43 protein-coding genes (1 of these 43 running past the window's edge) are annotated in these 57,671 nt (G+C 64.6%); 13 read left to right on the top strand and 30 right to left on the bottom strand.

Going from position 1 to position 57,671, the window contains the following annotated elements; all coding sequences use genetic code 11:
• The 13 genes from CURSPS6_RS00500 to CURSPS6_RS00445 form a co-directional block, all read right to left on the bottom strand.
• Positions 1–1,692, bottom strand: partial view of a hypothetical protein gene (locus CURSPS6_RS00500; RefSeq protein WP_030013297.1) — the 5' portion only. The gene continues 216 nt to the left of window position 1, outside the view; only the first 1,692 of its 1,908 coding nucleotides appear in the window; its start codon is at positions 1,690–1,692; the stop codon falls past the left edge of the window.
• The gene (locus CURSPS6_RS00495) at positions 1,689–2,855 is read right to left on the bottom strand and encodes a M20/M25/M40 family metallo-hydrolase (protein WP_051687447.1); all 1,167 of its coding nucleotides are present in this window, start codon (positions 2,853–2,855) and stop codon (positions 1,689–1,691) included. The genes CURSPS6_RS00500 and CURSPS6_RS00495 overlap by 4 nt, the downstream gene beginning before the upstream one ends.
• A complete protein-coding gene (locus CURSPS6_RS00490; RefSeq protein WP_051687446.1) occupies positions 2,852–3,958 on the bottom strand; it encodes an LLM class flavin-dependent oxidoreductase in 1,107 nt (368 codons plus the stop codon). Before CURSPS6_RS00490 ends, CURSPS6_RS00495 begins: the two co-directional genes overlap by 4 nt.
• Before the next feature lie 46 nt (positions 3,959–4,004).
• Positions 4,005–5,900 (bottom strand): TOMM precursor leader peptide-binding protein, encoded by a 1,896-nt coding sequence (locus CURSPS6_RS00485; RefSeq protein WP_160319761.1) that lies wholly within the window; start codon positions 5,898–5,900, stop codon positions 4,005–4,007.
• Entirely contained in the window at positions 5,891–6,631 is a 741-nt protein-coding gene (locus tag CURSPS6_RS00480; RefSeq protein WP_030013291.1) for an ABC transporter permease, read from the bottom strand. The genes CURSPS6_RS00485 and CURSPS6_RS00480 overlap by 10 nt, the downstream gene beginning before the upstream one ends.
• On the bottom strand, positions 6,621–7,544 hold the full coding sequence (locus tag CURSPS6_RS00475; protein ID WP_030013288.1) for an ABC transporter ATP-binding protein: 924 nt from the start codon (positions 7,542–7,544) through the stop codon (positions 6,621–6,623). Before CURSPS6_RS00475 ends, CURSPS6_RS00480 begins: the two co-directional genes overlap by 11 nt.
• The gene (locus CURSPS6_RS00470; RefSeq protein WP_030013287.1) at positions 7,541–8,644 is read right to left on the bottom strand and encodes a hypothetical protein; all 1,104 of its coding nucleotides are present in this window, start codon (positions 8,642–8,644) and stop codon (positions 7,541–7,543) included. The genes CURSPS6_RS00475 and CURSPS6_RS00470 overlap by 4 nt, the downstream gene beginning before the upstream one ends.
• Positions 8,634–9,677 carry a lantibiotic dehydratase C-terminal domain-containing protein gene (locus CURSPS6_RS00465; protein ID WP_035809875.1) on the bottom strand — a complete coding sequence of 348 codons (1,044 nt, stop codon included), beginning with the start codon at positions 9,675–9,677 and terminating at the stop codon, positions 8,634–8,636. Before CURSPS6_RS00465 ends, CURSPS6_RS00470 begins: the two co-directional genes overlap by 11 nt.
• Positions 9,661–12,351: a lantibiotic dehydratase gene (locus CURSPS6_RS00460; RefSeq protein WP_030013283.1), complete on the bottom strand. Its 2,691-nt coding sequence runs from the start codon at positions 12,349–12,351 to the stop codon at positions 9,661–9,663. Before CURSPS6_RS00460 ends, CURSPS6_RS00465 begins: the two co-directional genes overlap by 17 nt.
• Before the next feature lie 23 nt (positions 12,352–12,374).
• Positions 12,375–13,727, bottom strand: coding sequence for a nitroreductase family protein (locus CURSPS6_RS12230; RefSeq protein WP_235503643.1), 1,353 nt, complete (start codon positions 13,725–13,727; stop codon positions 12,375–12,377).
• 401 nt (positions 13,728–14,128) lie between these two features.
• Positions 14,129–14,284, bottom strand: coding sequence for a thiazolylpeptide-type bacteriocin (locus CURSPS6_RS12225; RefSeq protein WP_082469861.1), 156 nt, complete (start codon positions 14,282–14,284; stop codon positions 14,129–14,131).
• Positions 14,285–14,601: 317 nt separating this feature from the next.
• Complete coding sequence (locus CURSPS6_RS00450) at positions 14,602–15,246, bottom strand: WbqC family protein (RefSeq protein ID WP_030013281.1); 645 nt, start codon at positions 15,244–15,246, stop codon at positions 14,602–14,604.
• A complete protein-coding gene (locus CURSPS6_RS00445) occupies positions 15,243–15,863 on the bottom strand; it encodes a PIG-L deacetylase family protein (RefSeq protein WP_160319759.1) in 621 nt (206 codons plus the stop codon). Before CURSPS6_RS00445 ends, CURSPS6_RS00450 begins: the two co-directional genes overlap by 4 nt.
• Before the next feature lie 367 nt (positions 15,864–16,230).
• Between CURSPS6_RS00445 and CURSPS6_RS00440 the strand changes: the two genes are divergently transcribed.
• The 4 genes from CURSPS6_RS00440 (at position 16,231) to CURSPS6_RS00425 (ending at position 20,374) form a co-directional block, all read left to right on the top strand.
• A complete protein-coding gene (locus CURSPS6_RS00440; RefSeq protein ID WP_035809873.1) occupies positions 16,231–17,487 on the top strand; it encodes a glycosyltransferase family 4 protein in 1,257 nt (418 codons plus the stop codon).
• A 91-nt stretch (positions 17,488–17,578) separates the two neighbouring features.
• Positions 17,579–18,607: an LLM class flavin-dependent oxidoreductase gene (locus CURSPS6_RS00435; protein ID WP_030013278.1), complete on the top strand. Its 1,029-nt coding sequence runs from the start codon at positions 17,579–17,581 to the stop codon at positions 18,605–18,607.
• 71 nt (positions 18,608–18,678) lie between these two features.
• On the top strand, positions 18,679–19,584 hold the full coding sequence (locus tag CURSPS6_RS00430; RefSeq protein WP_030013277.1) for a DUF2268 domain-containing protein: 906 nt from the start codon (positions 18,679–18,681) through the stop codon (positions 19,582–19,584).
• A gap of 13 nt (positions 19,585–19,597) precedes the next feature.
• Positions 19,598–20,374 carry a MerR family transcriptional regulator gene (locus tag CURSPS6_RS00425; protein WP_030013276.1) on the top strand — a complete coding sequence of 259 codons (777 nt, stop codon included), beginning with the start codon at positions 19,598–19,600 and terminating at the stop codon, positions 20,372–20,374.
• A 599-nt stretch (positions 20,375–20,973) separates the two neighbouring features.
• Here CURSPS6_RS00425 and CURSPS6_RS12450 read toward each other — a convergent pair.
• From CURSPS6_RS12450 to CURSPS6_RS00390, 8 genes are all read right to left on the bottom strand, one after another.
• Positions 20,974–21,945 carry a hypothetical protein gene (locus CURSPS6_RS12450; RefSeq protein ID WP_152977993.1) on the bottom strand — a complete coding sequence of 324 codons (972 nt, stop codon included), beginning with the start codon at positions 21,943–21,945 and terminating at the stop codon, positions 20,974–20,976.
• A 1,442-nt stretch (positions 21,946–23,387) separates the two neighbouring features.
• The gene (locus CURSPS6_RS00420) at positions 23,388–23,723 is read right to left on the bottom strand and encodes a type II toxin-antitoxin system prevent-host-death family antitoxin (protein WP_082469884.1); all 336 of its coding nucleotides are present in this window, start codon (positions 23,721–23,723) and stop codon (positions 23,388–23,390) included.
• 11 nt (positions 23,724–23,734) lie between these two features.
• Positions 23,735–24,514 carry an HpcH/HpaI aldolase family protein gene (locus CURSPS6_RS00415; RefSeq protein WP_030013274.1) on the bottom strand — a complete coding sequence of 260 codons (780 nt, stop codon included), beginning with the start codon at positions 24,512–24,514 and terminating at the stop codon, positions 23,735–23,737.
• Complete coding sequence (gene hpaH / locus CURSPS6_RS00410) at positions 24,499–25,284, bottom strand: 2-oxo-hept-4-ene-1,7-dioate hydratase (RefSeq protein WP_030013273.1); 786 nt, start codon at positions 25,282–25,284, stop codon at positions 24,499–24,501. The genes CURSPS6_RS00415 and hpaH overlap by 16 nt, the downstream gene beginning before the upstream one ends.
• 105 nt (positions 25,285–25,389) lie before the next feature.
• On the bottom strand, positions 25,390–26,499 hold the full coding sequence (gene hpaD / locus CURSPS6_RS00405) for a 3,4-dihydroxyphenylacetate 2,3-dioxygenase (RefSeq protein ID WP_030013272.1): 1,110 nt from the start codon (positions 26,497–26,499) through the stop codon (positions 25,390–25,392).
• Between the two features lie 114 nt (positions 26,500–26,613).
• Positions 26,614–28,128: a 5-carboxymethyl-2-hydroxymuconate semialdehyde dehydrogenase gene (gene hpaE, locus CURSPS6_RS00400; protein WP_030013271.1), complete on the bottom strand. Its 1,515-nt coding sequence runs from the start codon at positions 28,126–28,128 to the stop codon at positions 26,614–26,616.
• Positions 28,129–28,168: 40 nt separating this feature from the next.
• A complete protein-coding gene (locus CURSPS6_RS00395) occupies positions 28,169–28,852 on the bottom strand; it encodes a GntR family transcriptional regulator (RefSeq protein WP_030013270.1) in 684 nt (227 codons plus the stop codon).
• Entirely contained in the window at positions 28,849–30,408 is a 1,560-nt protein-coding gene (locus CURSPS6_RS00390) for a fumarylacetoacetate hydrolase family protein (protein WP_030013268.1), read from the bottom strand. Before CURSPS6_RS00390 ends, CURSPS6_RS00395 begins: the two co-directional genes overlap by 4 nt.
• Positions 30,409–30,550: 142 nt before the next feature.
• Between CURSPS6_RS00390 and CURSPS6_RS00385 the strand changes: the two genes are divergently transcribed.
• The 3 genes from CURSPS6_RS00385 to CURSPS6_RS00375 all read left to right on the top strand — a co-directional run bounded on the left by CURSPS6_RS00385 (position 30,551) and on the right by CURSPS6_RS00375 (position 35,607).
• The gene (locus CURSPS6_RS00385) at positions 30,551–31,948 is read left to right on the top strand and encodes an MFS transporter (protein ID WP_030013266.1); all 1,398 of its coding nucleotides are present in this window, start codon (positions 30,551–30,553) and stop codon (positions 31,946–31,948) included.
• Between the two features lie 194 nt (positions 31,949–32,142).
• Positions 32,143–33,483 carry an APC family permease gene (locus tag CURSPS6_RS00380; protein ID WP_030013264.1) on the top strand — a complete coding sequence of 447 codons (1,341 nt, stop codon included), beginning with the start codon at positions 32,143–32,145 and terminating at the stop codon, positions 33,481–33,483.
• An 81-nt stretch (positions 33,484–33,564) separates the two neighbouring features.
• Complete coding sequence (locus tag CURSPS6_RS00375; protein WP_051687442.1) at positions 33,565–35,607, top strand: family 16 glycosylhydrolase; 2,043 nt, start codon at positions 33,565–33,567, stop codon at positions 35,605–35,607.
• A gap of 109 nt (positions 35,608–35,716) precedes the next feature.
• Here the strand turns inward: CURSPS6_RS00375 and CURSPS6_RS00370 are convergent, their stop codons facing one another.
• The 6 genes from CURSPS6_RS00370 to CURSPS6_RS00345 form a co-directional block, all read right to left on the bottom strand.
• On the bottom strand, positions 35,717–37,474 hold the full coding sequence (locus tag CURSPS6_RS00370) for a thiamine pyrophosphate-binding protein (RefSeq protein ID WP_235503639.1): 1,758 nt from the start codon (positions 37,472–37,474) through the stop codon (positions 35,717–35,719).
• Positions 37,475–37,658: 184 nt separating this feature from the next.
• Positions 37,659–38,768, bottom strand: coding sequence for an ABC transporter ATP-binding protein (locus CURSPS6_RS00365; RefSeq protein ID WP_030013261.1), 1,110 nt, complete (start codon positions 38,766–38,768; stop codon positions 37,659–37,661).
• Positions 38,769–38,870: 102 nt separating this feature from the next.
• Positions 38,871–40,172 carry an ABC transporter substrate-binding protein gene (locus CURSPS6_RS00360; RefSeq protein WP_030013260.1) on the bottom strand — a complete coding sequence of 434 codons (1,302 nt, stop codon included), beginning with the start codon at positions 40,170–40,172 and terminating at the stop codon, positions 38,871–38,873.
• A gap of 82 nt (positions 40,173–40,254) precedes the next feature.
• Positions 40,255–41,178 carry a carbohydrate ABC transporter permease gene (locus tag CURSPS6_RS00355; protein ID WP_082469858.1) on the bottom strand — a complete coding sequence of 308 codons (924 nt, stop codon included), beginning with the start codon at positions 41,176–41,178 and terminating at the stop codon, positions 40,255–40,257.
• On the bottom strand, positions 41,175–42,119 hold the full coding sequence (locus CURSPS6_RS00350; RefSeq protein WP_030013255.1) for a carbohydrate ABC transporter permease: 945 nt from the start codon (positions 42,117–42,119) through the stop codon (positions 41,175–41,177). The genes CURSPS6_RS00355 and CURSPS6_RS00350 overlap by 4 nt, the downstream gene beginning before the upstream one ends.
• A 196-nt stretch (positions 42,120–42,315) precedes the next feature.
• Positions 42,316–43,026 (bottom strand): IclR family transcriptional regulator, encoded by a 711-nt coding sequence (locus CURSPS6_RS00345; RefSeq protein ID WP_152977992.1) that lies wholly within the window; start codon positions 43,024–43,026, stop codon positions 42,316–42,318.
• Between the two features lie 147 nt (positions 43,027–43,173).
• Here CURSPS6_RS00345 and CURSPS6_RS00340 point away from each other — a divergent pair, with 147 nt between their 5' ends.
• Positions 43,174–45,060, top strand: a complete 1,887-nt coding sequence (locus tag CURSPS6_RS00340; protein WP_030013252.1) for an FAD-binding monooxygenase — start codon at positions 43,174–43,176, stop codon at positions 45,058–45,060.
• 156 nt (positions 45,061–45,216) lie between these two features.
• Positions 45,217–46,437, top strand: a complete 1,221-nt coding sequence (locus tag CURSPS6_RS00335) for a M20 metallopeptidase family protein (protein WP_051687440.1) — start codon at positions 45,217–45,219, stop codon at positions 46,435–46,437.
• A 33-nt stretch (positions 46,438–46,470) separates the two neighbouring features.
• On the opposite strand, the gene CURSPS6_RS00330 is transcribed toward CURSPS6_RS00335, so the two are convergent.
• A complete protein-coding gene (locus CURSPS6_RS00330) occupies positions 46,471–47,436 on the bottom strand; it encodes a helix-turn-helix domain-containing protein (RefSeq protein WP_051687479.1) in 966 nt (321 codons plus the stop codon).
• Positions 47,437–47,637: 201 nt separating this feature from the next.
• On the opposite strand from CURSPS6_RS00330, the gene CURSPS6_RS00325 reads away from it, so the two are divergent.
• Positions 47,638–49,068, top strand: a complete 1,431-nt coding sequence (locus tag CURSPS6_RS00325; RefSeq protein ID WP_030013246.1) for an aldehyde dehydrogenase family protein — start codon at positions 47,638–47,640, stop codon at positions 49,066–49,068.
• The gene (locus tag CURSPS6_RS00320; RefSeq protein WP_030013245.1) at positions 49,065–50,597 is read left to right on the top strand and encodes a GMC family oxidoreductase; all 1,533 of its coding nucleotides are present in this window, start codon (positions 49,065–49,067) and stop codon (positions 50,595–50,597) included. Before CURSPS6_RS00325 ends, CURSPS6_RS00320 begins: the two co-directional genes overlap by 4 nt.
• Positions 50,598–50,611: 14 nt before the next feature.
• Here the strand turns inward: CURSPS6_RS00320 and CURSPS6_RS00315 are convergent, their stop codons facing one another.
• Together CURSPS6_RS00315 and CURSPS6_RS00310 are read right to left on the bottom strand one after the other, a co-directional pair.
• Positions 50,612–51,976: an FAD-binding oxidoreductase gene (locus CURSPS6_RS00315; protein WP_051687439.1), complete on the bottom strand. Its 1,365-nt coding sequence runs from the start codon at positions 51,974–51,976 to the stop codon at positions 50,612–50,614.
• A gap of 86 nt (positions 51,977–52,062) precedes the next feature.
• Positions 52,063–55,452: an NAD-glutamate dehydrogenase domain-containing protein gene (locus tag CURSPS6_RS00310; protein ID WP_051687438.1), complete on the bottom strand. Its 3,390-nt coding sequence runs from the start codon at positions 55,450–55,452 to the stop codon at positions 52,063–52,065.
• Between the two features lie 348 nt (positions 55,453–55,800).
• On the opposite strand from CURSPS6_RS00310, the gene CURSPS6_RS00305 reads away from it, so the two are divergent.
• Together CURSPS6_RS00305 and CURSPS6_RS00300 are read left to right on the top strand one after the other, a co-directional pair.
• Complete coding sequence (locus tag CURSPS6_RS00305) at positions 55,801–56,289, top strand: helix-turn-helix domain-containing protein (RefSeq protein ID WP_160319758.1); 489 nt, start codon at positions 55,801–55,803, stop codon at positions 56,287–56,289.
• The gene (locus tag CURSPS6_RS00300; RefSeq protein WP_051687436.1) at positions 56,286–57,578 is read left to right on the top strand and encodes a type II toxin-antitoxin system HipA family toxin; all 1,293 of its coding nucleotides are present in this window, start codon (positions 56,286–56,288) and stop codon (positions 57,576–57,578) included. Before CURSPS6_RS00305 ends, CURSPS6_RS00300 begins: the two co-directional genes overlap by 4 nt.
• Positions 57,579–57,671 lie beyond the last annotated feature (93 nt).

The following is a 57,671-nucleotide window of genomic DNA, read 5'->3' as shown; positions in this document are numbered from 1 at the left end:
GGCGAGTTGGTGCTCGGCGACGGCCTGAGTGAGGGCGTTCATCACGGCCTGGTCGTCGTCGTCCCCGCCGGCGAGCGCCGCCGCCACGGGCATCTCGTCCGCGGCATCCCAGAGGGCCGCGAGGGCAACGCTCACCCCGCCAAAGCGCCCGACCCGGTAGGCACGCGGTGACAACCCCCAGATGTCGATGCTTTCCAGCAGGTACTTCGCCCGGGTCGGATACTCGTGAGCATCCAACGCATCCACTTCGACGGCGTTTCGCGCCAGCCCCCGCACGGCCCGCACCCGTGCGGCCGACCAACGAACCTTCCGCCGGGCCTCTTCGGGATCGAACGACGCCGCCACGTGGACCGATTCTTCCCGCACCGACGAGGAAGCCATGCATTCCGAGGTCAGCCGAGCGGCCGCTTCCTCGATCGCCAGGCACCGGGCGTCCGCCAGCGTCTCGAGGTGCCAGGCATCCACCACGACGTCGCGGCCGCCGAGCATGCCGTAGCGCAACCGGGAAATCTTGAGCGGCAGTTGCTCCAGGGGCTCGTCCTCGAACACCCGAAAAATGCCCGTATGCCGATTGACCAGATCCGCCGTCGCTTCCAACCGTTCGAGGGCGGTGGCGTGCCCTCGTTCCGGCCCGTGGGGATCGCGACCTTCTGGGCGTGGCGTCACGGACCCTACGATCGGTGCCGAGACGACATCCGCCGTGTGGATGTCCTGAATCAAGACTTCGCGGCCAGCGTCCTCGTTCCTCGCTCCCCCGACTTCCCGGAAGACTTCGAAGGCGGCCAAATTGCCGACCATGGCCTCCACCGTTGCCGGTGCCGACGCGACGGCGGCGACCCCGGGAGCGGCCTGGACGGCGCCCCAGAACCGGGCGGCGTCGTGCGGCGCGGAATTGACGCTCACGCGGGCGGCGGCCTCCATCCATCCCGTCCCCTCCTCGCCCTGGAGCGACGGAACCGGACCCACGATCACGCCGTCGCCAAATCGCCACAAGGCGGTCACGGGGATCCGCCGATCCTCGGCGAGGCGTACGCACCTGGCCACGATGTCCTGCCCATCGTTGGCGCTCGCGACGATCACGTGGTCGGCCTCGCGCATCATGGGCGCCAGCTCCTGACCGTTGACGGCCTGCCAGTCCAGCTCACAGGCCACGCGCCGATCGATCATGGTCTCGCGTTCGGCCATCACCTCGCGCGGTGGCGCATCGTGTCTGGTGCGAACGGTCAGGTGTGTAAAGCCGTTGCGCATCAGCCCGATCACGGCCCATGCCGCCGCGGGCCCCTCACCGACCACGAGGATCTTGGCATCACGGATTCGCCGGAACCCCGGCCCCGGGTCCGCGCTGAAGTGAAGGAGGTACGACATCTGAGACGCAAAGGCCTCGCGCACCTCCGGGGAAATCTCGCGGAATTCGGCAGGCACCCGAAGAAGGAACCCGTGCCGATCTAGGGCCTTGATGAGGGCGTTCGCCCGCGAACGGTCTGCCCCGGGGAGATCCTCCAGGATGTGCTCGCCGGTCTTCCGCCCGTCGAGGGTCGTGAACAGGCGCCGCACCAGCGAAAAGCCTTCTGCGCCTTTCACCTCGAACCCCTCGTCGGCGTTGTGAATCAGTGTTCCGTGCGAAGACCGCGCGAAAATCACGTCGTCTCGAACGCGCAGCATCTCGCTCGCGAGCGATGTTGAGGACGTCATGGACGTGTCCTTTCCGTAGGGCCGGCCGAACCGGCAAGTGTGTTGTGTGCTTCAGCCCGCGAGCCCAGCGTCGCGAACGCGTGCTCGATGGCTGATCCCATCGCCCCGATCGCCGTCCGCAGGGCCTGATCAACGTCGAGGTTCACTCGCGGATCATGCAGCGGGGCAAAGGCCCGGGTCGTCTCCCAGAAGTTCTCTCCCCCGGCGGCCGACCAACGCCGCGGATCGATCCCCCCGAACAGCCAGTACACGACGGGGGCCGGTCGCTGCGGAGGGGCGCCGGATAAGTCGCCGAGGTCCTCCGCGGAGGTCATCGGGCCGAGGTCACGGACGACGTGCCGCGGAAGACCCCGGCGCAGCCCCTCTGCGACGGCCGCCGCCAAGGAGGCCTCGTTGTGCAGGGGAGGAACCAGCCGCGACCTCACGCACCGTGGCCCAGCCCAGCTCCGCAGGTGCGCCAGGCAACGACGTGCCGCCTCGACGTCGGTAAAGCGTGCCGCGAGCGTCGTCCGTCCCGGCTCGGTGACGCTCCAGAAGGTGTGGGCTCCAGCCGTCGGACAGATCGCGTCGAAATCCTCGGCCCGGTCCCCCTCCGGGACCGCGACCGTGCATTCCACGTGGGCCGAGGTGACCTGGCCCGGAAAGGTGGCGATCATGTCCGAGGGCATGATCGCCACGTGCTGGGCCAGCAAGACGTCCGGTTCGGGCACCAGCGACCCCAGGCCGTCCGCGACCATGGCCTGGGCCCCCGTCAAGGATTCCTCCGCGGGTTGGGCCACCAGGACGAGGGTTCCCGACCACGACCGCTCACACACGTACGCCGCGGCGGCCCACCAAGCGGCCAGGTGAAGATCGTGGCCGCATAAATGCTCGGCGCCAGTTCCGGCACGTCCCGGCCCAGAAGGACGGGAATGGTGGCCGACCGCGTCCAGCTCGGCGCGGGCCCACACGACGGGTCCAGGCCCACGGTCGATGACGGCGACCACGCCATGACCCCCGATACCTGTCCGGACCGTAGCTCCAAGTCCCGCAACGATGTCGGCCACGAGGGCTGCCGTGGCCGCTTCTTCCCCGGAGGGCTCGGCCAACGCGTGCAAGGCGTCGTACAGCTCCCTGGCCCGCCGGAACAATTCGGCCGGCACCTGAGCATCCGTCCGCGTCATGAGCGTTCGGGCTCCGGCTCGTCCCCCGGCCTGGTCTCCGCGGCGTCGAGGAGCGGGAAGACGTCTCCGACGAGCCTGTCGAGGTTGTCCCGCATGGACCCTTCGTCCTGCCCTCCAAAATCCACCTGCCAGAGAAAGGTGTCCACGGAAAAGCGGTCCTGCAGTTCCCGGATGGTCCGGGCCACGGTCTGGGGCGACCCGACGACGGCGGTGCCGTCCTCTCGCAGGCCGAGGTGCGCCAATTCTCGGGCGTGAGCGGCCATGTCACCGTAGCCGGGATAGTCTGCCGACTCGGTCCTCGACCAGCACTCGATGGCATCGCTCCAGACGGTCATGTACCGGGAGTGAAAATAGTTCGCCTTCTGGTAAGCGTGCTCGTCGGTATCGGCGATCATCAGCGGAACGCTCAGTGCAACCTTGCCGCGGGCCCCGTTGTGGGCCTCCTGGTAGGCCTCTCGGTAGACGTCCACGAGGCCGTCGCTGAATTTCAGGTCCTTGCGGGCCGGGGGCAGGGACATCATCAGCCCGCACCCTTGGCGGGCGAGCCATTCGAAGCTCTCCGGGGAGCGCACCGCGGCTCCCCACAACGGCGGATGCGGGGACTGGTACGGCATCGGAAAACTGCGGACCTGTCGATAGGCGAAGAACGGAGTATCCGCCGTCGCCGAGGCCTGGGTCCAGAGGTCGCGGACGGCCTCGATCGTCGCTTGGTAGCGGGCCCTGCTCTGGTCCATGGGGACCCCGAACGTCTCGAATTCGTACGGTAGCCACGCCCGGCCCAATCCGAGGTCGAGGCGGCCTCGGCTGAGGTTATCGACCATCGAGGCATGCGCCGCGATCTGTACCGGATGGTGGAATGCGGGGATGAGGGCCCCGGTCATCAACCTGATCCGCTGGGTCTGGGCGGCGACCGTCGCGAGAAAAGTCAGCGGACTGGGCGAAAAACCGCCGTATTCGTGCATGTAGTGCTCGGTCATCTTGACGTGGCTCAGGCCGAGCCGGTCTGCGTATCGACAGATCGCGAGGACATCGTCGTAGTAGTTGGCCGCGGAGCCATGACCGTCCTGACGGTCGGGAAGGAGTGAAATTCCGTGTTCTGCCATGGTGAATGCTTCCTTGTGTGTGGTGGGGACTCGTTGATGACGTCGGTCAGGGAAATGGATGGGGCACACGCCTCACACCGGGCGCCGACGACGCCGGGCGAGGCAGGAATCGGGGTTGCGCGGCGCGCAAACGTTTCATGGTCAGGGCCCGTTGCCGGTCCCACCCAAAATCGATCGGGAGCAGGCCCGGCACGACGACGCGGGCGGAATGCAGGCCGAGCTGTTTCTGCTCCCGGGAGGTCTGCTCGACGACGTACGCGTGGTGGCCCCGCTCCTCGAGCGCGTCGAGAATATGGTCGACGTCTTGCCTCAGGTCGGCGGGCCTCGGGCGCCGCTCGCCGTAAAGCCGTTCGTAGCCGCCGACGGTCTTCGGGCGGAAGTATTGGGGCGCCAGCTCGGGGAACCCGGGGATCCCGGGTAAGACCGCGTGGTCGGCAAGCGTCCGGATGAGGTCGAAGTTCCGGAGGGCCGCGGGGGCCAGATCCGGTCGACCACGCACCTCGTCCCGGATGATGGGTATCCGTGAAAGCACTTCGCAAGCGGCTCCGTCGATGGCATTGACCGCGTCCAGGTCCGCGGCGGCGGCGAAGACCGCGGCTCCCTCTCCGGGGACGTCCCGTTCCGCGACGGCGCACACCACGGGAACCGGCAGATCGATTCTGTTATCGAAGAAGCGGAGCGTATACCCCCGGGCCACGGCGCATGCCACGGCTTGTCGGGCGCTCGTTCCGGGCACCGAGCGGTCATCGATCTGGGTCAGCGGAAGGGCCCGATACCACCCGAGCAGGAAGGCATCGCGCTCGATGACTTCCAACAGGCCACCGAGGACGGCCTCGGTCAGGCTCGATCCCACGCTGCACCCGCTGGAACTTTCTTGCACGACGTAGGGAGAAGTGTCACCGGAGTTGTAATAGACGCACTGTTTGGGAACGAGTTTCGGTCGACCGCGGCGGAGCGGACGTAACCAAATCCACGTCGTGGGCGTGTGACGGTCAAGCGCGAACCACTCGTGCGTGCGGCGCTCGTCGATGCGGATCCCCAGCGTGTCCAGGTCGAGCGCGTGGTCGGCGATGTCGTCGTAGGTCGCAACGATTTCCGGTTGTCCACCGATATTGGCGGCCCCGCTATCGCGTTCGAGGCCTTCCAGCACGGCAGCGGCGACCGACGCCGAAAAGGTGCGTTGTTGGCCGCCCCACCCAATATCGGTCAAGCCGCGTGGGCCCCACCGCCGCATCATTCCGCCCGAGGACGCGAGCGTGGGGGCGTCGAAGCCGCGATCGATCCGCGCCCCGAGGGCACCCCAGGTGGGGTCGACCAGGGCTTCGCTGGGTAGCTGGAGGCGATCCACCGGGGTGCTGAACCGCGCAAATCGTGAGTGCCGGACGGCCCCTGGCAGCCGCGGCGCGGCGGGTCCCCCGGATCCCGCCGGAGCGCAGGACGGGCACCGGGAGTGCGCCAAGAAGGGGGAAGACGCGGTCCGGCCGGTACGCAGATCCACGGAGAGCAGCCAGGCCAGCTCCGCGCCGTCGCCGGAACGCGACGCAGAGAGGGACGCCGTGAGCAGCCCGATGGCCTCCACCACGGCAGGCTCGTGCATTCTCAGCCATCCCGGACGTGTGCCCGGCAGCGGACCTGCCGCTTCGAAACGGTCCTCACGCGCCGGCAAGGCTTCCAGAGCCCCTCGCTCCCGAGGGGGCCGCAGTTCCTGCCACCGCAGGGCGATGCATCGGGCGCATCCGCGCAGCGCGTTCTCGGAGTTGTACGGACCCACCAACACCGTGGTGCCAGCGACCAGGGCGACGGGCTCGGTGACGGATTCGACGGGCCAGGACGCGAACGCGTCGAAGGCGCCGAGGACGACGAGCGGCAAACCGGCCAGCGTGCACCGCGCGGCTCCCGAAGCTTCGTCGCGTGAAGCTGTTCTGCGCTGCGTCACTTCCACCGGAACACCCTGATGGCTATGCCCATGATCACGGCCGCGAATCCCGCGAGGAGCCCGCACATGAGAAGAACGTGTGAAACCGAAGCGGTTCCCGCGAGAGAACCCGAGAGCCCGTCGACGAGATACCGCAAGGGAGAGATCCGTGAGATCGTCTGGATCCACCCGGCCACCTCGGGCAAGGGGAAGAAGACCCCGGAGAAGAACGCGAGAGGAACCAACAGCGCATTCGCCACGCCACCCACCGAATCGGGGGTCTTGGCCACGGAAGCGATCAGGCACCCGATGCTGAAGAACGCGGTCACCCCGAGCACCACGACCAAGGGGGCCAGGTAGACGTTCGAGGACACGTGCAGGCCGAAGACCGGGAGGGACGCGACGGCGGTACACAACGCCGTCTGCAGGAGCGCCACCACGATGGCCACCAACAACCGCGACAGGTACACCGTTGCCGGCGCGGTCGGTGTCATGCTGATCAGCCGCAATACCTGATGATTGCGCCATTTCACCATGCTGTATCCGACGCCGAATATGGCGCTATTCGCCATGCCGTAGGCCAGGATTCCCGGAACGATGTAGTCGGTGAAAGACCGCCCGTCCGACGCGTATCGCCCCATGTAGATCATTTCGAATGCGAGCAACATGACGACCGGAAAGATGAAGTTGAAAAAGAGGCTAAACGGATTTCTGAGGGTGTCGAGTGCCGCCGCCTTGGTCAAGGGCCTAAGACTCATGGGACATCTCCTTTCCGGTGAGTTTGAAATACACGTCTTCCAACGTGGCGTGCCGGGCCGTGACGCCCGCCAGCCCGCCGCTTTCTTCCACGATGGCCATGACCGCCCCGGGGCGGGCCGTGTGTAGTACGAGCGATCCTTCACGTTCTTCCACGAGGTGGACGTCGGGCAGTTGTTCCGCTTCCTGACGGGTAAGCCGCCCGGGAGCGGTGATGATTTGGGTCCCCGAGGAGTGCGTGGCGCACAGCTCCGCCGGGCTCCCCACGGTGACGATCTCCCCGGCGTCCAGGATGGCGACCCGGTCGCACAATCGTTCCGCCTCGTTCAGGTAATGGGTCGTATAGATGGTGGTGGTTCCCGCGGTCCTCAGGCGTTCGAGGGTCACCCATAGTTGCCGCCGGACCTCGGGGTCGAGAGCCGCGGTCGGCTCGTCCAGAAAGATGATCTGGGGACGATGCAGGACCGTGGCCGCGATGGACACGCGTTGCTTCTGGCCGCCGGACAGTTTGTCGATGCGCTTCTTCGCGACGTCTTGCAGATCCACCAGCTCCATGGCGTCCTCGACGTCCCGTCGGCTGGCTCGACGCAGCCCGGCAACGACCTCCAGATGCTCCCGGACCGACAACGCGTCGAAGAATGCGGGATGTTGTGTCTGCATCCCCACCGAGAGCAGGAATTTCTTGTCGCGCACCGCGGGATCGAATCCGAGCACCCTGATGCGACCGGATGTCGGCGATTGCAGGCCCGCCATGAGCTCAATGAGCGTGGTCTTTCCTGCGCCATTAGGGCCGATCATTCCGAAGAATTCGCCGCGGGCGACGTTCAGGGTAATACCGCCCAAGGCAGAGGACCCGTCGTAGTTCTTGGTGACATTCTCAACGGTGATGGCCGGTGGGGTTGATGGGCTCTTCACAGTCCTGCCTTCTCGGTGGTTTTGGTTGATTTGCCGAGGGAGGCTCCCCACGACAGAAGCATCATCGCGACCATGGCGCCGACGGCGAAGAGATCTATCCCGCTCTGTCGGATGGTCACGGCGAGCACGATGACAAGGGTTGCTGCGCTGGCAACGGCCGCCATGGCGATGACCGATGTGCGCCAGAGGCCTCCGCTGAAACGATGGGGCGAGCCATTCGCACGCCGCAGGCCCGTGGCGACGCTGAATGGTTCACGCGTGCCCAGGATGCCGCTCAGCGCGGCGGATCCGTCCAAGGTGGGGAAGACACAGAGATTCGTCAGGACGTTGATGCCGCCGATATAGAGGATGAGGGTCGGCACCGGTTGGGCGGGGTTCTGTGTCCAGACCACCAGGATGGGGGCCGTCACCACGAGATCGACGATCACCCCCGCGAGAGCGACCATGGTCACTCCGGCTCGGCTAGGCAGCAGCCCCAGGTTCGACGAGCTCATGTATAGGTAGAGGCTCCGCCCGGTCCATTTCCACCCGAATCTCCGGACTCGGCCGCCGCACAGGCGCACCGCCGCGGCGTGACCGGCTTCGTGGACGATCCCGCGACCCAGGACGAAGAGCGCGGCGAGAAGAATCTCGGTAAGCCCCGGGATGCGGCGCGATAATTCCGCGGTGATCTGCGGCCAGTGCGCGAGGTAGAAACCGCCCAGGGCCAGTGCCATCACAATGATGGTCCACCCCGCGACCGCCCGCCAGGCCTTTGTCCGAGAGACATCGTTCGGGGACGAGTCGCCCGGCCGGGTCCGCCACTCGAGGATCCCGCGGTCGGCAAAACCGCCGTAGAACGTGGCCAATGACGCGGGGTTCACGGCCGTGGACGAGGAAATGTCTTGAAGGGTTGTGGCTCCGTCGGCTTTGCGCAACAGGGCATACTGGGCCTCGGTGAGCCGCACCAATCTCTGTTGGCTCTCATCCGACACCAGCCGCCCCCACACCCCGTTCTCCACGGTGTGGTGACCGATCACCGCCGTGCGTAAGAGCGCGGGAAACACTCCGGCGGCATGCTCGGCAACCGCGTGTTCCGCGAAGGGCTGGTTACCGATCATGGCTCTCGCCCCGCGATGTTAAGGCCTCGTGGGCCAGCTGCGTGAGGTACACCTCGTCGGAAATCAACACGTGCATCCGGTTATTCATCATGTGCACGTAGGAGAACAGCAGACGCACCCGCGCGTCATAAGGTTGGGCCCGGACGTGCGTGCCTGGGCTCCGGAAGTCTTCAAAGACCAGGTCCCCGTTGCGCGCCAGGGCATCCACGTTTTCCGCCAGCTCGAGACAGTGGTGTTTCCAACGGGCCGCCAGCCGGCCGCTCGAACGCGAGGGTTCGATCTCCGCGGCAAGTTGCTGCGAGCGGATCGCCGTCGGGAGCGACTGCGCGATCTTGGGGTCCATATCTTGACCCGACAGGTAGTCGGTGCCCACGAATGAATCGCGCCAGTGCTGTTCGTATTCTCGGTAGAATTCCGCGCGGTCCTCCTCGTCAGGCAGGAAGACCGAGGCGATGATCTGCATCAGCAGAAGGGCCGTCCCGAAGAGATGCATTCGATCGAGCAAACGGCCCTGATGGGCCAGTTCGAGGCAAATATCAGAGGCCGTTTCGAAATGCTCCTCGCTCAATCGCACCCCGTGTGGGCCACCGTACCGGGTCAGTTCGGGCTGATACTCCCGGAGCACCACGGTGTTGTTGGCGACCAGGCGCATCTGTCCGTTGTCATCGACGGAGCGCCGTCTGTCTTCGTCGTTAAACTCCAGGCGAAAGAGGACGTCGTAGCTTTGCTCAGAAAATTCTTCCTCGTTGACCCGATATAGCGCCGGTCGACGCCGAAGAAACTCCTCGATATAGCGATCTCGCACGTCGGTCACGCTCCGGGGGTCGACGCCGTCCCGGGGCAGCAACCGCAGCCTGACGTGGGGGCCTTCGAGCCAGTAGTTGATGAAGAAGTACCCCGAAATCAGGTCTTCCTCCCGTAGCCGATGCACCATCGGTCGTAGGCACTGCGCCAACAATGGTTGCGGGTGCGCCGCATAGTGAATGTGCGAGGCCAGCCACTGGCGCGGTGGCGTCTCAATGTGCCGTGTCACGGGCGTCTTCCTTCCTGATGGTCCATGCTGTATCCGCCGGCTTCTGCGGAGGAGAAACGGTCATCGCCGAATGTGTTTCGATGACGAACTCCCGAACCGCTGCGGCATCGTGTTCGGTCTGGTCGCCGAAGGGATCAGGCATGACGCGATGAAAAGTCAGGGTCGCGGCTTGGTGGACGTTCCGGTCGTTGAGCATCGCGTCCACCGACAAGGGGGAGTCAAAATCGACGAAGACCGGCTTGCGAGTTGAGGGAACCTCGCCATCGGCAACCGTGTAAAAAGCACGCGGCGGCAGGCCCAGGTCTCGCGCAAGCTTCCGGGCCCTCGCCCAGGTCTCTAGATCGACCTCGCGGCCCATGCCGGCCTCCCACAGACCCACGGGGGTGCTCCAGGACTCGCGCGCGAGCACCACGGCGCCGTGCCGCACGGCTGGTCGTCTCACGATCCCCCGCGCGTCGGCGGGAACGGCCACTCCATCCCACAGCGACAGGTGAGGCGATACCGCGTCTCCGAGCAGCAACAGCAACCTGGTCAGCTCGGGAAGCGCCCGGCTGATGAGGTAACCGGTGTAGACCGGCACGACGTACCTGTTCAGGGACTTGCTCCACAGCATGGGTCGTCCCGTCGGGGCCCTGCGCAAGGCCAGGGAATCCAGACGGATCGGGGTCACCGCGGTGTCCAGGTGAGGGCCGCCGGGCAGTTGCAACCCGTACCGGAACGACGAGCGATGCAGGTTGAGGTTGCTCGTCGCATCCGAACCAGGCACTTCGGCCCAAATCACCTCGGCGTCGTTCAAGGAGCCCATCGACTCCGCGACGGCCGTGTGCACCGGATCCGCCGCGTCGAAGGCGCCCGTGAATCGGGAGAGGGAGAATCCGGCCCCGCCGTGAACCTTATTGAGGATGATCTCGGAGGAATCACCCGTCGGACATTGGATGAATGCGGTGTACGAGCGGGCGTGCATGAAACTCGAGCATCGATGGTGTTCCTCCGGCGCGAACCCCGCCAGATCGATGACTTCCTCGCCGGCTCGCTCCTGGATGTAGTCGCGAAGTCGCAGCCGTTCGGCGTCGCAGTGCGGCGGAACCGAATCATTTAACCAGTTCGCGCGCGGCCTGTAGTCGAGGCCGGAGAAGGTCCCGGTGCTCGCGCCCCAGGCGAGGAATTCGCGGTAGACGTCGTCGTCGAACTCCGTCAGGAATCCGGCGACGTCCTCGACGGTTCCGCCTTCCGGCACCCGGGCGTCGAAGAACGCGCTCAAGAGATGCCGATGGGCTTCGGCCGGATCGAGGAGGTGGAACAACCAGCGCAGGGATGCCAGATCGTCACGTACACGGGTCGACAGGACCATTGCGTCCCCACCCGAGAAGGGATGGACGACGTCCTCGTAGATCAGCGTCTTGGGCAGGTCAATGTCTCCATCGGCCATGTCTCGGACGGTCTGCCGCACCTCGTCCAGGATCCGCAATCGCTCGGCGTCGTCGGCGCACGAGAAGCGGTCCCGAAGCCCCCGCAGGGTCAGGAGCGCCTCCCGGACCGCGTGTGCCCAGGGGGTGTTCATCGGCGACAGCCTGTTGTCCAACGTCTCCAGCGGATCGTCGTACGGGCTCAACCGCACGAGACGACATTCCACGACGCCCAACCGCACGAGTTGGCGCACGATCCTGCGACAACCGTCGTCATCGCCGAGGCCTTCGGAGCGCAGGGTCTCCGCCAGTTCCGCCCCGGTCAGTTGCGTGCCCGGCGCAAGGGCCTTCAGGACGGATTGCAGAATAGTGGACGTGTAAAACCACACGAGCTTGTCTTCGACCAGGTCGAAGTCGCGTTCCGCCTCGACCTCGTCGTTGTCGATCACCCGACGCTGCACGGTTCGCATGAGGTCGCTATCCCTCGACACGGCGTCGGATACTTCGAGGGGCAATTCGAAGAGCGCGTCCCCCGACACCACGGCTCGTAGAACGCGCGTCAGCAAGACGACGTTGAGTTGGGAATGAGTCACCTCGCGAGCCTCACCGGTACCTGCGCCCTGCAACGCGCGGGTTGTCGGTCCTTCGGCCCGAACCAGGCACGGGGCCACGGTCGTCAGCGAGCTGAACGGACTCGTCTTCAGCGATGCCCGAGCGAGGTATTTGAGGATCGACCGCTCGATACCGCGAGAGGCCTTGGACCGGACCGCCACGGTCGGGCTCAGGCGCCAGCGCTGAACCCCGCGGCTCAGCTCGGGCGACCCCACCGCGAGGGCCTTCGCGATCGCCGGTTCCCGGCTGGCCTTCTTGAGACGGTCGCGCGCGTCCCGCACGCCGGTCGAGAAAGCTTCCTCCAGGCGCGATCGGGTGTTGCGGTGCCTGTCGCACAGTCTTTGATAGTCATCCAGCAAATCCGCGACCTCGGGGGCTTGTCCTGCGACATAGGCCCTGACCGAATCGTCCACGTCAACGCCCGCACCTTGATACACGGCGCGCCGGAGTTTGATGAGCTTCCGCCTCGTCTGCGCATCCGCGCCCGGAACCAGCGGAAATATTGCATCGGCGAGCCGCTCCCCCGCATTACCGAGCTCTTCGGTCAGGCTCATGTCCTGCTCGTGCAGGGCCGCGGCGGAGGTAGCCCGCAGGTCCGTACAGACATCGTGGGAGACTCCCGGCAACCTGACCGCACCCACCGGATTGACCGTCAACCCGCCATTCCTAGCCCGCGTCTTCATAGTGCTCGAGCCCACGTGTGGACCATGCCTTTCGTATAGAGGTCGTACCGATACCGCGCGAGTTCTGCGCTCTCGGACCCGGCCATCAGGATGATCACCGGCCACATTCCCGGCCGGACGGTTGGGTCCGCGGTCTCGTCCTCCTGGTGCCCTTCGAGCCCGAACACCTTGCGATATTCCACGTTGTTGAACCCCAGGGCCGCGCCGGCTGCCAAGTTCGCGTGGGCGGCCGCAAGGTAAAACTCCTGCGTGGCGCGTCCGATGGCGGCATTGGCCACGCGATACATGACGGATCCCTGCTCGGAGATCGCGCGGCCATAGTCAACGCAAGGCACGAGCACGAACGCGAGGTTCGCCATGTTGTAGTTCGGTAGAAAGTAATTGCGTTGCAGAAAGTCCGTGGGGTCCTGAGCCGAAATGAGCTGCAGGCCATGAGGAGTCCAGCGGTAGAAGCCTTGCGGCGTCTCCGCGACGTTGATGACCGCCACGTACCACTCAAGAGGCGTTCGAGTGCTCTCGTCAGCCACCCGACTCTCTTGAGCCTGGGGCGGACCGGCAAGGGATTCGAGCATCCCCTCCAACGTTGACCGAGGAATGGCTTTCCACCCCACACGGCCGAATGCGCTTCGGCGTTTCGTCAGTGCCGAGATGGTGCGACGACGTTCCGCGTCGGTCAGCACCACCTCCGACGTCCGCGCCGGGGCGCATGTCACGGCCTCCGTTGCCGGCCGGTTGCTGTCCACCATTTCTCGCTGCATGGCCCGCACCATGTCAAAGGAGATCGTGCGTTGGGACCACTCATGGTCGTGAACGTGGACTCTCGCCGTGAGGTATCCGGGGGCCGCAGACCGCTCGCAAGGCGGGTCGACGTCGTGTTTCCTCCTCAGGTCTGCATATTCCAATGCCGTCACCGACAAAAGAGGTTCCGCTTCGGGGTCAATTCCCAGCAAATGAGCCACCGCCTCTTCATCAAAGGTGAAGCTTCGGCGTGAAACTTGGAGAGTTTTCCCAGTCAATCTATCGATACTGGCGAGTATTGCGCCGTGATCGAGCGTGGTCACGTGGTAAGAAAAGGCACCATATTTGAAGGCAGAACGCCATAGCTTTGGACCGACGACCAGATATCCTGCCGTGGGAATGGAGGAGTCTTCTTGATTCAGGAGACGGCCCATTCTTTCGGCGGCAGGACCCACCGAAAGGCGAACCAGTGAGTGTGTTCCGGGGGAATAGTAGTAGACACCAGCTATGCAACCGTCGTTTCCGGAACTCACCCAATACATTGAATTCGGATAGAGAGATCCCCCGGAGGCCGTTCCCCGAGACCATCGCGCGCTGGGATACCGCTGCATCCTCCCCACATCGTCATTCGCCGTGACGCTCAGTCTCCGCGAAAGCCTTCCATAGACGAGGCGCAGAAGGCCGCCGAGGCTCGACAATCTCGCCGCATCGGGAGGAGGCAAGTGATCCGGCATCGTCGCCAAGTCGATGGATATGGACCTCGGATAGAACTTGCCATCACGTGGCGCATCGGACCAGTTAGCCACGAAATCCGCGGGCGGCATGGGGCCTGATCCACGCCGCAGAACAGTGCTGAGATACGAATGCGTAGCTCGCGAGGCCACCTGCCTCGGCTCGGGTATTTCTGTCTTCAAAGAATCATCGCCTCCACCGCAACGAACCTGGGGAACTGACCAGGAGCGGCGGGCGGGTCCGCACCATAACCCGCGGGGCGGACCCGCCCGCCAAATCATCAGGCGCAGCAGCACGTGCAGCTGGAGGTGCTGCTGCTACTGCATGACGATGTGTAGGTGTTCTTACTCATTTCCTCGACATTGGCGTAATCCTCGATTTCGAGGTTTGCCGCCTCGAAGTCAATGGCCGATTCGGTGATGAGTCCATCGCTCATGAAATTACCTTCTTTCAGATCAGATGATGAACATGCTGCCGAAGCACTCTGGGCTTCGCTTGATTCCTATCAAGCTGCAACACGATGGATACTACACCTAAAAATCTGAAAGAAGCCTGTGACTGGGAAACCTGGAAGTATTCTGGGAGCTTTCAAAACTGGAAGAAGGCTGAGAAACTTTGGTGTCCAAAATGGACACAAGACATTTTCAGTTACTGAAGAAATGTTTTAAATGCGCTTTTCTGATAAAAATCTGAAGAGAGCCAGAATGTAAACCGTAAGCGCCAACCTGGGCGTCTTCACGGGGAGCTTGTGAGCTAGTCCGCCGCGCGCCGCAGGATCGTCGGCATCGGGTCCTGCAAATCCATCAGCAGACTCACGACGCTGTCGCCGGTCACGTGGTGGTGATCCGACCAGGTCAGGGTGATGCCGTGGTCGGCAAAATATCCCTCGGGGTCGTCCCCCATGTACGCGCGTCCGCCAGCGCCGGCGAGGTATTCGTCGCCGCCCACGGCCAGCACTTGTTCGATGAGTCGATCCCGCGCGTGGGCCTTCGGCGGGTCGGTGAAGAGGATCGGCGTGGACAGCCCGAGCAACTCGCGGACGATCTGGATCAGGGCGAGGTTGACCTCGTCCAGGTGCGTTCCGTCGGCTGCGAGGATGCGTTCGCACAGGTCGGGACCGCGGTCCTTCCACAGCGGCGCACCCCGGTAGCGGCCCGAGATGGTGTCCACCAGGCGACGTTGCCAGCCCTCGCGCACCACGACGTCGGTGATCGGCACGAGCGACGGTTTGCCCTGAAGCATGTGTGAACACCAGCGATCCCGCATGGTGACCCGGCGCTGATAGCCGTGCTTCTGGAATTGATCGTGCTTGGACACGATGAACGCGTCGCTCGTGGCCATCTTGAACCAGAACCCCGAGTACGGGAGCAGATCCGGCTGGTGGATCGTGACCTTCATGCGCGCACGTGCCTCACGAGGGCGTACTGCTCGGCAAAGGGTAGACCGCGCACTTTGCCGACGGATCCGGCGAGTTCCTTGATCGCGTTGATCGGATGAGAGTCGCCGGGCGTTTCGGACTCGTAGCAACGGCACGCCGCGGCCTTGAGATCGGCCTCCCTCTCGGTCAGCGGCTCGAAGACGTTCCAGCGGAGGTCGCTCGGGTACAGGCTGACGTCGTACACGGCGACGTCGTAGACGTATACGCTCGGGGTGCTCCAGTGATCCTGGGACATCGACAGGCGCGAGGTGCGCATGCCGGCCTCGTAGGTCGAAATGTGGTCCTGATGGAGGGAGGGGAAGGGGAGATAGAGTTCGGCGGGCTTGATCTCACCGCACACGCGATCGAGCTCCCTCACCAAATCCGCCATGTGCTCGCCAACGCTGCCGTCCGGCAGGTTGAGCTCGATGATCTCTTCGACCCCCACGGTCTTCATGGCGGCGAGGAATTCCCGGCGCCGGGTCTCGTCCCCCTTCGCGGCGACCACGACGACGCACTCATCGGGATATTTGGCCAAAAGGCCCCCGCATCCCATGCTTTCATCGTCCATGTGGGGCGCGACGATTAGTCTCTTCATGTGGTTCCTCGATGGTGGGATTAAGGATGGAAAACCGGTTTCCATACCACACAGTAACAAATGGGCGGTGTTCCCAGACCCTACGTGGCTACGGGTTACTCCCGGCTGGACGGGAAAATGTGACGCTCCCCAGCCGCCGTCGCACCTCACGAACCTGCTTTCGCAACATTTGCGAGCCGAATTATTATTCGCGCTTCCGGAGACGTATCGGGAGTGTATGCTTCATTCGCCGCGAGACAAAACCATTCAAGCGCGCACGGCCTCCTCCATCACCATAGGCATGGAATCAACCAAATCGGCCCGTCATGTCGCGACGAAGTCTCACGTACATACAGTCAATCCGCGTAGCCAGACGAGGACGGAGCGCATGAGAGCACCCAACGACCCCCACGGAACTCCTAGAGGGCTCTCTTCCGACGCCCCGCCGAAGTTTCGTATCGGTCTCGCGTACCACGGCGATCCGTGGAAGGAGACCTCGTGGTCGGGTACTCCACGCGGCATCGGCACGGCGTTACGGAGGCTCGGGCACGACGTCGTCGGGCTCAACGCCGCTCTGCCGGATCGCCTGGACCGCAGGGCCCAGCAAGTGCTGGCCGCGCCCCTCATGTTGTCGCGCCCTGGTGAGCTGGTGAGCGATCCGCGAATCCGGCATCACCTGGGACGAGCCAAAGCGCGCGTACGCATGGGCGCCGCATATACGCGGTTGGGCACGTGGACCATGACCCGGGCGCTGAAGTCGGCGGAGGAACTGGACCTGGTGATCCAAATCGGCACCACGTTCGGCGTGCGCCATCCGCGCACCGTCACCTTCGAGGACATGACGGTGCGGCAGGGGCTCGACGTCTCCTTCCCCGGGTGGGAGGGCATTTCCCAACGCGCCCAGGATTTCCGCGTGGCCTACCAGCGTCGGGCCTACGACGACGCCGTCACCTGTTGCGCGGCCACCCCGTGGGCCGCGTCCTCGATCGTGAACGACTACGGTCAGCCGGAATCTAAGGTTTTTTCGGTGGGGCTGGGCATCAACCACGCCAGTCCCGCGACCGCCCGGAGGTGGGAGACGCCTCGATTCCTGTTCATCGGAAAAGGGTGGGAGCTAAAAAACGGGCCCACGGTCCTCGCCGCATTTGCCCGAATTCGCCAAGAGTACCCGGACGCCCGCCTCGATCTAGTGGGCCATCATCCGTCGGTCGATCTTCCCGGCGTTCATGGACACGGCTTCTTGAGCCTCGCGGATGCCCAGGAAACCACGATGCTCAGCGAGCTGATTTCCCGGGCCACCTGCGTGGTGATGCCTACGCGCATCGAAGCGGCGGGGATCGCCCACCTCGAAGCCGCCGCCGCGGGGATCCCCAGTATCGGCACGTCCGTGGGAGGGGCACGGGACATCATCGGGCCCTCCGGGATCACCGTCACCCCGGGCGACGTCGACGATCTCACCGGGGCCATGCGCCGCATGTGCGACCCGGAATTCGCCCGCCGCCTCGGCGCCGCCGGCCTGGAGCGTGCCCCGCTGTTCACGTGGGAGATGGTGGCCCATCGGATTCTTCAGTCGGCCGGTTTGGAATCCGTCGACGACGCCGCGTGGCAGGGCCTCTTCACCGCCCCGGAGACGACCACGGCGTAACGGATAAGCGGGGCGTCGTCGAAACCGCGCGCCCCGCGTCTTCGCCGGTCAGGGGCGGAATACTCTCGCGAGTCATCCGGTTAGATGTGATGTGAGCACACGTAAAAACATCGGCTTCCTGTCCTTCGGCCACTGGACCCCGCACCATTCCTCCGCGACCCAGAGCGCCGCCGACGCCCTCCTTCAGGGCATCGACCTTGCCGTCGCCGCCGAAGAACTCGGGGCCGACGGCGCCTACTTCCGCGTGCATCACTTCGCACGCCAGCTCGGCACCCCGTTCCCGCTCCTGGCCGCCGCCGGCGCCAAGACCAGCCGCATCGAGCTGGGCACCGGCGTGATCGACATGCGCTATTCCAACCCGATGACCTTCGCCGAAGACGCCGCCGCGGCGGACCTCATCGCCGGTGGACGCCTGCAGCTGGGCCTCTCGCGGGGCGCGCCCGAGCAGGTCATCGACGGCTGGAAATACTTCGGCTTCGAACCCGGCGAGCACGAAACCGACGCCGACATGGCACGCCGCCACACGCTCGACGCCCTCGGCGTCATGACAGGCAAGCAATTCGCCCGCCCCAACCCCCGCCCGATGTTCCCGAACCCGCCCGGGCTCCTGGCCTTGGAGCCGCAGTCCGAAGGTCTGCGGGAACGCATCTGGTGGGGCGCAGGGTCCGACGCGACCGCCCGCTGGGCCGCGCAACACGGCATGAACCTGATGTCCTCGACCCTGAAGGACGACGAAACCGGCGAACCGTTCCACGTGCAACAGCGCAAACAGATCGAGGCGTACCGCGAGGAGTGGGCCAAGCACGACCACGGTTTCGAGCCCAGGGTCTCGGTCTCTCGGTCGATCTTCGCGATCACCACCGAACAAGATAAGCGCTACTTTCTGGCCTCCGGCGACGGCGAAGACCAGTTCGGCATCATCGACAACACCCGCTCGGTCTTCGGGCGCTCTTACATCGACGAACCTGACATGCTCATCGACCGCCTCCGCCACGACGAGGCGATCCAGGCCGCCGATACCCTCCTGCTGACCGTTCCCAACCAGCTCGGCGTCGACTACAACGCCCACGTCCTGGACTCGATCCTGACCCACGTGGCCCCGGGGCTTGGGTGGCGGTAGAGGACGTCCAACCACCTGGATAGAGGAACGCAGTTGACCTTGTCGTAACGTCAATGTTTAACGTCAGATGCATGACAATCACAATGATCGGCAGTGCGGCTGGGATGCGTGCGATGCTCAACAGCACGCCCGAGCAGTGGCAAGAAAGAACCCGCCAGCTATGGGCCCCCATGTCCGGGATGTACTTCTTCATACCTGGTGGGGCCGACATGGCCACCGTCCATACTCAGAACTTCGGTTTCGGCCGGGACACCCCACGACAAGAGGTGGAGGAAGCCGTCCTCGCCTTGGAGAGGGCCTATGCGTGGCGACGTATCAAACAGGCACTTAGCAACGGAACCCGGGAACTGGCTACGGCCAATCCGGAGGTGAAAATTCCTGACCTAACGGTCCTGTTGGTACTAGGCGACCCCACCAATTCGCACTTCATGGATGAGCTTCAGGGCCTTTCCGCCTTCGGAGGGATTAGCGGCTACATCGCCATCACAATTTGGCCCACCGAGGACATATTGGCACGGTTGGAATCAATCGCACTGCACGAATTACACCACAACGTACGGTATTCACCTGGGGGCGTCGTGTGGAGCCCACAAAGCGTTACCGTCGGTGAACAGGTCGTCGCAGAAGGGCTGGCGGACCTGTTCGCTGCCCAGTCCTATGGTCAACGCGGGTACACCCATTTCGTCAAAAACCAGACCCGGACGAGTGACCAAGTCCTGCGGCGCGTTATCGACGGACTGGCGGTGACGGGGATGCAGGACTTCCCCGCTTGGATTCTCGGTGATGCGAGCGCCCGCTTATTCGGAGCGCACCCGGTAGGTCTACCTACGGGGGCCGGATACGCCGCTGGTATACGCATCGTCCGAGCCTACTTGTCCGCAACAGGCCGTACCGCGACTGAGTGCGTGACAACCCCGGCCGACCACATCCTTAACATCGCTCTGCCACAGTTAGGTTTGGAGAATCGCCGTAGCTAATAGGAGAACCGCAATGGTCGAGTGGACAGTCCACCAACTCGCAGACCGAGCTGGAGTCAGCCCGCGTACCCTCCGGCACTATCACCAGATCGGGCTCCTGCAACCGGACCGAATAGGCACAAACGGCTACCGCTACTACGGCGCCGCTGCTGTCGCGCGTCTGCAACGTATCCTGTTGCTCCGTAACACCGGCATTACCCTGCAAGACATCGGCACCGTCCTGACCAACGAAACCGACCAGGGTGCCGAGATCGACGCTCTGGAAGCGCAACTTACCCAGCTGCATCGGGAAAGCGCAGCCTTGAAAAGGCGCATTTCGGCCGTTGAACATACGCTAGCGATGCGTCGTGACGGTCGCCAGCCACAGATGGATATGGTTCTCGAAGGCTTCAATGATCGTTACGAGGACGAGGTCACCCGCCGTTGGGGGCGGGACGTGTTCGAGCGATCTAACCGCTGGTGGCACGGTAAGAGCCTCGACCAACAACGCAAGTTCCAAGTCGACGCCGAACAGCTACTGGAGCGATGGGGCGAACTTCACCGTCAGGGGGTCGCCCCCACAGACACCGAGGCACAGGTACATGCCCGCAAACACGCGACCTGGTTCGAACAGATCCCCGGAACGCCAGCCCACACCGGCGACTTCACCGAGCCCCGCGCTATGCTCCACGGAATGGCCAACCTCTACACCACCAACACCGACTTCCACCCAGCATTCGGCGGACCTGAATCCGCCGACTTTGCGGCCCAGGCAATACACCATTACGCGGACCTGCAATATCCAGACTGAACATCGCCAATACACCGTTCTACGAAAACCATCGAGTGCGCCGCTGGTTAGACAGACGTTGAAGTTTTTATGTCTTAATTCGAAAACTACGCCAAAACTGAATCTCTTCAGTTCCTCAACTGGCTCGGTTAGTGTTTTTGGAACATCGCTTCGACGAGGCCAACGTCCTGTCCCCTGGAGAAAGAAGCGACCTGAAAGCCCTCAAATACTCCGCAGTTGCGTTCCTGTTTGCAGGTATTTGCATGAGCGTTTTTACCCTCACTCCTTATTCTCCTGGAGATGCCAACAATCGTGGTTTAGTTATCATTTGTTATGGAACATAATTGAAGGCGACACATGTGGCCCGGAGTAAATCGAAATAGAGCAAATAGCGACACCATCACTCCATTAAACGAAGGACCCGCCCGACAAGATCGGGCGGGTCCAGTTCTTGACTTTAGTTTATAGCGGAGGGCCGACGGCCCGCAAAGCCAAAGGGGTCGAACACCCGACAAACCCCTCCGATTCCAGTCTTTCCTTGAAACGGCCAGAGAACCAGAGAGGAACCCTCAGCGCAGAAAGAACCTAGCCGGAGCCGCAGCATCAAGAAGAGCATTTTATTAAGATCGCCTTGTCGAGTACCGATCAGCGCGACGGCGCTCCGACGTCCAACCATCGCGGAAGAAACGACCTTCGACTGCATCCAGGAACACCTCGACGCTATCATCGGTGTCTAGCACGATTTCATTACCCTGAATGATTCTATCAACCGTCTCATCATCATCTATGGCATTAACAAATGACTCTGCGGTCAATTCTCTATCCTGCGATATTTCTGCAAGACGGGCAGAGAGCCCATGAACTCGCGAAACAAACGATACCTTTGCAGTCGCAAGTTTGGAGATTCTGTTTGCCGAATCTTCTGAGATTTTAATCCCGGCCGGCAAGCTGAGGACAAATTCATCGACGTAACCAGGAACATTTATTGCCGAGAGGTTGACCTCAGTAAATAACTGCTTCAGTGGCACTGGCGCACTAGCATAGATTACCTTCTTATCAAACAGAAGATCTATAATATTATCGAACGCAAACGTGGGGCTCTTACTGAGCTTCTTCAGGCCTTCATCTACCGTACACCAGACCTTGCCTGCCCGAAAGTAGCTGGTAGGATTAACTTTTCGTATAAAAGTAAGCCATTCAGAACCAGAATCCTGCTGAAATGTAAATGCGTAGAATAGCAGCACCTTTTCTTTCAATTCTTGGCTATTAGCTATTTCCATATCGCCGACGGAACGGAGCTGAGTGAGTAGTGAAGCTTCACAGTAACCGTCACGTGTAGCACGCTTAGGAATTGTACTCACTGGAACTGAGAAGTATTGCTCATCGCGCTCCAATGCTGCAGACGGCTCATATTCTCTTTCGGTCGATGAATCCAAGGACGCTAGATGTGTTTCGGCTATTTCACGAATCTGTTTATGGAGTCTTGTACTAATTGTCATTCTTCGGCAAACAGTTTCACCACCCTCCCTCCAACCAATGATAAGGAAAGGATGGCCAGCGACTCGACTTGGACTGAAAGAAATGTTATTCACTACGAGGAACTCCTAATACATTTTTGCCGCTTTTTATCAACTCGGTTCATTAGACGCTTGTCTCGCCTTTATATTTTTTAGGGCGATTTTCGTACGTTATACGCTCCGCCAAACCTCATAAACTTCACCCTGTCACCCACCTTCAATTTGGAGCCATGTATCGCGTTCATCGTTGTCCCACTAGTGTCTATAACAATTTTTGATATATTTAGGCCAATTATGAAAAAGGTCGGATTTACTGCCTTTACATCCGTTTTGCAGAAGATAACAAACATGGTTGTCCCATAAATACTCGACGCTATCCATTCTGATCGACTTGAGGGGACTCCCGAAACAAATGGAAGTATGTAAGTCGCTAAATATGTCATAGCGGAATCACCGCTGCTGGAAATACTCACAACTCGGCCCTCTTGAGCACTATAGCGATTACTCATGCATAAACTAATTAAACAGAACAGCAACACAGTTAAGCCGAGAATAGACAGGCCAATAGATATAGTAGGCGATTGGGAGTAGAATAATACTGAGAACATAGCCAAGAGCGGAACGTAAGCCGTAATAAATAGTATAAGATTAGCCGCAAATGCAGACGCTAAATTTCTTATTTTTTGCATTCAGCACACCCCTTCGAGTGCACCTTTAGCACCGAATGATAGGAATTTCAGATGACGCCAAAAAATAGACCTCCCTGCCTAGTTGCAAGTTATTCTCAATAATTAAAAAGGTGTTTATCAGGTTTCTCTAGCCTGCCATCGGCCACATGATCACGGGTGACCGGAGAACGGTTATACCTTCAAGGCCACGTATGTTAGATACTGCTGTGGTTTTCTCGAGGGCGGAACCTAAGCACAAATTTAGACGTTGTCCCGAATTCGCTTCTCCAGCGAAAGGGTCTGCCTGACCTAGAACGAACCGTGTGACCTTCGCTTATACAGCGGGCGGATAGTCATACCGGGCAAGGGCAGGACGCACCTTGGACCACTTCGCGGCGAGCGCTGATTCCTAGCGTTTCCAATTGATCGCCGCAGGATGCTTCACCGCCCTCATCAGCACCTGAGCAAGACCGCAGGTGTCTCTTCCACTGAGCTGCATCATGGCGGCTCGTTCTGAGCTGCGGTATCGACAGTGGCCACCATCTCTAGGCGGCACAGGTAGTAGCCGAATCGCTTAGCTGACTCGACCAGGCCGGTACAGCAGAAAGATCGAGGCGCAAGACTTTATGACCATGCGTTGCAGTTAGCACCAAGTTGATCATCAACTTGAGTAGTCAGAATGAGGAACGTCAGATGGAATATCTGCATTGCTTGCTAAGGCGCTCCGGCGGGACATGATCGAGGCCCCCGATATCATGTCGGGCCGGATATTCGATCTCCCGCCAGGGGAAACGCGTCGAGCAACCCGTGAGTTCATGCATAGAAAGAACGGGTTGCTCGACGTCGGTATCAATCATCCAGGCTGAGTTCGGCCTCCAGATCCTCAAGCGAAACGGTCTTACGACGGCCTGCCCGAATATCTGCGACCCGCCCAGCCAAGAAATCTTCCCAAGAGATTCTCACGCCGTCGTCCTCAGATTCTGTCTGGCGCAATGCTTCGATGTCGGCCTGATCTTCTAAACGTTCCAACAATTTCAGGTCCGCAATCGACACAATGACCGCTACTGGCTTCCCATTCTTGCTCACCGTGATTCGTTGCTGAGTGCAACTCACCCCATCGATGACCTCTTCAAGCGAGTTTCGAAGTTTGCCCAGCGAGATCGACTCTGCTGAACCGGTATGCATACCGTCCTCCATCACCCAATAAACCTCTCCGCCAACCCCCGCGAAGCCTGCGTCAGCAACTGAACGTCCGCCCCCACCAGCACAAACGACGCACCGGCGTCGAGATACTTCTGGGCCTGCTCGTGATTGAACGCGTTGACGCCGACCTTCTTCCCTGCCGCCCGCACCTTCTCGAAGACCGTGAGCACTGCGGCCGTGACGTCCGGGTGGGTCTGTTCGCCGAGCAGGCCCATCGACGCGGCGAGGTCGGACGGGCCGACGAACACCGCGTCCACGCCCTCGACCGCCGCGATCTCCGCCGCTTGGGAGACCGCGGCCTCCGATTCGATCTGCACCGTCAGGGAAATCGTCTCTTCGGCCCGCCCCAGATAGCCCTCGACCGCGCCCCACCGGGAGGCCCGCGCGAGAGCCGAACCGACCCCGCGCACGCCCCGCGTCGGATACCGCACGGCGGACACGGCCCGTCGCGCCTCCTCGGCCGAATCGATCATCGGGACCAACAGGTTCTGCGCCCCGAGGTCCAGGAACTGCTTGATCGTGGCATCGTCCAGGACCGGAACTCGAACCATCGGCGTGATCGGGTACGGGGCCACGGCCCGCAGGAGCGACGCGGTGGTCTCCAGGCCGATGGGCGAGTGCTCGCCGTCGAGCAACACCCAGTCCAGCCCGGAGCACCCTGCGATCTCGGCGGCCACGGGCGATCCCGAGCACACCCACATGCCCACGAGCGGCCGGTCGGAATCGTCCAACCGACGGGCGAAAGTCTGCGGAAGTTCTACGCGAAACGGCATGTGATGGCCCCCAAGTCTCCGTAATCGGCGTGGACGGTGTCACCCTGATGAACCCACATGGGCTTGGTGAAGGAACCTGCGAGGATGATCTCCCCCGCCTTGAGGGAGTCGCCGTGGGCGGCGAGCTTCCGGGCCAACCACACCACTCCTGCCGCCGGGTGGTTCAGCACCGCCGCGGCCACGCCGGTGTCCTCGATGGTCTCGTTGCGGTACAGCATCGCCGCGACCCACCGCAGGTCCACGGCGTCGGGTGCCACGGGGCGCCCGCCCAGGACCATCGCGCCGAGGGCCGCGTTATCGCTGATCGTATCGACGATCGTGCGGCCCTCCATCTCGACGCGGGAGCTCAGAACCTCCAGCGCGGGGGTCACGTATTCGGTGGCCCGCAGGACGTCGTAGATCGTCACGTCCGGGCCGCTCAGATCCTCTTTCAGCACGAAGGCGAGCTCGACCTCGATCCGGACGTTCGAATACTGCCCGTGCTCGATCACCTCGCCATTCTCGTAGACCTGATCGGCGAAGATCGCGCCGTAGTCGGGCTCGCTGATCCCGGTGGCCTGCTGCATGACCTTCGAGGTCAGGCCGATCTTCCGGCCCACCAGCCGACGGCCGGATGCCTCTCCGCGACGTCGCCACTCGTTCTGCACGGCGTACGCGTCCTCGACCGTCATCTCGGGGTAGCGCGCGGTCAACCGCGGAATCATGGCGCGGGACTCCTCGGCCCGCGCGAGGTCGTCGACGATCGAACCGATCTGTTCCTTGTCGAGCATGTCTCTCCTTCGGTGCCTCATCGTTCGTTCCGCCCTGTCAGGTCCGGAACCGGCCGGTACGACGCCGCCCGCGAGCTTCCGCGGGCGGCATCGCGTCCCTCGGCCTTACAGCTGGTTGCCGACCTTGAAGCCCTTCGAGGCCTCGCCGCGATAGGTGCCTTCCTCATCCCCGGCCCGGGTGTAGGAGAACCCGTCGGCACCGATGGTCACGTCCATCTCGGACTTGTCCTCGCGTTCCCGGACCTCCTGCGGGTTGCCGTCCAGGTCCAGCACGAGGCTGGCCTCGGTGTACCACGAGGGGACCACGGGGTTGCCCCACCAGTCGCGGCGCTGATTGTCGTGGACGTCCCAGTGGACCGTGGGGTTGTCCGGATCGCCGGTGTAGTAGTCCTGCGTGTAGATCTCGATGCGGTGATCGTCCGGGTCCAGGATGTACAGGTAGAACGCGTTCGATACCCCGTGACGTCCGGGTCCGCGCTCGATGCGATCGGACAACCGCAGGGCGCCCATCTTGTCGCAGATGTAGAGGATGTTGTGCTTCTCGTGCGTCGCAAAGGCCACGTGGTGCATCCGGGGACCGTTACCGCCGGTCATCGCTGTATCGTGGACCGTCGATTTGCGACGCATCCACGCGGCGTACTCGGTGCCCTCGGAATCCGAGATGTCCTCGGTGATCCGGAAGCCCAGGCCCTCCATGTAGCGGCAGGCCCGCGGAACGTCCGGGGTGACCTGATTGAAGTGGTCCAGGCGCACCAGGGCACCCGCGCCGTAGAGGTCGTAGCGCCAGGCCAGGCGCTCGACGTGTTCGGTCTCGTAGAAAAACTCGTAGGGGAAACCCAGCGGATCCTCCACGCGCACGGAGTCGCCGATGCCGTTGACGAAGCCGTCCTGGCGACGCTCCGTCCGGCACCCGAGCTCCCGGAAGTACGCCTCGGCCTTGTCGACGTCCTCGGGGGTGCGCACGCGGTAAGAGAACGCGCGCACGGCGGCCACCGGCCCCTGACGCAGGATCAGGTTGTGGTGGATGAATTCCTCCATCGGGCGGAGGTAAATCGCCTGATCGTCCTCTTCCGTGACGACGAGTCCGAGCAGGTCCACGTAGAACTCGCGGGACTTCTTCAGGTCGGTCACGATCAGCTCCATGTAGGCGCAGCGGAGAATGTCCGGGGCCGGAACTGACGGGGTGGGGACCGGGTTGGTGGTGGGCTGTGTCATCTCAAGCGTCCTTGCTCTATCGATGGGATAAATGCTGTGCCGGGATATCCCCCGGCGGGTTGGCGGCCGTCGTGCTCGCGGCGACCGCCGAGGCGCGGACGAGCCGCCGCACGTCTAGTCCGCCTTGCCGAAGACCGGGTTGTGGACCTCGCCGAGGTTGATGTGCACCGCCTGCTGATCGGTGTAGAAGTCGATCGACCGGTAGCCGCCCTCGTGGCCCAGGCCTGAGGCCTTGACGCCGCCGAACGGGGTCCGCAGATCGCGCACGTTGTTGGAGTTCAGCCACACCATTCCGGCGTCCACGGCCTGCGAGAAGTTGTGAGCCCGCTTGAGGTCGTTGGTCCAGATGTAGGCCGCCAGGCCGTACTTGGTGTTGTTGGCCAGCTCGAGCGCTTCCTCCTCGGTATCGAAGGGGGTGATCGCGACGACCGGCCCGAAGATCTCGTCCTGGAAGATCCGGGCCTCCGGGGAGACATCCGCGAAAACGGTGGGTGCCACGAAGTTGCCCTCCTCGAATCCCTCGGGGCGGCCGCCGCCGGCCACCAGCCGGGCCTCGGACTTGCCGATCTCGACGTAGCCCATGACCTTCTCGTAGTGCTCCGGGTGGACCAACGCGCCGACCTCGGTCTTCGGGTCGGAGGGCAGACCCACCCGGACCCGCTTGGCCTGCGCGGCGTAGCGCTCGACGAATTCGTCGTAGACGCCCCGCTGCACCAGGATGCGCGAACCGGCGGTGCACCTCTCGCCGTTGAGGGAAAACACGCCAAAGACGGTCGCGTTGATCGCGGTCTCGAGATCGGCGTCGTCGAAAACCACGGCCGGCGACTTGCCGCCGAGCTCCATCGAGAGGCCCTTGAGGTACGGGGCGGCGTTCGCGAAGATCAGCTGGCCCGTGCCGGACTCGCCGGTGAAGGAGATCAGCGGAACGTCCGGGTGCTTGACGAGGGCATCGCCGGCATCCTCGCCGAAGCCATTGACCAGGTTGAACACGCCCTCGGGAAGCCCCGCTTCCTCGAAGATCCCGGCCCACAGCGAGGCAGAGAGCGGGGTGAACTCGGCGGGCTTGAGCACCACCGTGTTCCCCGTGGCGATGGCCGGGGCGAGCTTCCAGGATTCCAGCATGAAGGGGGTGTTCCAGGGCGTAATCAGGCCCGCGACGCCGATCGGCTTGCGGTTCACGTAATTGGCCTGGCGGCCGGGGACCTTGAACGCGTCGTCGTGCTGGGCGACGATCAGGTCCGCGAAGAAGCGGAAGTTCTCGGCGGCGCGGCGCGCCTGGCCCAGGGCCTGGGTGATCGGCAGGCCGGAGTCGTAGGACTCCATCTCGGCGAGGCGATCCCCGCGGGTCTCGACGATGTCGGCGATCTTATTCAGCACCCGGGCGCGTTCACGGGGAAGCATGGACGGCCACGGACCCTCTTCGAAGGCCTTCTTCGCGGCGGCGACCGCGGCGTCGATATCCGCCTTCTTGCCGGCAGCGGCCTTGATGTAGGGCTTATTGGTCACCGGGTCGATGACGTCAAAGGTGCTTCCGTCGACCGAGTCCACCGACCGTCCGCCGATGTAGTGACGGATCGCCTCGGGAAGGTTCTCGGGCTGGGCGTGCTGCTGCGTCTTTTCCGCAATCATGGTTGCTCCCTTCGTTCAGGAATTCGTGGAAAGTGTGTGGTCATTGCGCCTGGCGCTGAGCGGCCAGGTAGCTCTTGAGGGTGTTGTGGCGGTGAGCCCGGGCGGCGCGTTCCAACGCGACGACGTCGGCCCCGCGTTCGATGAGGTCGAGCATCTCCGCGTGTTCCGCCACGGACTCGCGGGCGCGGCCGGGGACGAACGAAAAGGTCGAATCGCGCAGATGCCCCAGCCGCTCCCACTCCGCGGCGACCAGCTCGGTCATCCGCAGGTTGGGGCACTTGGCGAAGAGCACCTGGTGAAAGGCCCGGTTGGTCTCGGTGAAGGCGTGGGGGTCGAAGTCCTCGAGGGAAGCGGTCATCTGGTCGTTCAGCTCGCGGGCGTGAGCCAGATCCTCGGCCGTGAGATGCGGCGCGGCCAGAGCCGTCGCGGCGCCCTCCAGGATTCCCAGGCTCTCCATCGAATACCGGTACCTGTCTTCATCGACCATCGCGACCTGGGCCCCGACGTTTCGACGGAAGGTCACCAGCCCCTCGGCCTCGAGGCGACGGATCGCTTCCCGGACCGGCACCACCGACATGTCGAGTTCGCGAGCGATGGTGCTCAGGACCAAGCGGTACCCCGGGGTCAGCTTCTGGCTGGCGATCCGCTCCTTGAGCCACTCATATGCCCGTTGCGCTTTGCTCTGGCTCTCGCTGGAGGCCTCAGGGCTTCGCACCTCCGTCATGCTCTTTCGCTGCTTTCCGAGCCGTCCCGCTCCGCGAGCCACCGCTGGTACTCGACCTTCCATTCGCCGGTCGGCGGGAAAAGCCCGTCCACGGGGTTTCCCTCGGCGACGCGTTCGGCGACCCAGCCGTCCTGGATCTCCTTGGCCTCAGCGGCGGTCAGGACCTCCTCGACGAGGTCCCGCGGGATGACGATGACGCCGTCGTCGTCACCGACGATCACGTCACCCGGGAGGACGGTAGCGTTTCCGCAGGCCACGGCCACATCCGCCTCCCACGGAACGTGCTTGCGCCCCAGAACGGCGGGATGCGAGGCGCCCGAGAACACCGGCAGGCCGATCTCCCGAACGGCGGCCGAATCGCGGACGCCGCCGTCGGTCACGACGCCGGCCGCGCCCCGGGACTGCGCCCGCAGGGCCAGGATGTCGCCGAGGGTCCCGGAACCTGATTCGCCACGGGCCTCGATCACGATCACCTCACCCTCCTTGACGGCGTCGAAGGCCCTCTTCTGGGCGTTGTAGCCGCCGCCGAACCTCGTGAAAAGGTCCTCGCGAGCCGGGACAAAGCGGAGGGTCTTGGCCACGCCGACGAGCTTGATGCCCAGCGAGGAAGGACGGACGCCCTCGATGCTGACCTGGTTGAGCCCGCGCTGGCGCAGCTGCGCCGAGAGGCCCGCGGTGGGAACCTCCAGGAGGCGACGCCGCAGGTCCGCGGGGAGAGCCCCCGGGGCGGACTGCTCGTCGGCCGGGGGCAGGCCCGCGGCCTCCCGGGAACCCCAGGCTTCTTCGCGCTGCTTGTCGTCGACCGCCGGGAGGCTGCCCAGATTCGGGTCGAAATCGCCTCGGCCCTCAACCACGCGGGTGACCAGCCGCCCCGAGCTCGGAGCGCCCGCCACGTGGGGCGCGTCCACCTCAACCTCGACGACGTCGCCGGGGCCCACGACGCTGGATCCCGCCGGGGTGCCCGTGAGGATGACATCCCCCGGTTCGAGGGTCATGTGCTGGGAGAGATCCGCGACGAACTGCGGCAGGGAGAAGATCATGCGGTCGGCCGCGGTGCCGTCGTCCTGGGCGATCTCGCCGTTGACCCAGGTGCGCACGCGCAGGTCGGTCGGGGCGATGCGGCGGGCATCGATGAGCCGCGGGCCGACCGGCGTGTAACCGTCGCGGCCCTTATTGCGGATATTGGAGCCCTTGTCGGCGGCGCGGTAGTCGTACACGCCAAAATCGTTGGACGCGGTGACGGATTCGACGTAGTCCCAGGCATCCTCGAGGGACACGTTGCGAGCGGTGCGTCCGATCACGAGCGCGACCTCGCCCTCGAAGGCCAGCAGCTCGGTTCCCGCCGGACGCTGGATCACGGCCCCGGACCCCGCCAGTGAGCTGGAGGGCTTCAGGAAGTACGACGGCGCCTGGGGGCGTCGGCCGCGCTGGGCCGCTCGGGACTCGTAGGAAAGGTGCACGGCAATGATCTTGCCGGGGTGAACGGGACTATCGGCGATGTCCCCGTGCCCCCGATATTCCGTGTGGTGCGGGGAATTCGAAGCGGAATCCGCCATGGAGCCTCCTCGTCGAAACTCTTGATTTGTCTCCTGGATCGTATATGATCTTAAATCAGATCACAAGTAACCCACATCACACCATGTGACGTGGAACTCTCCCTCGCACGTCGATCCGGGCGCCCAAGACAAAGGAGTCTTCATGTCGGAGCATCACCACGACCCCACCACCACGACCGCGGCCCTCCGCACGGTCGAGCAGGCCAAGGAGCAGCGTCGCGTCATCGCGGGAACCATCGTGGGAACCAGCATCGAGTGGTACGACTTCTTTCTGTACGCCTCCGCCGCGGGGCTCGTCTTCAGCAAGCTGTTCTTCGCCCCCATGGGCCCGCAGGCGGCACTCATCATTTCGTTCCTCAGCGTCGGCCTGAGCTTCCTGTTCCGCCCCTTCGGGGCCTTCATCGCGGGCCACCTCGGCGACCGGTGGGGCCGCAAACGCATCCTGATGATCACCCTGGTGGGCATGGGGGCCGCGACCACCCTGATCGGGATCCTGCCGACCTACGCGACCATCGGGGTCCTGGCGCCCATCCTGCTGATCCTCCTGCGCGTGCTTCAGGGCATCTCCGCCGGCGGCGAGTGGGGCGGCGCGGCCCTCATGGCCGTCGAGCACGCCCCCGTGGACCGCCGCGGGATCTACGGCTCGGCGCCCCAGATCGGCGTTCCGCTCGGGCTGTTGCTCTCCTCCGGCGTCCTCGCGCTCATGACGGTCATCGCCCCGGGGGAAGCCTTCATGGCGTGGGGCTGGCGCATCCCGTTCCTGCTGAGCGTCGTGCTGATCGGCGTCGGCTACTGGATCCGCCACGGCGTCGAGGAATCCCCGGTGTTCAAGCAGATCGCCGAGGTCAAGAACGAGCGCAAGGCACCGATCGGGGTCCTGTTCAAGAAGCACGGGGTCCTGGTGATCTTTGCGGCCCTGATCTTCGCCGGCAACAATGCCGCCGGATACATGACCACGGGTGGATTCATCCAGAACTACGCGACCGACCCGGAGGGGCCGCTCGGCTTTGACCGCGGCCCGGTCCTGCTGGCCGTGACCGGTTCGGCGATCACGTGGCTCATCTTCACGATCGTCGGTGGCTGGCTCTCGGACAAGGTCGGGCGTCGAACCTCCTACCTCGTCGGCTGGGTGGTCCTGTTCATCGGCATCCTGACGCTGTTCCCGCTGGTCAACACCGGAAGCCTGGGCCTCCTGTTCCTGGGCCTCGTGATCCTGACCATCGGCTTGGGCCTGACCTATGGCCAGCAGTCGGCCACATACACCGAGCTCTTCCCGGCATCGGTGCGATTCTCCGGGGTCTCGATCTCCTACGCGATCGGCGCGATCCTGGGCGGCGCCTTCGCCCCGACCATCGCGCAGGCCCTGCTGAACGCGACCCATAGCACGCAGTCGATCGGCGTCTACCTGTGCGGCGTCGTCGTGCTGGGATTCCTCGCCAACGCCCTGCTGCGCGACCGCACCGGGATCCCGCTGGGCCATGGCAACGAAGAGGCGCAGGCCGTCAGCCCGCTCGTGTTCGCGGGCCGGAAGGACTCCTAACGCCCACCGCGGACCCCCGCCCACCCGTCATCGCACGGGGCGGGCGGGGGGTTCTGCGCGTTCGGCTCCCGAGGACCCGTCCGCGCCTCGCCACGACGCCGGGGCGCGATTCCACACGCCGCAATAAACCGCGAATATGCCCCGCGGTGGTCTAGCATCGCCCGGGTCACATTTTTTCGTCCTAAGGCTTCCCCGTGAACACCACGCCCGGATCCGAGACTCGGCTGTCCCGGACGCTCACCCTTCCTTCCCTGGTCCTCTTCGGCCTCGCGTACTTGGCCCCGCTCATCGTGCTCGGGATCTTCGGCGTGATCGCCGAGACCACTCACGGCACGGCCTCGGCCGCCTACCTGGTGGCGCTCATCGCGATGATGTTCACGGCCCACAGCTACGGCCGCATGGCCGTGGCCCACCCCGTGGCGGGGTCGGCGTACACGTACGTGCGGCGGTCCATCGAACCCCGCACCGGGTTCCTGGTCGGGTGGACGATGTTGCTCGACTACCTGTTCCTTCCCCTCGTGATCTGGCTGATCGGCGGCTCGTATTTGACCGCGCAGTTCCCCGGCGTGCCCATCGGGGTATGGGTCGTGCTCTACATGCTCGTCACGACGGTCCTCAACGTGCTCGGCATCCAGGTCGCCGACAAGGCGAATTTTGTGCTCATGGCCTTTCAGGTGCTCGTGATCGTGATTTTCGTGGTCCTCTGTGCCGTGGCGGTCGCCGGCGACCGCGGCGCCTCGGGGCTGCTGAGCGTCGAGCCTTTCTGGAATTCCTCGACGCAACTCACCGCGGTGACGGCGGGTGCGGCCATCGCGGCCTATTCCTTCCTCGGATTCGACGCGATCACGACGCTCACCGAAGAGGCCGTGGAGCCGAAGAAGAACATGCCCCGGGCCATCCTGCTGATCGCCCTGATCGGCGGCGCGATCTTCGTGATCGTCTCCTACGCGACGCAACTCGTGCACCCCGGAGGGTCCTTCCCGGATCCCGACTCCGCGGCCAGCGAGATCGCGTTGCAGATCGGAGGCGCCTTTTTCGCCGCCGTCTTCCTGGCCGGCTTGGTGATCGCGCAGTTCGCCTCGGGCATCGCCGCCCAGGCCAGCGCCTCCCGGTTGCTCTACGCGATGGGGCGCGACGGCACGTTGCCCAAGGCGTTCTTCGGCAGGCTCAACCGGAAGTTCCACACCCCGGTGCTCAACCTTCTGCTGACCGGGGTGATCGGGCTGGGCGGGATGTTCATGGACGTGGCCACCTCGACGTCGTTCATCAACTTCGGGGCCTTCATCGCCTTCACCGCCGTCAATGTGTCGGTCATCTTCCACTTCTTCCGCGAGCGCCGCCGCGGGGTCCGGCACTCCGTGATCGCGTACGTCGTGCTGCCGGTCATCGGCGCGATCGTCAGCGTCTTCCTGATCACCCGGCTGGACTCCAACGCCCTGATCGTCGGGGTGAGCTGGTTCTGCCTGGGCGTCGTCGTGCTCGGCATCATCACCAAGGGATTCCGCAAGGCGCCTCCGACGATGTCGGATATCTAACAAATTCGCATCAATTAAGGTATCTTTCAGCTCATGACCAGGTAATTCTCCGGGAATGACCCCTGACGCGAAAGTACCCCCATGCACACTCGATCACTCGCACACCTCGTCCCCAGGATTGCCGCCGCGGGGGCCCTGGCCCTCGCGTTGGCGTGGACCCCAGCCGCGGTCCCTCCCGCGCAGGCCATCGACGCCGTGACCGCCGCGGCCACGGAGGTCACCCCCAAGGGACCGACCATCAACGAGACCGCCCGGTCCATCTACATCCCCTCCGACCAAGGCGTTCGCTATTACATCGACGTCGCCGGAACGAATATCACCAAGGAAGGGCTCCCCTACGCCAAGCCCGGAACCTACACCGAGGCGGACGGTCTCAAGGCCGGGGTTCCCATCACGGTCACGGCCAAGTCCGCGGGCGGCTCGACCGTGCTGGTCGGGACCACCCGGTGGGAGACCACCTTCCGGCAGCGGCCCAGCTACGACCTGGCCACCGGTGACGACTTCAACGATCCTTCCGAACTGCCCTCGGACCAGTGGAACGTGTACACCACCCGGGCCGCTAACCTCGGGGAAAACGGCAACACGGTCTACACCCCGGACAACCTCTCGGTGAAGGACGGCAATCTCGAAATCCGCACCGAGCGTCACTGCCTGACCGGTTCCCAGGAGCCCACGTCCGCCACGGTCAGCCCCGGCGGCGCGGTCTGCCCGTCCGGCACGCGGACGGCCTACACCTCGGGGCGCATGAATACCGGTTTCATCTACAACACGCCGTTCCGCATGGACGTGCGGGCCCGCATGTCCGACGAGGTCGTCGACGGCCTCCACTTCGCCGCCTGGATCCGCAACGATCAGCCGTACTGCACGCAGGCCGGCGTCGAGGAGTCGTCCCTGGCCGAGCTGGACACGATGGAGGTCTTCAGCCAGCACTCCTACACGACCAACACCTCGCACATCACGTGCACCAAGCAGCCCGACGGCGGCAGCGGAACCAAGCGGGACGCCCACCGGCTGGATACACAGATCGCCGGCGCATGGCACGAGTTCTCGATGACCTGGGACGGCTACGCGATCCGGTACTACCTCGACGGCCAGCTGGTTCCGTCGAGTTGGGGCCAGACCCCCGAGACCACCGCCGCGACCCTCGGCCTGAGCGACGAGCAATTCCGCTCGGCCCTCAACGATCACCCGTACCAGGCCATCATCGACACCCTGGCCTTCCCCAAAAACACCTCGTGGATTAATCCCCCGCGGGCGGATCAGCCGTTCCCCGCCCGCGTCGACAAGGTCGACTACATCCACATGACACCGCTCGAGGACGTGCACCCCGGCGGCGCAATCGAGGGCAAGTGGAAGCAGTCCTCGTGGCTCGGCGCGCCGACCGCCCCGGAGACCGACGCGGCCGTGCCCGGCTCCCGCATGCAGACCTTTGAGCACGGGGCGGTCTATTGGTCGCCCTCGACGGGAGCCCACGCGGTCAAGGGCGCGATCCAGGGGGCCTACGACTCCCGCGGCGGCGCGGAGGGAGCCCTGGGCCTGCCCACCTCGGATGAGAACTCGCTGAAGGGCGGGGCCTCGCAGTCCTTCCAGGGCGGCCAGATCCACTGGTCACCGGCGACCGGCGCCCACGTCGACGGCGGGGCCATCCAGGGCTACTGGGCCCAACGCGGCTGGGAAACCGGATGGCTCGGGTACCCCACCGGCGATGAGATCACCGGCCTGGCGGGCGGTGGCGCCTCACAGACCTTCCAGGGCGGGACCCTCTTCTGGGATGCCCGGACCGGGGCCGTGCACGAGGTCCACGGTGGCGTGCTCGGGACCTACGGAAGTTACGGCTGGGAATCCGGAAAGCTGGGATATCCGACCACCGATGAGATCCGCCTGCGGGGCGGGGTCTCTCAGGTCTTCGACTCCGGCCAGATCCACTGGTCATCCGGCACCGGCGCGCACGCGACCTTTGGCGCGATCCAGGACTACTGGAAGCGCAACGGGTGGCAGGACGGTTGGCTCGGCTACCCCACCGGCGAGGAAACCCCCACCGCAGACGGCGGGGTGCGGCAGCGCTTCCAGCACGGCGAGGTGACCTGGCACCGCGACCGGCCCATCACGGTGGTTCGCCGCTGATCGACCACCCGGCCGAACGCCAGGAGCCCCGGAACCGCAGGGATGCGGTCCCGGGGCTCCTGGCGTTCGGGGCCAGCGCGGAGACTCCGCCCCGAGGTCCCGACCAGGCCTAGTCGGCCAACACCGCGTCGCGAGGCCCGGCCTCGTGCAGCGGCGCGGAACCGGCGCCGTCGTCCGCCGTCCGGTGGCCCAGCATCTTTTCGACGTGCGGGGCGGCTCGCCGGGCCTCCTCGAGGGCTTCGATAATCCAGCCGGCGCGCAGGTCGCCGGTGATTCGGCAGTCCAGGACGTAGACACCCTCGGCGCCGTTGCGGGCCCACCGCTCAAAGTCCGCCAGGTCATCCAGGCTCGTGACGGTCGCCCCACGCGCGCCCAGGGCGCGGAAGATGCCCGCGAAGTCGATCTCGGGCAGCGTCATCGCCGCCTCGCTGACCCCTCGCCGCGCGTACTGGTGCACCTCGGCGCCGTAGGCCGCGTCGTTGAGGAAGACCACCACGCCGCGCCGGGCCGTGCGCACGAACGTCTCCGCATCCGCGATGCCCATCAGTCCGCCTCCGTCGCCGGAGACCAGCACGGGCAAGCGGTCGCCGGCCGCCGCGATGACGCCCGCGGCCGAGGGGAAACCCAAACCGATCGACTGGAACTGCGTGCCCACGGTGATGTGGCTGTCGGGCCCCGTGGTGCGCAGATACGTGAGGGGCCACTGCATGAAGTGACCCCCGTCGGTGAAGACCACGCGCTCCCGGGGCAACACCTCGTTCATGATGCTCATGACGCTGCGCGGGTCCAAGCGTCCGTCGGGCGCCACGTCGTCGCCGCCGGGGCGGCGTTGCGCCTCGTCCGAGGACGGTTCCGTGCGCGCGGCGCGTTCGCCGATCTCCGCGAGCCGCAGCTTCTCGCGGATCACGCAGACCGCGGCCGCCGCGTCGGCCCGGCAGGCCAGATCCACGCGGGAGTTGGTCGGCCCGTCCGCGAGGTCGATCTGGATCACGCGGGCCGATTCGCCGAAGGCGTGCCCGTGGGCCATCGTGAACTGGTTCAGGCCCGCACCGACGACCAGCACGACGTCGGCCGCCCTGATCTCTTGTGCCGCGACGGGCGCCGCGAATCCGCCGCACACGCCCAGGTCCCGATAATTGGGGCGGCGGCCGTTGGAGGCGTCGAAGAAACCTTGCGTGGGGACGGTCGTGGCCACGTCCGCGCCCAAGGTCTCGGCCAGCCCTCGCAGATCGGCCCGGGCGGCGATGGCCCCACGACCGGCAAGGATCAGCGGACGCTCGGCGGCGGCGAGTTCGGCCGCGACGGAGTTCAGCACGGTCACGTTCTCGCGGGGAAGAGCGGCCTCGGGCGGCAGGGCGGGAATGATTTCGCCCCGTTCGCCGACGACCTCCACGGACAGATCGTAGGGAATCGCCAACACGACGGGACGGGAATGATCCCGCGCGTCGGCGAGGGCCTGGATCGTCACCGCGCCGACGTCGTGGAGACCCACGGTATAGGTCGGCACCCCGAGGGCCCGGGCCGCGGCGACCTGATCGACGTCCAGCGGCCGCGGCCCGGAGGTCGGGTGGGCGCCGACGACGAGCACGAGCGGCATCTTGGCGAGCGCCGATTCGGCGAGCGAGGTCAGGGAATTCGTGAACCCCGCCCCGTACGTGGTGGTCGCGACGGCGATTTTCCGGGTCATCCGGTAGTAGGCGTCGGCCGAGGCCACGGTCGCGGTCTCGTGGCGAACGGGAATCGGGCTGACGCCGAGCCGCTCGACGGCGTCGATGAAATAGGCGTTGCCGTTGCCCATGAGGCAAAAGAACTGGTCAATGTGGCGCGTCAGGGCGCGCGCAACCGTTTCGGATACGGACTGCATCATGTTTCCTCCGGAAGCACATATGAACTTAAAGCTAGGCCATATATGTCTGACCGCAGGAGGGATGCAACGGCTGAGTGTCCCTTTTTCGGACACCGACATCGACAGTGATGTCGGACACCCTCAAGATAGACCGAACGTTCGGTACGTGCAAGCCTCCGGCGCCATTCCGGACGACCGTCGCGATCTACCCGAGATATTCCACGTTGATTTCGGACTCCACGTCGAAGAAGACGGCCCTCGAAGGCGCGATGACCGCCGAGGAACCCACCGGCATCGTCGCCGAGGCGTCGAGCCGAACGGCGATGCGGCCGGCCCGCGCGGCGATGCCGGCCTCTTGAGCGGGGCGCACGTAGGCGTAGGCCTCGGCACCCAGCTCCTCGACGTGCTCGACCTCGACCTCGAGCCCCGATTCCGCCGGCGCATCCCGGAGGATCCGCCACTCTTCCGGTCGCACCCCGACGATCACCTCCTCTCCCACGCGGTTCCGGAACTCGTCAGGGATCGGCACCCGGGGCCCGTCGGCGCCCAGACGGGCAGCACCGTCGGAGACCCGCACGTCGTCAAACAGCGCCATCGCGGGGGACCCAATAAATCCGGCGACGAAGGTGTTGCCCGGGTGGTGGTAGAGGTGAAGGGGTTCGTCACACTGCTGCAGGACGCCGTCCTTGAGGACAGCGACACGGTCCCCCATCGTCATGGCCTCGGTCTGATCGTGCGTCACGTAGACCGTCGTGGTCCCCAGTTCCCGCTGAAGGGAGGCGATCTGCGCGCGGGTCGATACGCGCAGTCTCGCATCGAGGTTGGACAAGGGCTCGTCCATGAGGAACACCTTGGGATCGCGGACGATCGCCCGCCCCATCGAGACCCGTTGGCGCTGCCCGCCTGACATCGCCGCCGGTTTGGAGTCCATGAGGTCCTCAAGCTCGAGCATCTGGGCCACCTGGTTCACGCGGCGGGTGACCTCGGCCTTGGGGACCTTGGCGTTCTCGAGGGCGAAGGACATGTTCTGGCGGGCCGTCATGTTCGGATACAGCGCGTAGGACTGGAAGACCATGGCGACGTCGCGATCGCGGGCGCGGGTCTCGGTGACGTCCACCCCATCGATCAGGATCGTTCCTTCGTCCACCGGCTCGAGGCCCGCCAACATCCGCAGACACGTGGACTTGCCGCTACCCGACGGCCCCACGAGGGTCAGGAATTCCCCGTCCTTCACGTGGATATTCACGCGATGAACCGCGGGTTTGGTGGACTTCTCGTAGATCCGGGAAATGTGCTTGAGTTCGACGTCGACCATGATCTCGCTTCGTGATGGGGCTGGCTGAATGATGAGGGTTCCGCTCGCACCGGCGAGGACCGGGACGGTGCACAGGTCCCCGCCGACGGAGCGGTCGGAGTGCTACAGGTTCGGCTTGATGTCCCGGTCGATGACCTTCTGGGTGTCGCTCTGCAGCGCTTCGAAGACCGGCCGGACGTCCTGGTGACCGGAGGTGATCTTGTCCAAGGCGCCACCGATACGCTCGCCACCACCGCTCACCGACACGCGCGCGAAGTCCTGCGGACGGATATTGCTCTTCATCTGGTTGATGGCCGTCACGGCGTTCGGGTTCTTGCTGAGGAAGTCCTTCTCCGCGGGCTTCTCCGCGGCGTCGGTGCGGACGGGCATATACCCGGTCGCCTGCGTGAAGGTGATGGTGTTCTCGGTGTTGGTCATAAAGTCGATGAACTTCGCGGCGACCTTCTTGCGGTCATCGCTGATGCCGCTGGGGATCGCGACCCCCGCGCCACCCGTGGGGCAAGCCGGCGCCGGGCCCGGCAGGAACGTGGTGTAGAAGTCGAAGTGAGCCAGCTTGTTGATGCCGCCGAGCGACCCGGTGGACTCGACCAGTGAGGCCGCATTGCCGATGCCGAATTCGTTCGCGCCGTCCTCGACGATGCTGATGTGCCCGGCGTCGTAGTGCGCCTTGAGGAACTCGCCGGCCTCCACGGTCTTGGGATCCGTGAACTTCGGATCCCATTCCTTGGAGTAGCTGCCCCCGAATCCCCAGACGATGGCCTGGAAGTACCAGTCGAGGTAGGCGGATCCGTTGGGCAGGGTCAGGGCCGGCTTGCCCCCGTTCGCCTCGACCATTTTCGGCATCCACTCGCCGAATTCATCCCAGGTCTCGGGGCCGCGATCCGTCGGCAGGCCTGCGGTTTCCATAACGTCCTTGCGGAAGTACATGATGCAGGTGGACCGGGCGTACGGGACGGCATAGTGCTTGTCCTTGTACTTGTAGTCATCCAGCAGGGCCTGCACATAGCCGTCCGGCGAGATACCTTCCGAGTTCCACAGATCGTCTAGGGGCTCGATGGCGTCCTGGAAGGCGAAATTGAACCACGTGACGTCCGAGCCCACGATCACGTCGGGAAGGTCGCCGCCGGCGAGGGCCGCGTTGAATTTCTGTGCCAGTTCCTCGTAATCGGCCCCGGCGTCGACCAGTTGGGCCTTCTGGTCCGGGTTCTTCTCGTTCCACGCGTCCACCATTTTCTGCTCGATATCGCGGGACGACGCCGGGTGATTGGACCAGAACTGCAACGGCCCGTCGCTCTCCTGTCCCTTGCCGGAGGACTGCCCCGAGCCGGCACACCCGGCCAGGATCGTGGTGGAGGCCAGGCCGAGACCGGCGAGACCGAGCATGTGACGTCGTGAAAGATTCATGGATGCGCTCCTTGGTGCTGTGTGTCGATGATGATGCATGAGTGACAAAGTTGGTGGTGTGCTCGCGCCGCCGAGTCCGGGCTCAACCCTTGACGGCCCCCGCGCCCAGGCCCTTGATCATGTAGCGCTGGAGCACCAGGAACACGAGGATCATCGGCGGGGTGGCCAGCACGGTTCCGGCCATCACGGGACCCCAGTTGGTCACGCCCTCGTTGTTCTGCAAGAGGGACAGCCCGATCTGCAGGGGCGCGACGCGGCCGGTGTCGTTGATGAGGAATGGCCAGAGGTACTGGTTCCACTCGGTGACCAGGGTGATCATGACGAAGGCCATCAGCGTGGGCCAGGACATCGGCAGGACCACGCGGAAGAGCGTGCGGAAGAAGCCGGCACCGTCCATCGTGGCCGCCTCGAGGATCTCCTTCGGTAACGAGGCGAAGTGGTTCCTCATCAGGAAGGTTCCAAAGGCCACCCCGGCCAGCGGAACGATGATGCCGGTGAACGTGTCCCGCCATCCCAGCTGTGCCACGAGGGCGTAATTGGAGATGATCGTGATCTGGTTAGGGACCATGAGGCTCGCGATGACCAGCATGAAGAGGACGTTGCGTCCGGGGAACTTGATGAAAGCGAAGGCGTAGGCGCTCAGCACCCCCAGCGTCACCTCGATGCTTCCCAACACGACGGTGATGAAGATCGAATTCATCAGGTAGCGGGAGAAGTCCACCTGATTCCACACGTAGGAGTAGTTTTCCGGGGCGAACGGGTGGGGGATCCACGAGATGGGATCCGAATAAATGTCGCCGTGGGTCTTCAGCGAGGTGATCACCACGAAGTACAACGGCACGGCGATGGCCAAGGCCGCGACGGCGGCACCGACGTATCCGCCCCCGAGCACCCACGTGGCCAGCCGAGACCGACGACGACGGCCCCGGGCTCGTTTCACCCCCGAGGCGCCCCGCTCGGAGCCCTCCCCCGCGATGGCCGCGGATTTTCCCATCGGGACGCTCATGATTGTTTCCTTTCGCCGGCCCGAACCTGAATCACCGTGACCACCAGAACGATCAGGAACATGATGGTCGCCACGGCCGCCCCATACCCGGCGCGATTGTTAACAAAGGTCTCCTGATAGACCTGGTACACCAGCGTCGTGGTGGAGGTTCCGTACGGGCCGCCCTTGGTCATGACCTGAATGATGTCGAAGACCTGGAATGAGTTCAGGAGCACGGTGATCGACAGGAAGAACGTCGTGGGCCTGAGCTGGGGCAGGGTCACCCGGACGAACGTGCGCCACGGTGACGTCCGATCGATCTCCGCGGCCTCGCGAAGGTCTTGGCGCAGGCCTTGGAGGGCTGCCAGATAGATGACGAAGGTGTAGCCGAGGTTCTTCCACACGTAAGTCGAGGTGATCATGACCATCGCCCAGAAAGGGTCCGTGTAGAACTGCGGCGAATCCAGCCCGATGCGCCCGAGCAGGTCTTGAATCAACCCATATCCGGGGTCGAACACGAACTGGAACGCGACGCCGACAGCCGCCCCCGAGATGACGTAGGGGGCGAAGACAAGCGACCGAACCACGTTCCTCCCGCGGAGGGGCTGGTCCAAAAGCATCGCGAGGGCCAGACCGAGAACCATCGAGCCGAGAACCGCGATGACCGTAAACGCGGCGGTCTGACCAAGAATCTGCCAACTCTCCGGCGTGGTAAACCATTCGATATAGTTACCCAAACCAATGAATGTGGCGGGCCGAGTAGAGGCAATATTCCAGCTAAAGAATGACAGCCGAATATTGTCGACGAGCGGCCGGTACGTGAATACCAGCAGGAGCAGGACGTTGGGCACCACGAGCGCCAGACCGAGCAGGACGCGGCTCGCCCTGACCCGGTGCCGACGCTTCGGAACCTCATAGTCCGGCTCGCTATTCTCGAGGCCGGGGATGCTTGAAATACTCACGAAGAATCATGTTCGCGACCAGGCGTAAACCGACCCCTGCCGTCAGGTAAACACGGTGCATCCAAAGAGTGTTAAGTCGCGTCATGCGACACTTAATAGCCCGCCTATGTGATACAGCACACGTCGTAAATATATTGTCTTCCACTATTATTGCGAGGCATGCAATGTTATGCCGCGCGGTACCCCTCGCGGCGCGTCACACCTCCGGGGACGCGCGCCGAATCGCCTCGGCCGCGGCCGTGAGTCTCTCGGCGATCCGTCCCCGGTCACCGGCACCCACGAAGACAGCGGCCAGCGCGGCAACCCGACCGCCCGACAGGGCCAGGGGCACCCCCACCGACTGGAGGCCCTCGATGACCTCGTCCGAGGTCTCGGCCCACCCACGCTCGCGCACCAGGCGGATCTGCTCGAGGTCGTCCTCCGTGACATCCTCCGGCCATTGCTCCGACGGGAGTTGCGAGAGGATCGCCTTTCCGGGCGCCCCCAAGCGGACCGGGTGGCGAGTACCCGGGCGCTGCGCGACCACCGCGACCGCCCGGGGAGGCTCGACGCTCGAAAAGGTCACGCATTCATCCCGGTCGTGCACGCCCAGAAAACAGGTCATCCCCAAGTCGCGCGCCGCGAGGGTCAGCTCGGGCACCGCGACCGCCTGAAGGTCTCGCTCGACGCCGCCCGCCAGCGCCGCCAACCGAGTCCCGAGCACCAAATGCCCCGCCCCGCGACGGCTCACGAACCCGTGATCCTCGAGGGTTCGAATCAACCGGTAGGCCACCGACCGATGCACCCCTAGGGAGGAGGCGACGTCGTCGATCGACAGCGGCCCCGGCGCATCGGCCATGATCTCCAGGATGTGGAGCCCCCGGCTCAGTGTCTGCGAGGCCGCCGGCCTGCCTATGGATTCCACCATGATCTGCCTCCTGAGATCCTTGCCACATGTGATCGGGGTCGTATATGGTTTGGAGATATTCGGAATGAGAACTCAACGTTCTCATAGAGAACACGCCGAATCAATCATTGCTCCAACATCGAGGTTGGGGGAAGGAGTTCCGCGCCCATGCAGTTCCACCATCACGGATACGTCTCCGGCGATCCGACCATCCAAGAGGCCGCGGGATTCGGGCTCGACCGATCCGCGGAACTCCCCGATGAGATGGACGTCCTGATCGTCGGCACAGGCCCGGCGGGCATGATCCTCGCGGCGCAGCTCTCCCAATTCCCCACCGTCAACACCCGCATCATCGAGCGTCGGCCCGGGCGCCTCGAAATCGGCCAGGCCGACGGAATCCAGGCCCGCAGCGTCGAGACCTTCCAGGCCTTCGGCTTCGCGAACCGCATCATCGATGAGGCCTATCACCTGACCGAGATGTGCTTCTGGAAGCCGGATCCGCAGAACCCCGAGAACATCGTCCGCACGGGTCGCCCGGCCGACGACCCCCAAGGGATCAGCGAATTCCCCCACCTGATCGTCAATCAGGCCCGCGTGCTGGACCATTTCGCCGAATACGCCCGTCGCTCACCCGGCCGCATCGAACCGGATTTTGGCATCGAATTTCTGGACCTCGAAAACACCGGCGAGGGAGACTATCCGGTCGTTGCGCGGCTCCGGTACACGGCCGGCGAGCGCGAAGGCGAAGAACGCACCGTGCGCGCCAAGTACGTGGTCGGGTGCGACGGAGCCCGGAGCCCCGTGCGGCGCTCGATCGGGCGCACGCTGCGCGGTGATTCGGCCAATCACGCCTGGGGCGTCATGGACGTCCTGGCGAACACGGACTTCCCCGACATCCGCACCAAGTGCGCGATCCAGTCGATTCACGGCTCGATCCTCCTGATTCCCCGCGAAGGCGGCCACCTCTTCCGCATGTACGTCGACCTCGGCGAGGTGGCCGAGGACGACAACCACGCCGTGCGCAACACGACGATCGAGCAGATCATCGAGAAGGCCAACGCGATCCTGCACCCCTATTCGGTGGACGTGAAGAACGTGGCGTGGGAGAGCGTCTACGAGGTCGGGCATCGCCTGACGGATAAGTTCGACGACGTCCCCGCGGAACGCACCGACGAGCAGACCCCGCGCGTCTTCATCACCGGGGATGCCTGCCACACCCACTCCGCCAAGGCCGGCCAGGGCATGAACGTGTCCATGCAGGACGGTTTCAACCTGGGCTGGAAGCTCGGCCACGTGCTGACCGGCACGAGCCCGGAGTCTCTCCTGAGCACCTACTCGGCCGAACGCCAGGTCATCGCGAAGAACCTGATCGACTTCGACAAGGAATGGTCGACCCTCATGGCGGCCAAGCCCGAGGATCTGCCGGACGAGACGTATCTCGAGGACTTCTACGTCAAGACCGCGGAATTCCCCGCGGGATTCATGACCCAGTACACCCCGTCCATGATCACCGGCGAATCGACCCACCAGGAGCTCGCCGAGGGGTTCCCCATCGGCAAGCGCTTCCAGTCCGCGCGGGCCAAGCGCGTGTGCGACGCCGTGCCGCGGCACATCGGCCACGAGGCCACCGCCGACGGCCGCTGGCGCATCTACGTCTTCGCGGACTCGCCGGCGCCCGGGCAGCCCTCGCGGCTGAGCGAATTCGCCGAGTGGTTCGCCCATGACCCGGCCTCACCCCGGGTGCGATACACCCCGAAGGACGCGGACGAGGACGCCGTCTTCGATACCAAGGTCATCTACCAGCAACCGCACGTGGAGATCGACATCAACGAGGTCCCCGGGGCCTTCAAGCCCGTGGTGGGCCCCTTCGAGCTGACATACCTCGAGAAGATCTACGCGACCCTGCCGGACGAGGACATCTTCGCCGAGCGGAAGGTCAGCCGCGAGGGCGCCGTGGTGGTCGTGCGGCCGGATCAGTACGTCTCGGCGGTGCTTCCCTTGTCCGCCACAAACGAATTGTCCAAATTTTTTGAGCCGATCCTGACCGACCAGTAACGCCCCGCGATCCCCGAGAAGACGGCTCCCCGACCCGTGGCCGGGCCCGCGCACCAGAGCGCAGGGCCCGGCCACGGTCGTCTGTGCTCCTGGACACGGCCGACATTCCGCCACAAGATGTATAGGCAAGCAAACTACTAGGTCTGGAGCATTCAGATGGCCGACAGTCACCCCACGGCACAGCACACACCGAACTTCCTCTCGGAGGCCACGTCCCTGGCGGATGAGCTGAGCCATCTCCGACGCTCCCTGCACCAACATCCCGAGCTGGGCAACTATCTGCCCTGGACGCAGAACGCCGTGATCGAGGCCCTCGAGGGTCTGCCGTTGACGATTCACCGGGGCACCAACGTCACCTCCGTGACCGCCGTCCTGGAAGGGAAGAAGCCGGGACCGACCGTGCTTTTGCGCGGCGACATGGACGCCCTGCCGGTCGAGGAGAATTCGGGTGAGGAATTCGCCTCGACCAACGGCGCGATGCACGCATGCGGCCACGACCTGCACACCGCGGGGCTCGTCGGCGCGGCCAAGCTCCTGAGTGCCCACCAGAGCGAGCTGCCCGGCAAGGTCATCTTCATGTTCCAGCCCGGCGAAGAAGGCCCCGGCGGCGCCGCCCCGATGATCGAGGAAGGCGTTTTGGACGTCACGGGCGAGCGTCCCGTCGCGGCGTACGGCTTCCACGTGGCCCCCGCACCCCAGGGAACCTTCATGCATCGCTCCGGGACAGTCATGGCCGGCGCGTACAACCTGCACGTCGTCGTTCACGGCAAGGGCGGCCACGGCTCGGCACCGCACTCCGCGCTGGATCCGGTGGCACCCCTGACCGAGATCGCCACGGCGATCCAGACCGCGGTCACGCGCCAGTTCAACGTCTTCGACCCGGTGGTCGCGACGATCACCCAGCTGCAGGCCGGAACCGCGGCCGTCAACGTGATCGGCGACGACGCCCGCCTCGGCGCGACAGTCCGCGCCATGACCCGCGAGTCCGGAGACCAGTTCGGCGTGATGATCGACCGCCTCGCCAAGGGCATCGCGGAGGCCCACGGGTGCACCGCCGAGGTCGAGTTCACGACGCTGTACCCGCCGACGGTCTGCGACGCCGGGGAAACCGAGCGCTCCGCCGAAAGGCTCCGCGACGTTTTCGGCGAGGACGCCGTGGTCGAGGTTCCCGAGCCGCGCATGGGCTCGGAGGACTTCTCCTTCGTCCTGGAAGAGGTCCCGGGAACGTTCATGTTCGTCGGGGCTTCGTACCCGATCGAGGACGTGTGGAACCAGCCGATGAACCACTCGGCCGAGGTCCGCTTCGACGACGCCGTGTTGCCCCAACAGTCGGCGGCCCTCGCGACCCTCGCCTTCGGCCGGCTGGCGGAGGCTTAGCCACCACAAAACCACCACTTCCGGCGGCGCGGCTCAGGCCGCGTCGTCCCGGAAGATCCGGGCGCGGTAGGACGACGGGGATTCCCCGTACTCGGCCTTGAACGCCTTGCTCACGTGCGAGGGGTCCAGGAGCCCGTATCGTGCGCTGATGGTGTGGACGGTCTCCCCGGCCAGGAGAGGGTTGGACAGGTCCTGCCGAATCGCTTGCAACCGTCGGTTTCGGATATACGAGGCGACCGTGAGGCGGTGCGCGGCGAACCTGCTGTGGAGCTGGCGCAGGGAGACGAACAGCTCCTCGGCGATGCGGCTCGGCCCCAGGGACGGGTCGTCCAGGTGGTTCTCGATCAGGGAGATCGCCTCGTGCAGGAGCGTCCCCTCGGCGGGTTCCCGACCATTCTCGAGGCTCTCCGAGGATAGGACCGTGACCAGCATGTCGAGGGCGGACCGGATCAGGTTCATCGCGTGGGGGCCGTGCAGAAGGTCCATGTTCCGGGCCACCTGTTCGAACAGCGGTACGGCCACGGTCCCCAGACCGTGCTCCCGGCTGATGGGTCGGGCCGTCACGGCGCGCATCTGTTCGGGATGCATCTGCACGTCGGAGGCCGGAAAGTGCACCACGAGGGAGTGCTGGGGCTCGGTATAGGAGAGCTCATAGGGTCGCTGCGTGACGTACAGGGCCAGGTCCCCGGGGTGAAGAACGCACTGGCGGCCATCCTGCGTCAGACCGGACCGGCCCTCGAGCTGCAGGCTCAGCTTGCAGTACCGCGTGGCGTCGGGCTCGATGAGGTCCGGGCTGCGGGTCACGGTGTGGGCGCCCGTGACCATGTCGTGCAGGTGCACGTCGCCGACCGCCACGTGGTGGACATCGGCGCTGAAGTCCTGGCCCGGAGGGAAGGTCATCCGGAGCGGCGCAAAGAATTCTGCGGCGAAGCGACGCCACTGGTCGCGGGTCAGTCCCGTGGCTCCCGCGTGCGCGGAGTCTTCCCGAACGTTCGTCACGTCATCACCTTTCACGGAAACGTCATCGCGGCCCCGTTGCCGCGATGGGACGGCGGTCACCTCACGACTCGCCCTCGTTCAAATTATCATCACGGTGATGCAGACCACACTGTGGGCCAAGAGGACTGCGCTGTGCGGCAACCCATCTGCGCCCACGGCCGAGAGGATGAAGACAGCCCTACCCCAATGCGAGGAGTCTTCATGACCACGTCACCCACCACCTACGCCGAGCTGTTGTCCCTCGTCGATGCGGGACAACAAGGACGCGATATCCACGATCCCGCCACCGGGGAGCGCATCGGCGGCGCGCCCCGTCACACCGCGGACGACCTCGATGCAGCCGTCGCGAGGGCCCGCGAGGCGCAACGCGGCTGGGGACGCACGAGTCATCGGGAACGCAGCGAGGTGCTTCTGCGCGCGGCCGACGCCGTCGAGGCCGCCGCCGAGCCACTCGCCGAGCTGCTCTCCCGGGAACAGGGCAAGCCACTCAACGGCCCCAACGCCCGATTCGAGGTCGGCGCCGTCGCGATGTGGCTCCGAGCCAACGCGGGCTTCGAGCTTGAGACCACCACGCTGGTCGACGACGACGCCACGCACGCGACCCTGCAGTACCGCCCGATCGGCGTCGTGGGCGCGATCGGCCCGTGGAACTGGCCCATGATGATCACCATCTGGCAGATCGCCCCCGCGCTACGCATGGGAAATACCGCGGTGGTCAAGCCCTCCGAGTACACGCCGCTGAGCGTCCTGGCCCTGGCAGCCGTGCTCAACACGGTGTTGCCCGAGGACCTGGTCCAGGTGGTCTCCGGCGAGCGCGAGATCGGGGCCGCCCTGAGCGAGCACCCCGGGGTCGACAAGATCATGTTCACCGGCTCCACGGCGACGGGGCGAAAGATCATCGAGTCTTCGGCCGGAACCATTAAGCGGCTCACACTCGAACTCGGCGGCAATGACGCGGGCATCGTCCTGGATGACGTGAATCCGCAGGAGATCGCGGAGGGGCTCTTCTGGGGCGCCTTCATCAACACCGGCCAGACGTGCGCGGCCCTCAAGCGGCTGTACGTCCCGGACGCGATCTACGACCAGGTGTGCGACGCTCTCGTGGAATTTGCTCAGACCATGCCGATGGGCGTGGGCCTCGAGGAGGAGAACGTGCTCGGGCCGCTCCAGAATCGGGCCCAGTACGAGATCGTCGACCGTTTGGTCGAGGCCGCCAAGGCCGACGGCGCCCGCGTGCTGATGGGCGGCGACCCCGAGGCGGACCAGGCCGGGTTCTTTTACCCGACCACCCTGGTGGCCGACATCGATCCGAGCAACCCGCTCGTCGTCGAGGAGCAGTTCGGCCCGGCGCTGCCGATCATTCGGTACGGGACCGTCGAGGAGGCCATCGAGGCCGCCAATTCGCTCGACGTCGGCCTCGGCGCGTCCGTCTGGTCCTCGGATACGACGCGTGCCCACGAGATCGCCGAGCGGATCGAGGCCGGAACGGTGTGGATCAACGGTCACGGCGGCGTCGACCCTCGGATCCCCTTCGGCGGCATCAAGCAATCGGGCTACGGGCTCGAATTCGGCGTCGAGGGGCTCAAGGCCCTCGGCGTCCCCCAGATCATCAGCGGAGGGAAGGCATCATGACCACGAGCGATTACCTGATCGTCGGCGCCGGTTCGGCCGGCAACGTCCTGGCTCGGCGGCTCCTGGATGGCGGTTCGACCGTCACGCTTCTGGAGGCCGGCGGCCCCGAAACCAACCCTGACATCCGGCACCTCTACGACCTCGGCAAGATCTGGCACAGCCCCGAAGACTGGAACTACTTCACCGTCCAGCAGCCCGGATGCTCGAACCGACAGATCCACCTCCCCCGGGGCAAGGTCATGGGCGGATCCCACGCGCTCAATGCCTGCATCTGGGTCCGGGGAGCGCGCCAGGACTATGACGCCTGGGCGTACCGCGGGTGTCCCGGCTGGACCTGGGACGAGGTGCTCCCGTACTTCGTCTCGATCGAGAATTACGACGGCCCCGCCTCCGAGCTGCACGGAACCGACGGCCCGCTGGACGTTCGTCGGGACTTCGAGCGCAATCCGATTCAGGAGTCCATGCTCGACGCCGCCCAGGAGGCCGGGTTCCCCCTGAACGAGGACTACAACTCGGGCGACCCCGAGGGCGTGTCCCGCATGCAGCTCAACGTCCGCGATGGCGAGCGCTTCAACTCGTGGCAGGCCTATCTCGAGCCTGTGGCCGAGAATCCTTCGCTAACCATCGTGACGGAGGCGCGGGTGCGCCGGATCCTCTTCGAGGGAATCCGCGCGGTCGGGGTCGAGTTCGAGAAGGACGGCCAGGTCCAGTCCGTGCGCGCGGGCACCGTGGTGCTCAGCGCCGGCGCCCTGGGCAGCCCCGAGATCCTGCTCCGCTCCGGGGTCGGGCCCCGTGAGGAGCTCGAGGACCTGGGCATCGACACGGTCTCGGACGTTCCCGGCGTCGGGAAGAACCTGCACGACCACCTGCTTTCCCCGGTGATCTTTGCGACCGAGGAGTCTCATCCGTTGCCGGACCCCAATGTCGCCCCCGCGGAGGTGCACCTCTTCGCCAAGTCGCGGCCCGATCTGCCGGTCCCGGACACCCAGCCGATCTTCTTTTCGGTCCCGATGTATTCGGAGGGCTATGCCAAGGGCGAGATGAGCGGGCCCGAGAAGGGCTTCAGCATGTTGGGTGGGCTCGTCAGGCCCGTGAGCCGCGGATCGCTCACGCTCACCGGGTCGGAGCTCACGGACCCGGTGGCGGTGGATCTCGCGGCCCTGAGCGAGCGCGCCGACGTCGACGCCCTCGTGGCCTCGGTGCGGCACTGCCGCGAGATCGGTCGGCAGCCGGCCCTCGCCGGGACATGGGGCGCGCGGGAGATCTGGCCCGGCCCCGAGGTCTCCGACGAGGAGCTCGAGGAGTACGTGCGCGATTCGGTGGTCACGTACCACCACCAGGTGGGCACCTGCGCGATGGGCACGGATGCCCTCGCCGTGGTGGACCCCGACCGGTTGGCGGTCAAGGGAACGGAAGCCCTTCACGTGGTCGACGCGTCGATCATGCCGTCGATCCCCACGGGGAACACCAACGCGCCGACGATCATGATCGCCGAGCGGGCGGCGGAACGCCTCCTCGCGGAGGCGTAACCCACAGCCCGGGGCTAAATCCCTCGGCCCGGCGTCAGGATTCCGTTCGGGTCGAGGGCCGCCTTGAGGGCACGCTGTGCCCGCAGGGTCGGTTCGTCGAATTGCAGCGGGAGCTCGCGATGTTTGAGCGAGCCGATGCCGTGTTCCCCGGAGATGACCCCGCCCATGCCGATGGCCAGCTCGGTGATCCTGTCGACGACCTCTTCCGCCTTGGCCCGGTCCTCCGGCGTCTCGTCGGATTCGACCGCCGGGTGCAGGTTCCCGTCCCCCGCGTGGGCCAGGATGCTGACCCCGCGACCGGCTTCCCGGGCGATCTTCTCGATGCCGCGCATCATCTCGACCAGCTGGGCCACGGGGACCCCGACGTCACAGTGCACCGCGTATTTTCCGGCCATGAGCGCACCGTTGGCGAGCCTCCGCGCCTCGAGCAGGTCGTCTCCCTCCTGCACGTGCGTCCGGGTGGCCCCGAGCCGCTCACAGGTCGCCGCCAGGATGTCGGCGTCGCGCTGGGCCGTGGGACCGACGGTCTGCCCGAGGAGCAACGCGGCCTCCGGTTGGGGCAGGCCCCTCGGCTCGAACCGCTCGATCAAACGGGCGCAGATCGCGTCGATGAGCTCCAGGACCTCGGGGCGCGGATCGGTCGAGACGATCGCCGTCACGGCCCGTCCCGCGGATTCGAGGTCGTCAAAGCTCGCGTAGAAGGTCCTCGGCACACCCTCCGGGACCGGTTTAAGCCTCACGGTCGCCCGGGTGATGACGCCCAGAGTGCCTTCCGAGCCCACAAACAGCGGGGTCATATTCAGCCCGGTCGCGTTCTTGATGGTCCTGGCCCCGGTGTGGATGACGCTGCCGTCGGCCATCACGACTTCCAGGGCGGCGACCGCCGCCGCGGTCGTCCCGTGCGCGATGCACCGCAGGCCCCCGGCGTCGGTCGCGATATTTCCCCCGACGGACGAGAGATGAGAGCTCGCGGGATCCGGGGCAAAGAACAGCCCGTGCTGCCGGGCCGCGGCGTCGAGGTCCGAGGTCACGACGCCGGGCTCGACGTCGGCCAGTCGGTTCTCGGCGTCGATGGCCAGGATCGAGCTCATCGCTTCGAGGGACACCACGAGACCGCCCGGGTAGCCCAGGGCGCCGCCGGACAGGCCCGAACCCGAGCCCCTGACCGACACCGGCGTCTTGGTCTGGTTCGCCCAGCGCAGGGCCGCCGAGACGTGCTCGGCCGAGCCCGCCAGGACCACGCCGACGGGCATGCCCTCCGGTTCGGCGATCGATCGGTCGTCGATGAAGTCCCGTATGCGGTCCGGGTCGGTGAGCAGGCGTGATCCGAGCGTTGCCGCGAGATCACGGATGTCGGCGTTGCGCTGATGGGTCGTCATTGTCCCTCGTCACTGTCGCGATTAAGTGGTTAAGCGCCCGCGGCGCCACTCGTCACGGGACGAATGGCGCCGCGGGACCGGATGGGTCAGAACTCTCCGCGCGGATTCAGCAACGTCCGCACCGCGACCGAAATGGTCGCCAGATCGACCGGTTGTTCGCCGTCCGCGGCGTCGCGAATGTCCTCGGCCATCTCGTCGGTGAGGCGGCGCAACCCGGCCGCCGCCGAGGGATTCGCGTCCTCCCAGGCCAAGAGCACTTTCCTGGCCCCGGCGGGATCCTTCGGCAGCGTTCCGCCGGAGCCCGCGAGGTCCGAGACAACGCGCTCGGTGAAGGACTCTGCGGCTCGATACAGGTCCGCGCGCAGGGCCGCCCGGACGATCGATTCCCACCGGCCCACGCGGGGCAGATCGGTGATCGCGTCCAAGAGGGCGTGCACCGAGTACCGCTCGTAGATCGCGAAGAAGACCAACGCGGTCTCCCGGAGGTCCGCGCCCGTCGTCCGAGAAACCAGCCCGATGTCCAAGACCGGAAGGGTCTCCCACAGCCCGGCCCAGGCCGCCGCGAGCTCGTCCTGGAGCCCCCAGGCTCGCGCCTTCTCGCGGCGATCGCGGAGGTTCGCCACGGCGTCCTCGCTCATGAAGTCGGCGATGTTCTCCCGGAGCTCGACGCCCGGCCTCAGCTCGTCGATGACCGTGCCGATGACGTCTTCCCCAGCATCCTCGGTCCGCGACTTAAGGCCGTGTCGAACGACCCAGCGCACCGCGCGGTCCGTGAACCGCTGGATGTCGTGGATGACGGTCCGCCACGCCTCGGGGTCGGCGTCCGCGGGGATCTCCCGATGCAACTCACGCAGGCGATGCAGGTCGAAGAGCTCCCGCACGATGAGGAAGGCGCTGGCCACGGTCGACGCGGTCGCCCCCGTCTCTTCCATGACGCGATACGCGAAGACGATGCCCGCGGTGTCGATCATGTCGTTGGCCACGCGCGTGCAGATGATTTCCCGCCGCAACGGATGGCTATCGAAGTGGTCGCCGAAACGTTCGGTCACGGCGGTCGGGAAGTACTCCTTGAGGATCTGGGCCAACCAGGGGTCGTCGCCGAATCCGTCGTCGAGCAGCGCCTGGGTGACCTCGATCTTCGAGTAAGCCAGCATCACCGACAGCTCCGGGCTGGTGAACCGCTCCCCGTCGTTGCGGCGGCGGGCCAGTTCCTCGTCCGTCGGAAGGAACTCGACGGCCCGGTTCAGCCCGGCGTGTTCCTCCAGGAAGTGCAGGAACCGGATCGCGGAGCTGTTAGTCGGACGCGTTCCGAGCCGCTCGGCCTGCAGGACGATGTTCTGATCGCGGTTGCTGCACAGCACGCGGTCCGACACCTCGTCCACTTGCGCCTCGATGAACCCGGCACGCTCCTCGCGGTCCAGGTGGTCCTTCTCGATCAGGCGATCCACCAGGATCTTCAGGTTCACCTCGCGGTCGGAGGTCTCCACGCCGGCGGAATTGTCCACGGCATCCGTGTTGACCAGGATTCCGCGCTGCGCCGCCTCGATCCGGGCGAGCTGCGTCAGGCCCAGGTTGCCGCCCTCGCCGATGACCCGCACCCGCAGGTCGGAGGCGTCGATGCGCAACAGGTCGTTGTCGGCGTCCCCGGCGTCACGCTGATGCTCGCTCGAGGCCTTGACGTAGGTTCCCGCGCCGCCGGTGTATAGCAGGTCGACGGGCGCCCGCAGGATCGCCGAGACCAACTGCGCCGGGGACAGGCTGGCGACGTCGTCCGCCAGGCCCAAGGCCTCGCGGACCTGCGGGGTGATCCGGATGGACTTGTCGGTGCGCTTGTACACCCCGCCGCCCTCGGAGATCAGCGACTCGTCGTAGTCGGTCCAGTACGGGCGCGGCAGGTCAAAGAGCCGGCGACGCTCCTGGAAGGACCGGGCCACGTCGGGATTCGGGTCCAGGAAGATGTGGCGGCTGTCAAAGGCCGCGACGAGCTTGGTGTGCTCCGACAAGAGCATGCCGTTGCCGAAGACGTCGCCGGCCATTCCGCCGATGCCCACCGCGGTGAAATCCTCCGACTGGCAGTCCACGCCCAGCGAGGCGAAGTGGCGCTTGACCGACTCCCACGCGCCCTTGGCGGTGATGCCCATTTCCTTGTGGTCGAAGCCCACCGAACCGCCCGAGGCGAAGGCATCGCCCAGCCAGAAGCCGTTCTCCTGGGAGATCGAGTTGGCGAAGTCGGAGAATGTCGCGGTGCCCTTGTCGGCGGCCACCACGAGGTAATGATCCGGGCCGTCCAGGATCACGACGCCGTCAGGGTGAACGACCTGGTGCTCGCCGGAATCGGTGAGCTGCAGGTTATCCGTCACGTCCAGGAGCGACTGGATGAACAGCCGGTACGACTCCTCGCCCTCGCGCTGGTAGCCCTCGGGGTCCTCGTCGCGCCCCGGGGCGTTCTTGGGGAAGAAACCGCCCTTGGCGCCGGTCGGGATGATCACCGAGTTCTTGGTCATTTGCGCCTTGACCAGGCCCAGAATCTCGGTGCGGAAATCGTGCGGGCGGTCCGACCAGCGCAGACCGCCGCGGGCGACCGCGCCGAAACGCAGGTGCACGCCCTCGACGCGCGGCGCGTAGACCCAGATCTCGAAGGCCGGTCGTGGAAGGGGCGCCTCGTCGATCTCGCGGGGGTGCAGCTTCAGGGCGATGGTCTCTTTGCCCAGGTACGCGTTGGTTCGCACGGTTGCGGCGATGACCTCGGCCATCGTGCGCAAGAAGCGATCCTGCGCCAGGCCGGCGACGTCGTCGAGGGCCTCCTCGATGCGCTCCCGGATGGAATCCTGTTCCTGGCGACGCTGCTCCGCGTCGAGGTCTTTGCCCCGCTCGGGATCGTGGCCGGCTTCGAAGAGCTCGACGAGCAGCTTGGTGACCTTGGCGTTGGCCACGAGCGTGTCGGCCATGAAATCCGTGGAGTGCCCGGTCCCGAGCTGGACCAGGTACCGGCAGTAGGCCCGCAATACGGCCACGGTCCGCCAGGACAGCGCCTCGATGGTCACCAGGCGGTTCGCGGAACCGGCCTCGGCCCGTCCCGTGAGCACCGCGCAGAGCGAATCCTCCAGGAGCGGCAGAACCTTGTCCGGGTCGACTCCCTCGGGGAAGGTCACGCCAAAGTCGTAGAGCGAGACCAGGCCACCCTGTTCGTCCTTGACCCGGTACGGAACCTGATCGATGACGCGAAGCCCGAGGTTCTGAAGGGTCGGCAGGAGATCGGCGAGCGCGATGGACTCGCGCAGGTAGATGCGCAACCGGAGCCCGGGTTCGGCGGAGCCCTCGGCATCCTGATCAGCCTGGCGGAACAAGCGCATGGCCGCCGGGTGATCTTGTTCCGAGGCCGCCAGTCCGCGCAGGGCCTCGGCGTCGATTTGTTCCTCGGGAAACCTGAAGTGGACTCGTTCCATCGCGGTCTCGGTGTTCTCCTGTCGAGCCATGCGCGCTCCTTTCGGGTCAGACGGTGACCACAGCGGTGGCCCACGTAACGCTGATTTTAGGGTAAGGGCATGAGGGGGGTCACTGTCATGCCGTTCCAGAATGTGGGGGGAGTATGACATCGGCCGGCGGACCGCCGACTGCACAACCGCAGGACACGACACGTCTCGGGCGAGGGCATCGCCAGAGGGCCCGTGGGGTACGCCGGGCACGGGGGTCTCGAAACGCGTAGCTGATGCGCCGCTCGGACAGGAGGTATACGTTCGTAGACTTTATAAAATGTCGCAGAACGTCTACATTGAAGAATGTTTACGTATGTCAACGATACGTATTGGCCCTGGGAGACGAACATGTTCTGGAAAATCCGCAACGCACGAGAACTAGGCGCGTTCATCCGCGACATACGGATCGACCGAAACCTTACTCAACACCAGCTAGCCGATCGGGCAGGTGTCTCGCGTAGCTGGCTGATTGGCGTTGAACAGGGCAAACGGACTGGGGCGGAGATGAGCAAGATCTTTGCCCTCATGAGGGCGTTGGACACGACGATGTTCTGCGAGCCTACGGATGGCGACTATCCGGCAACCTCTCAAGAAGAAGCACCCTCATCCCCTGCGGATGCCGATGCAACCGTTGTGACTCGTCCGCAGAACCCTCGAGACGGTGTTTCTCCATACCTTGATCCGAGTATCAGGAGAGCGCTCGAGGAGCAGATAGCTTCTTCCATCGCCCGCCCCTCTGGAATTACCACTGCTTTGAACAAGCAGCCGTATTCCACTGGACAGGAGCAAGGGAAGCCGACCGCTATAACTGACGAGATCGGCGAGTCAAGGTCATGACAAAAACCCTTAGGGTCATTCTCCACGGACAACATGTTGCCGACCTGGTGCAAGAGCAATCCGGCGCGAAAAAACTCCTATATCGGCCCGGCTTAGACCAGTCGGCGTCGTTGTCGGTAGCCATGCCCTATCGAAGAGACCCATATACCAATAAACAGGCTATGGCCTTCATCGAGGGGCTCATCCCGGAGGGTGAAGCGGTTCGACAGTCCCTCCAGCGAGAGTTCAGCCTCAGCACGTGGAGAAACCCATTTCTTCTCCTGGAACACATCGGCCACGACTGTGCGGGGGCCGTCCAACTGATGCCTGAGCGCATTCAGACCCATCCAGACCACAGCGACTCCGCTCTCGTCCCGTTGTCGGAGCAAGACATCTCCAGACGTTTGCGATCGCTCATTCAATCGCCGGGTAGCAACTGGGTCATGGCCCAAGAGAGCTGGTCCCTTGCGGGCGCACAGAGCAAATTCGCTTTAAGACAGGAAGACGGCAACTGGTACGAAGCTCGAGGATCGGAGCCCACCACTCATATCATCAAGCCCGGCATTAACGATCTGGAGGACCAGGCACTGAACGAACATCTTTGCCTACGAGCTTTGGGAAATCTAGGAATGCCAGTGGCCAAAACCGAATACACGATTTTTGGCGAAGTCGCCGCTTTGGTAGTAGAGCGCTTTGACCGAATTCGACTGGACCGTCGAGTGGTTCGCCTCCACCAGGAGGATTTGTGCCAAGCGTTCTCGCTGTTGCCGGACAAGAAATATGAGTCCGCTGGCGGCCCATCGGCCCTGAAAATCATGACCCTGTTAAAGGAGGTCTCCTCGGATGACGATGTCGAGAAATTCGTGCAGGCCCTCATCGCGAACTATCTCCTCGGGGCCCCAGATGCTCACGCCAAGAACTACTCCCTGATACATTCCCCTGACGGAAATATCCACCTAGCACCTCTGTACGACATTGCTTCGGGACTTCCTTACGAACGCCTCCCCCACCGCGGAATTCCCGGAAAAGATGACGGCCTCGGCGCATCCGCAATGAGCATTGGAGGCGAAAAAAGGTTCGGGCGGGTCAGTCGTCGTCACTGGAGACGGTTCGCCAGAGAAAGCGGCTTCGGAGAAAAGCGAATGCTTGACACAGTCTCCTTGATGGCCCATGAATTGCCGAAGGCTTTGGCTGCGGCGTGTGAGGCACAGGAAGAACCCATCGGAGACAGCATCTTGCCGCAACGCCTCGTCCCGGCGGTGGAGCGGCTCTGCGCAACCACCCTCACGATGCTTGAACGCGACGCCTAGATGTACGAGGGCAGGAGGTTGGTGACGCCAGCACGGAGCTGAGATGCTGGGGGATGTCCGCCCGCTCCGCTATGGGGGCGGTGGTAGTTGTAG

Origin of the sequence: Curtobacterium sp. S6, from assembly GCF_000710345.2 — a bacterium.
In the GTDB taxonomy this organism is placed as follows: Bacteria; Actinomycetota; Actinomycetes; order Actinomycetales; family Micrococcaceae; genus Rothia.
Note: the sequence above shows the minus strand (reverse complement) of the source record. Positions and strands in the feature narration are given on the sequence as shown.

What these genes read in the sequence shown, in the direction of transcription:
- CURSPS6_RS00495 (WP_051687447.1), bottom strand. Translation starts at nt 2,855, where the DNA reads ATGACGCGGACGGATGCTCAGGTGCCGGCCGAATTGTTCCGGCGGGCC.
- CURSPS6_RS00490 (WP_051687446.1), bottom strand. Translation starts at nt 3,958, where the DNA reads ATGGCAGAACACGGAATTTCACTCCTTCCCGACCGTCAGGACGGTCAT.
- CURSPS6_RS00480 (WP_030013291.1), bottom strand. Translation starts at nt 6,631, where the DNA reads ATGAGTCTTAGGCCCTTGACCAAGGCGGCGGCACTCGACACCCTCAGA.
- CURSPS6_RS00470 (WP_030013287.1), bottom strand. Translation starts at nt 8,644, where the DNA reads ATGATCGGTAACCAGCCCTTCGCGGAACACGCGGTTGCCGAGCATGCC.
- CURSPS6_RS12230 (WP_235503643.1), bottom strand. Translation starts at nt 13,727, where the DNA reads ATGCAGCGGTATCCCAGCGCGCGATGGTCTCGGGGAACGGCCTCCGGG.
- CURSPS6_RS12225 (WP_082469861.1), bottom strand. Translation starts at nt 14,284, where the DNA reads ATGAGCGATGGACTCATCACCGAATCGGCCATTGACTTCGAGGCGGCA.
- CURSPS6_RS00450 (WP_030013281.1), bottom strand. Translation starts at nt 15,246, where the DNA reads ATGAAGGTCACGATCCACCAGCCGGATCTGCTCCCGTACTCGGGGTTC.
- CURSPS6_RS00445 (WP_160319759.1), bottom strand. Translation starts at nt 15,863, where the DNA reads ATGAAGAGACTAATCGTCGCGCCCCACATGGACGATGAAAGCATGGGA.
- CURSPS6_RS00440 (WP_035809873.1), top strand. Translation starts at nt 16,231, where the DNA reads ATGAGAGCACCCAACGACCCCCACGGAACTCCTAGAGGGCTCTCTTCC.
- CURSPS6_RS00430 (WP_030013277.1), top strand. Translation starts at nt 18,679, where the DNA reads ATGACAATCACAATGATCGGCAGTGCGGCTGGGATGCGTGCGATGCTC.
- CURSPS6_RS00425 (WP_030013276.1), top strand. Translation starts at nt 19,598, where the DNA reads ATGGTCGAGTGGACAGTCCACCAACTCGCAGACCGAGCTGGAGTCAGC.
- CURSPS6_RS00420 (WP_082469884.1), bottom strand. Translation starts at nt 23,723, where the DNA reads ATGCATACCGGTTCAGCAGAGTCGATCTCGCTGGGCAAACTTCGAAAC.
- CURSPS6_RS00415 (WP_030013274.1), bottom strand. Translation starts at nt 24,514, where the DNA reads ATGCCGTTTCGCGTAGAACTTCCGCAGACTTTCGCCCGTCGGTTGGAC.
- hpaH (WP_030013273.1), bottom strand. Translation starts at nt 25,284, where the DNA reads ATGCTCGACAAGGAACAGATCGGTTCGATCGTCGACGACCTCGCGCGG.
- hpaD (WP_030013272.1), bottom strand. Translation starts at nt 26,499, where the DNA reads ATGACACAGCCCACCACCAACCCGGTCCCCACCCCGTCAGTTCCGGCC.
- hpaE (WP_030013271.1), bottom strand. Translation starts at nt 28,128, where the DNA reads ATGATTGCGGAAAAGACGCAGCAGCACGCCCAGCCCGAGAACCTTCCC.
- CURSPS6_RS00395 (WP_030013270.1), bottom strand. Translation starts at nt 28,852, where the DNA reads ATGACGGAGGTGCGAAGCCCTGAGGCCTCCAGCGAGAGCCAGAGCAAA.
- CURSPS6_RS00390 (WP_030013268.1), bottom strand. Translation starts at nt 30,408, where the DNA reads ATGGCGGATTCCGCTTCGAATTCCCCGCACCACACGGAATATCGGGGG.
- CURSPS6_RS00385 (WP_030013266.1), top strand. Translation starts at nt 30,551, where the DNA reads ATGTCGGAGCATCACCACGACCCCACCACCACGACCGCGGCCCTCCGC.
- CURSPS6_RS00375 (WP_051687442.1), top strand. Translation starts at nt 33,565, where the DNA reads ATGCACACTCGATCACTCGCACACCTCGTCCCCAGGATTGCCGCCGCG.
- CURSPS6_RS00370 (WP_235503639.1), bottom strand. Translation starts at nt 37,474, where the DNA reads ATGATGCAGTCCGTATCCGAAACGGTTGCGCGCGCCCTGACGCGCCAC.
- CURSPS6_RS00365 (WP_030013261.1), bottom strand. Translation starts at nt 38,768, where the DNA reads ATGGTCGACGTCGAACTCAAGCACATTTCCCGGATCTACGAGAAGTCC.
- CURSPS6_RS00360 (WP_030013260.1), bottom strand. Translation starts at nt 40,172, where the DNA reads ATGAATCTTTCACGACGTCACATGCTCGGTCTCGCCGGTCTCGGCCTG.
- CURSPS6_RS00355 (WP_082469858.1), bottom strand. Translation starts at nt 41,178, where the DNA reads ATGAGCGTCCCGATGGGAAAATCCGCGGCCATCGCGGGGGAGGGCTCC.
- CURSPS6_RS00345 (WP_152977992.1), bottom strand. Translation starts at nt 43,026, where the DNA reads ATGGTGGAATCCATAGGCAGGCCGGCGGCCTCGCAGACACTGAGCCGG.
- CURSPS6_RS00340 (WP_030013252.1), top strand. Translation starts at nt 43,174, where the DNA reads ATGCAGTTCCACCATCACGGATACGTCTCCGGCGATCCGACCATCCAA.
- CURSPS6_RS00335 (WP_051687440.1), top strand. Translation starts at nt 45,217, where the DNA reads ATGGCCGACAGTCACCCCACGGCACAGCACACACCGAACTTCCTCTCG.
- CURSPS6_RS00325 (WP_030013246.1), top strand. Translation starts at nt 47,638, where the DNA reads ATGACCACGTCACCCACCACCTACGCCGAGCTGTTGTCCCTCGTCGAT.
- CURSPS6_RS00320 (WP_030013245.1), top strand. Translation starts at nt 49,065, where the DNA reads ATGACCACGAGCGATTACCTGATCGTCGGCGCCGGTTCGGCCGGCAAC.
- CURSPS6_RS00315 (WP_051687439.1), bottom strand. Translation starts at nt 51,976, where the DNA reads ATGACGACCCATCAGCGCAACGCCGACATCCGTGATCTCGCGGCAACG.
- CURSPS6_RS00310 (WP_051687438.1), bottom strand. Translation starts at nt 55,452, where the DNA reads ATGGCTCGACAGGAGAACACCGAGACCGCGATGGAACGAGTCCACTTC.
- CURSPS6_RS00305 (WP_160319758.1), top strand. Translation starts at nt 55,801, where the DNA reads ATGTTCTGGAAAATCCGCAACGCACGAGAACTAGGCGCGTTCATCCGC.
- CURSPS6_RS00300 (WP_051687436.1), top strand. Translation starts at nt 56,286, where the DNA reads ATGACAAAAACCCTTAGGGTCATTCTCCACGGACAACATGTTGCCGAC.